Source organism: Streptosporangium sp. H13245 (assembly GCF_055690525.1).
Map to the genome: position 1 here is coordinate 1 of NZ_JBSZKT010000011.1, position 57,671 is coordinate 57,671.

A 57,671-nucleotide genomic window follows, 5' to 3' on the forward strand; every position below is an offset into this window, starting at 1 on the left:
GTAGACGACCGGGTTGATAGGCTGGAAGTGGAAGCGCAGTAATGTGTGGAGCTGACCAGTACTAATAGGCCGAGGACTTGACCACAAAGCAACTTTTGCTCGCGTCCACTACGCAATTCTGAGACAACAAACAGTTGGTTTGTGTGTTTCATAGGGTTACGGCGGTTATGGCGAAGGGGAAACACCCGGTTACATTCCGAACCCGGAAGTTAAGCTCTTCAGCGCCGATGGTACTGCACCGGGGACGGTGTGGGAGAGTAGGTCACCGCCGGACAATCTTTCACGAGGGGCCTCCACCACGCGGTGGGGGCCCTTCGTGCTTTCACCAGTACTACTCCCACACGTCCTGGGCTTTCCGGGCCCCCGGAGGACCGGCGGGGTTTTATGAGAACGAGGGCTTCCGCCGCGGGCGGGGGCCCTTTTTGCGTTGCGGGTCCTTAGACGCGGGTCTTAGGCACGGGTCTTGAGGGCTCTACCGGCACACCCATGGGAAGGGAAGACCACCGGGCCGACCAGGACCATGAAACCCCGGGCGGGATCCTAGACGTGGAGTTCGCCGGAGAGAACGGTTACCGCGTGTCCCGCGAGTTCGACCCGGTCGCCCCTTACGGCCGTCTGGACCACGCCTCCACGCTGTGACAGTTGGGCGCCCACCAATCTGTCGGAACCGAGCTTGGCCGACCAGTATGGTGCGAGCGCACAGTGGGCGGAGCCCGTCACCGGATCCTCGGGGATTCCCTCCCTGGGAGCGAAGAATCGGGACACGTAGTCGGCGCCGGGGCGTGAGGCCCGAGCCGTCACAATGATGCCCCGCGCGTCGACGGCCTCCAGGGCACGGAAGTCGGGGGCGGTGGCGAGCACGGCCTCCTCGGACTCGACCTCCACGAGATAATCCCAAACATTTTTTCCTGTCCAAACAGGTTTAACTCCGAGCGCATCGATCATCCCTTCCGGAGGGCTCATCGCTTGGAGTACTTTTGCCGGGAAATCCATGCGGATTAAGCCGTATTTATCCCTGGTCGCGGACAGGATTCCGCTCTTCGTCGAGAATTCGAGGGTTTCTGGGACCGTTCCTGTGGAATACAGCACATGCGCCGCGGCCAGGGTCGCATGCCCGCACAGGGCCACCTCGGTCACCGGCGTGAACCAACGGAGCGGGTACGGTCCGCCGTCCTCCGCTCCGAGCAGGAAGGCTGTCTCGGAGTGCCTCATCTCCGCCGCCACGGACTGCATCCAGGCGTCGGAGGCCGGATTGCCGAGTACGCAGACCCCGGCGGGGTTACCCTTGAAAAATTCATCGGTAAACGAATCGACCGTGTAGACGAGCATGACGCGATGCTAGCGGCGCCGAAGATATCGGTTGAAGTTGGGTCAGGAGATCAGGCAAAGTCGGGGATCAGGCAAACCAGTGCGGTAGCCGTACAAAGTGGAAATAAGCGCTGGGCGTGTCGCATGGCGAACTTCTCGTCGTCGGTTACCGTCCAAGGTGTAGGGACAGGCCGGGTACGGCGTGGTCCTGGCGAAAGGACGAGCCGATGGGGGCAGTGCGCAAGGTGGCGAGCTACCTTGGCCTGGGCGGGGCCGAGCATTATGACGAGTCCTACGACTACGAGGACGAGGTCGAGGGCGAAGAGGAAGACTGGCAGTCCGCCGCGGAGCGCGCGGCCAAGCGCTGGCGGGCGATGAACGAGCCGTCGCGGATCGTGATGTTGACGCCGATGAAGTACAACGACGCCCCGGTCATCGGGCAGCACTTCCGTGACGGTCAGACCGTCATCATGGATGTCAGCGGGATGAGCACCGCCGAGGCCACCCGTATGGTCGACTTCGTCGCGGGGTTGGCGTACGGCTGCGAGGGGCGCATCGAGCGGATCGCGGAGAAGGTCTTCCTGCTGGCTCCTGCCGAAGTGGAGATCACCAACGGCTGAAACCGGAGCGGCCTTGCCGGTACGGGTCCTGTGCGATCGTCAGCGATCGGGCCCGGTACGGGTGCGAGGCCGCTCTTGGCGAGCGTCCGCGTACCGGATGGCGAGGCCCTTGGCGGAAGCATGTTCACCTCCGGTGGTATGCCCGCCCCCGCCCCCGTAGCGAGGCCGCTTCACGGGAAGTGTCCGCAGGCCCGTGTGCGCCCCTATGGCGACGCCGCTTCACGGATGCGGGTCCGTGGTCTCTCCGCCGGTACGTCCTTACGGCGAGGTCGCTTCACGGGAGGCGCGTCGACGGCGATGTGCCCCGATGACAGGGCGGCTCGGTGAGCAGGGGATCCGCCGCGCCGTGCGGGTTCATGATACTTCTCGCGATGTGCGTCCGTGATGAGGCCGTAGGAGAGACCAAGATCAGCCTGCCCGGGGGCCCCGGCGGAGCAGGCGGGTGAGTTCGGTCAGGTCGGAGGTCGCTGTTTTGATCCGGCCCTCCGACTCGTGGGCGTACTCGTGCAGTGCCCACACCGCGCCCTGGGCGAGGTCCCTCAGCTCGGCGAGCTGCGTGACGACGTATTCGGCGTCGGCGCGCTCACGCTGCCGTCTGCGCCACAGCCTGTAGACGCCTCCCACGGCAGGCAGGGGCGCGAGCAGCGCGAGCGGGAGGACGGGAAGGACGAGCGCGACCACCAGGATCACCGGGGCCAGGGCGAGCAGCAGGTAAGCCGCCCAGGGACGGCCGCGGACCGGTGCTCCCTCGGTGGCGATCCGCTCCTCGGCGGCACCCAGCGACTCGGGATCCGGGCCCTCGGGCCTGAGCGTCACGCGGTGGCCGAGGATCGGTATGGCGACCGACTCGGGGGCCTCGGCGCGGGTGGCCTCGGCGAGGCTCTCGCCCGCCGCTCGTACGATGGGCGCGGCCACGTGCAGCGCGATCGCGGCCAGGTAGGGGTGGGAGCCGGGACGCAGGTCGCCGAGCAGGTGGCTGGTGAGCGGTCTCATCGGCCGTTCGGGGGTGCCGGAGCCCGTCAGCTGGCGGAGCACGGTCAGCGGCTCGTCCTCGCTCCACACGACGGTCGCCTCGCCAGAACGGTCCGTCTGCGCGGCGGTGATGAGCGCGAGACCGCCCAGGCCGCCGGTCGCCTCCTCCGTAAGGCCGCGTGCCTCACCGGTCGCTCCGGCGTCCGTCCGAGCCGCGGAACCGTTCGCGGATTCGGTCTTCTCGGCGGTGGTGCCGTCGCCTCCCCTGCTCTCGCGGGCCGAGGTGATCTCGGCGCAGCGGTCGAGCAGGTGGGCCAGCCGGGCGGCGGCGTGTACGGGGGCGGCCAGCTCGGGGAGCCCGGCGAGCTCCCCGAAACCGGCCAGGGCCGGTGAGACGGCCGTGGCGGGCTCGTCGGGGATCAGCGCGTGCAGCCACCGGTCGGGCTCGGACGCGGGGGAGGCGGCCACCGCGTCGAGCTTGCGGAGAACGAAGATCTTGCCCGCCGGGCCGTACGCCCCGCGTGCGGCGGCGAGCCAGAGCGCCCGCTGGCCGTGGGTCACCGGGCGGTCCAGGGACAGCTCCCCGAAGGCGGTGCCGAGCCATGAGGCGTGGATGCGGTCGCCCTGACCGGCCACGGCGAGGGCGAGGCAGAGGAAGAGCGCGGTCCGCTGCTCGTCACGCTGAGCGGCGCGGGCGAGGGGTTCGAGTGACTCCTCCCCGCGCATGAGCAGCACGAGCGCCTCGACGGCCGGAGCCAGCCAGTGATCGGGTACGTCCTCGAAGTCCGTCGGCGTCTCGATGGGGACGATACCGGCGGCCAGGTCGGTGAGGAGCGCGTCGGCCCGGCGGCGCAACTCCGCCCCGGCGGGTGAGTCCGCGACGTGCGCGTCCCCAGAACGCGGGTGCGAGTTCGCGACCTGCGACTCCTCGGGGTGCGAGCCTTCGGAGTGCGAGCCCGTGGTGTGCGAGTCTGCGGTCAGGTCGGTGTCCACGTTCGCGGTCGGCTCCGTGTCCACACTCGCTGCCAGATCCGCGTCCAACGTCGCGACCAGGTCGGTGCTCAAGCCCGTGGCCAGGTCGGTGCTCGGGTGCGTGGTGTCCGTGCTCAAGTTCGCGGTCAGGTCCGTGCTCAAGGCAGAGAGCTCCCCGAAGTTGTGACCGATGACCGCGCCAGCGTATTGCGCTTCGGACATCCCCGCAGGGAGGCGCGCCGAACATGACTTTGCCAGACGATCGCCTTCATTTTCCCAATAAAGACGATCATCTGGTGGACAGGTTACATGCGCTCGGGCACCGGGACGCCGAGAAGGCTCAGGCCGGTCTCCAGAACCTTCAGGGTCAGCGCGCACAGGGCGAGCCGCGAGGCGCGGGTGGCCGCGTCGACGTCGTCCTTCAGCACCGGGCAGTTCTCGAAGAACGTGGTGAAGGCGCTCGCGGTGTCGAAGAGGTAGGAGGCCAGCTTGTGCGGCGCCGAGTTCTCCGCCATCTCCTCGACGACCGAGCCGAACCCGAGGAGCTGCAGCGCCAGGGCGCGCTCGGCCGGGTGGCCGAGCACGATCGGGCCGCTCGCCTCGGCCGGGGCCACCCCGCCCTTGCGGAAGATGGAGCGGATGCGGGCCTGGGCGTACTGCAGGTAGGGGCCGGTGTTGCCGGTCAGGGCGAGCATGCGGTCGAAGTCGAAGACGTACTCGCTGTCGTGGCTGACCGACAGGTCGGCGTACTTGACCGCGCCCATGCCGACGGCGTGCGCGATCTCCGTGCGCTCGGCGTCGGGGTAGTCGCTGTCCCTGAGGACCTCGGCGGCCCGGGTCTCGGCCTCGTCGAGCAGCTCCACGAGCTTGATGGACTTCCCGCTCCGGGTTTTGAACATCTTGCCGTCGGAGCCCAGCACGCTGCCGATCTGGACGTGCTCGGCCCTGACGTGGTCGGGCAGCCAGCCCGCCATCCTGGCCGAGTCGAACACCAGCGACATGTGCAGCGACTGGGTCGCGCCGATCACGTAGAGGATGCGGTCGACCTTGAGGTCCTGGACCCGGTAGCGGATCGTGGCCATGTCGGTGGTGCCGTAGCCGTAGCCGCCGTCGCTCTTGCGGATCATCAGCGGCAGCGGCTGGCCCTCGCGGCCGGTGTAGCCGGGCGGGAAGACGCAGAGCGCGCCGTCGCTGAGGACGGCGATGCCGCGCTCCTGCAGCTCGTCGCAGACCTGGGCGAGCACGTGGTTGTACATGCTCTCGCCGGCGATGTCGTCGTTGGTCAGCGTCACGCCGAGCTGGACGTAGACCTTGTTGAAGTAGCGGACCGTGGCGTCCATGAAGATGCGCCACAGGCGCATCGTCTCGGGCTCCTCGGCCTGCAGGGTGACGACCCGGGCGCGGGCGCGGGCGTTGAACTCGGGGTCGGTGTCGAACTTCGCGCGGGCCGTCTGGTAGTAGACGTTGCCCTCTCCGGCCTCCAGCTGGGCGACGGCGACCTCCTCGCCGATGTCGAGCAGGTGCTCGATGAGCATGCCGAACGGCGTGCCCCAGTCGCCGAGGTGGTTCTGCCGGATGACCTTGTTGCCCAGGTGCTCGTGGACCCGGGCGAGCGCGTCACCCACGATCGTCGTGCGCAGGTGGCCGACGTGCATCTCCTTGGCCGCGTTGGGCGCCGAGTAGTCGATCACGACGGTCTGCGGCGGGCCGGACGGGCGCACGCCGGTGCGCGGGTCGGAGAGGATCTCGGAGGCCCGCGCCCTGATCCACTCGTCGGAGAGGGTCAGGTTGAGGAAGCCGGGGCCGCTCACCTCGACGGTGCCGGGGAACGGGTCGTCCTGGGCGTCCCCGGCCCGGCCGGTGAGGTGCTCGGCGATCTCCTGGGCGACCTCCCGCGGTGCCCGGCGCAGTCGCTTGCTCAGGCTCATCGCCACGTTCGCCTGGTAGTCGGCGAACTGCGAGGGACGGATCAGCGGGTCTGCGTCGGAGTATTCCGCACCGAAGGCGGCGGCCAGCGCCTGCTGGACGCGCTCGGTCAGTGCGAGCTGCGGGTCGGTCATGCTCCAAGGGTATCGGCTGGCCGGTCCCGAACCGATTGGATATCGCCCTGGATCGGCTCCGTACGGCGGGATCGCACGATCATGAAGACGCCCGTCAGCACGACCCCGGCGGCGACGCCGAGTCCGGCCGCGGTGAGACCGGCCGCGGGGCCGCCGAGGGTGAGCGCGAAGAACTCGCGGGTGAACGGGACGGCGAGGGCGAGCGCGAACAGCCCGGCCATGGAGGCCACGAGCGCGATCCGCCACCAGACGTACGGGCGGGCGACGAGGGCCAGCACCCACCAGGCGGCGACGAACAGCGTGATCACCGCCGAGGTGCGGCTCTCCCCCAGGGTGGCGGACCCGCTCTGGGCGATCCAGTACGACAGGTAGACGGCGGTGGCGCAGACGATCCCGGCGGGGACCGCCAGGCGGAGCACGCGGGGTACGAAGCCGCTCCTGGCGCGCTCGTTGCTCGGCGCGAGCGCGAGGAAGAAGGCGGGGACACCGATCGTCAGCGCGTTGATCAGCGTGGAGTGCCGGGGGGCGAACGGGAACGCGAGCCCGATGACCCCGGTGAGCAGGGAGAGCACGATCGCGTAGAAGGTCTTGGTGAGGAAGAGCCCGGCGACCCGCTCGATGTTGGCCAGCACCCGGCGGCCCTCGCCCACCACGGAGGGGAGGCTGGCGAAGCCGTCGTCCATCAGCACGATCTGGGCGACCGCCCGGGTGGCGCCGCTGCCGGAGCCCATCGCCACGCCGAGGTCGGCGTCCTTGAGCGCGAGCACGTCGTTCACGCCGTCGCCGGTCATCGCGACCGTGTGCCCGCGCGACTGGAGCGCGCCGACGAACAGCCGTTTCTGGTGCGGGCTGACCCGGCCGAAGACGGTGTTGGCCTCCATGATCTCGGCGAGCTTGTCCGGATCGTCCTCCGGCAGGGTGCGGGCGTCCACCGCCCGGTCCCCGCCGGGGATGCCCAGGGAGGTGGCGATGGCCGACACCGACTCGGGGTTGTCGCCGGAGATGACCTTGACGGTGACGTGCTGCCCGGCGAAGTAGGCGAGGGTCTCGGCCGCGTCGGGGCGGATCCGCTGCTTGAGCACGATGACGGCCGCGGCCTCGACGGTGCCGAGGTCGTCGGGGTCGCGCAGCGAGGCGACCTCGCACAGGGCGAGCACCCGCAGGCCGGTGGCGGCGAGCGCCCCGGCCTCGTCGTACGCCGGGGTGCCGGGGGGCAGGAGGACGTCGGGGGCGCCCAGGACCCAGCCGCCGTGGTCGCCGAACTCGGCGCCGCTCCACTTGCGGGCCGAGGAGAAGGGGACCTTCGCGGTGGCGGTCCAGCCGGGCGAGTCGGAGTAGCGGACCTGGACGGCGCGGGCGGTGGGGTTGGGGTCGGGGTCGAGGTTGGCCAGCGCGCCCAGGGCCTCGTGCACGGGCAGGTCGTCGCGGAGCGGGCGGACCTCGTCGAGTTCCATGCCGCCCGAGGTGAGGGTGCCGGTCTTGTCGAGGCAGAGCGTGTCGACCCGGGCCAGGATCTCGATCGCGGGCAGTTCCTGGACCAGGCAGCGGCGCCTGCCCAGCCGGATCACCCCGACGGCGAAGGCGATGCTGGTCATCAGGACCAGGCCCTCGGGGATCATGGTGACGATGCCGGCGACCGTGCCGGTGACGGCCTCGCCGACGCTCGTCTGCCTGCTGACCTGGCTCCAGGTGAGCAGGGCGCCGATCGGGATGACCAGCCAGGTCACGTACTTGATGAACCGGGTGACGCCGTCGCGCAGCTCCGAGTGGGACAGGCTGAACGCGCTGGCCTCCTCGGCGAGCCTGGCCGCGTAGGCGTCGCGGCCGACCCTGGTCGCGACGTAGGCGCCCCTCCCGGCGACCGCGAAGCTGCCGGACAGGACCTCGTCGCCGGGACGCTTGTGCACCGGGTCGGCCTCGCCGGTCAGCAGCGACTCGTCCACCTCCAGCCCGTCGGCGTCGACCACCTCGCCGTCGACCAGCGACTGGTCGCCGGGGGAGAGCAGGACGAGGTCGCCGAGTACGACCTGCCGGGGCGGGATCTCGGTGTCGGCGCCGTCCCTGCGGACCTTGACCGGGGACTCGTTGACGATGGCGAGCCGGTCGAGGGTGCGCTTGGCGCGGAGCTCCTGGACGATGCCGATGCCCGCGTTGGCCACGATCACCAGTCCGAAGAGCCCGTCCTGCCACTCCCCGAAGATCATGATGAGCACCCAGAGCGCGCCGATCACCCCGTTGAAGAGGGTGAGGACGTTGGCCCTGACGATCGCCGAGACCGACCTGCTCGACCGGCGCCTGACGTCGTTGACCTGTCCCGCGGCCACCCGCTCGGCGACCTCGGCCGAGGTCAGCCCTCGTTCCGCCACCTGCTCCACGCGGCCCCCCGCTTGATCGACTGAGACTCAGGGTCAGGGTACGCGGCGCCGGAGAACGCGGTGGGAGGTGTCACTGGATATACCGTAAATATCACCGCAGGTAGGTGGCGTATTGTCCGGAGACGGTGTGTCACCAGAGGCGGTGCGGGCGGGGGGCGGAGGCGAGGCGCTCGCCGATGCGGCCCACCACGCCCTCCCGGGCCAGCGTGGCCGCGAGCACGCAGGCGGCGCTCACCCCCTTGGCCTGTGAGGCGCCGTGCGCGATGACCACGGTGCCGTTCAGGCCGAGGAGGACGGCCCCGCCGTGGACCTCGGGGTCGAGCCGCCGGTGGAGCTCCCTGATGCGCCTCTTCTGCAGCAGGCCGCCCACCCTGGCCGCCCGGCTCTCGCTGATCGTCTCGCGGAGCTCGGAGAAGGCGTAGCGGACGCTGCCCTCCATGGTCTTGAGCGCCACGTTGCCGGTGAAGCCGTCGGTGACGATGACGTCCACGGTACGGGTCAGCAGGTCGTGGCCCTCGATGTTGCCCGCGAAGTCGAGGCCCGGGGCGGCCGACAGCAGTTCGTGGGCTCGCTTGACGAGCTTGTTGCCCTTCTCCGGTTCGCTGCCGATGGTCAGCAGGCCGACCCTGGGGCTCTCGACGCCCAGGGCGGTTTCCGCGTAGGCGGCGCCGAGGTGGGCGAACTGCACCAGCATCTCCGGCTTGACCTCGGCGTTCGCCCCGGCGTCCAGCAGGACGGTCGGGGTGGGCCTGGTCGGCAGGGCGACGGCGATGGCGGGCCTGAGCACCCCGGGCTGGCCGCGCAGCCGGAGCTTCCCGGTGGCCACGATCCCGGCGGTGGACCCGGCGGAGACCACGGCGCAGGCGTCGCCTCGCCGTACGAGGTGGCAGGCGACGGCGATGCTGGAACGCGGGCGGCGCAGGCTGGCGAGGGCGCCCTCGTCCATGGCCAGAGCCTCCTCGGCCCGTACGATCGGGATCTCGGTGGTCGCGTCGTACCGGGAGAGGGCCTCGGACAGGGGGCGGGGGGCGCCGACGAGCACGACGGAGATCCCGTGCTCTCGTACCGCCTGCACGGCTCCCGCCACGATCTCGTCGGGGGCGTTGTCGCCGCCCATCGCGTCCAGGGCGATCGGCAGGACGCCGGGAGCGTCGGTCTCAGGCAAGCGGTCACCTCGTGCGGGATGGTTTGTCCGCATCGTAGGCGGGCTTTGGACCTGATCGGTCCGTCGGGCCGATCAGGGAGTGCCGGGGAGATTCCAGTCGCTTCTCTCCCGCGAGACGATGACTTTGCCGAAGGTGACCCGGCCGACGACCCTGATGACCGGGCCGTCCCCTTCGCCCGTGCCGCCGGAGATGCTGCGCTTGGCGAACAGCGCGCCGACCTCGTCGATGACGTGGGCGTCGCGAGGGACCCTCACGATCAGCTTGCCACAGTAGGAGTTGACCTCAAGGGTGATCTCCCGGCCCGGGAGCACCGCGTCGGACAGGTCGACGATCAGCGCGCCGAAGGTGGCGCTCAGCGCGGTGTGCCGCCCGGCGATCCAGCGCCCGCCGCGCACGACCTTGCTGAAGACGGCGGCGACCTCCTGCCGTCCGGCGGTGGCTCCGCGGGCGGGCGCGGTGACGTCGGGCAGGTCGCGGGTGAGGGGGACGAGGTCGGCCGTCGTGACGGCGGTGTAGGCGGCCTCCAGCCGATCGGCGTGCTCGACGCTGGTCAGGCGGCCGGTGGCGAACGCCTCGCTCAGCACCGCGGCCACCTGGTCGCGATCGGCGTCTGAGGCGCGCAGAACGGGTTCATAGGGCGTCATGACTGCGAGTGTACGACTATTCAAGATATATCGCGACATCTCCCAGGGGAAGAAATCGCCGAGATATGGAACCGACCATAGGTCGGTTTACGTCCGGTATGTAACACGTTCGAGACGTACGAAGGGTCAGTGAGGTTTACCGCAGCAAGGACAAAAATTCTCGGCAAAGGAATGGTGATCTTGAACGAAGGCTCCAAGCGCGGGTTCCGTGCCTACACCGCGAAGCACCTTGACGACCTGTTGCGCAGGGGTGGCCTGGGCGACACCGAGCGGCTCCGGATCAGAGCGGTGGCGACGGTGTTGCCCTTCCGGACCAACGCCTACGTAGTGGATCAGCTCATCGACTGGTCCGCGGTCCCCGAGGACCCCGTCTACCGGCTGGTCTTCCCCCAGGAGGACATGCTGCCCGAGGCGGACGTCACCGGGCTGGCGGGTCTCCTGGAGGCAGGTGCGGGGAACGCGGAGCTCCAGGCGGCCGCGAACAAGGTCAGGATGAGGCTCAACCCGCACCCCGCCGGGCAGCTCGACCTCAACGTCCCGCGCGTCGGCAGGGAGCCGGTGCCCGGCATGCAGCACAAATACCCTGAGACGGTGCTCTTCTTCCCCCGGCAGGGGCAGACGTGTCACGCCTACTGCACCTACTGCTTCCGGTGGGCCCAGTTCATCGGGGAGCCGGACCTGAAGTTCGCCTCCGACGACGTGGACGCCCTCGTCCGCTATCTCAAGGACCACCCCGAGGTGACCAGCGTGCTGTTCACCGGCGGCGACCCCATGATCATGGGCGAACCCGTGCTCCGCCGCTATCTGGAGCCGCTGCTCGACATCGAACAGCTCGAATCCATCCGCATCGGCACCAAGTCCCTGGCCTACTGGCCGCAGCGGTTCGTCTCCGACCCCGACAGCGACGACACGCTCCGCCTGTTCGCCTCCGTGGTGGACGCGGGCAAGAACCTGGCCTTCATGGCGCACTTCTCGCACCCCCGGGAGCTGGAGCTCCCGATCGTCGAGGCCGCCGTCGCGGGGATCACGGCCACCGGCGCGGTCGTCAGGACGCAGGCGCCGCTGATCCGGTCGATCAACGACGACCCCGGGACCTGGTCGTCCATGTGGCGCAGGCAGCTCACCATGGGCATGATCCCGTACTACATGTTCGTCGAGCGTGACACCGGCCCGCAGGACTACTTCGCGGTGCCGCTCGCCAGGGCCTACGAGATCTTCAGGGACGCCTACGCGAGCGTCTCCGGGCTGTGCCGCACCGTACGGGGGCCGTCGATGTCCGCCACGCCCGGCAAGGTCTGCCTGGACGGCGTCGCGGAGATCGCGGGGCAGAAGGTCTTCGTGCTCCACCTCATCCAGGCGCGCGATCCGGAACTGGTCGGACGCCCCTTCTTCGCGAGGTACGACCCGGACGCCGTGTGGCTCACCGACCTGCGCCCGGCCTTCGCCGACCGCTTCCCCTTCGAGCCCGCTCCCGCCGCCCCCCGGCGGCTGTCGGCCTGACCCCGCCCCTCTGCGGCCGGGGGGAGACGGGCCGGTGCGCACCGGCCCGTCTCCCGCCGCCTCAGCGTCCCGGGCCCCGCACGGAGGTGCGACGGGCGATCTCGGCCTGGAGTCTGGCCATCTGCCAGTGCAGCTCGATGAGCTGCTCGGTCAGCTGGAGACGCGGAATCTCTGATGGGTCCTCGACGGACAGGTGGTCGATCGCGGTGGACAGCTCTCGCATCGCGCGCCCCCACTCCATGACGGCTTCCTTGGATCGAAACAACGTTCGAATCATACCGGAACACCGAACACGCTGTCAGTCCATTGCCTCCCGTGTCCCACCCGGGGACGTGACGTATCGCGTTAGTTCTGGTATTCGGGCGTCACGTACCCGCGGGCCACGGTGTGGGCGGTGATGTTGAAGCCCACCACGGCGGGCGGGGTGTCGGCGTCGAGGCCGAGCTTCTCCACGTCGAGGGCGTGGACCGCGAAGATGTAGCGGTGCGGGTCCCCGGGCGGCGGTGCGGCGCCGCCGTAGGCGTTGTGGCTGTAGTCGTTGCGCCCGTGCACCCCCACGCCGCCGTCACCCGCGCCCGCGCCCGCGGGAAGCTCGGTCACGTCGGCCGGGATGTCGAACAGCAGCCAGTGCCAGAACCCGCTGCCGGTGGGGGCGTCGGGGTCGAAGCACGTCACGGCGTAGCTGAGGGTGCCCTCGGGGGCGCCGGACCAGCGCAGGTGGGGAGAGACGTTCTGGCCGGTGGAGCCCCAGTCGTTGAACACGTGGGTCTCCGCCATGCGCTCGCCGTCGCGGACGTCGTCGCTCTCGACGGTCAGCGCGGGAACCTGGGGCAGGAAGTCATACGGAATCGGTGGCCGCGTGGACACGATTCACCTCCGATGGAAGCGTCTTGTCGGTCGCTCCTCATCCTGCCCTGCCGCCGGACCCCGTAGTGATCGGAGGCCGTGGCGTTCGGACGCCGTTGTCCGAGGCCGTGGTGATCAGACCTTGTTGTAGGCGGCGAGGACCGTCTTCGGGTCGCCGTCCATCTTGATCTTGCCCTTGTGCAGCCAGATGACCCGGTTGCAGGTCTCCTCGATCACGTCGAGGTTGTGGGCGACCAGGAAGACGGTGCCGGCCTCGTCGCGCATCTTCTTGATGCGGTCCTGGCTCTTGCGCCGGAACTCGCGGTCGCCGGTGGCCAGGGCCTCGTCGATGAGCAGCACGTCGTGGGACCTGGCCGAGGCGATGGCGAAGCGGAGCCTGGCGCCCATGCCCGAGGAGTAGGTGGACATGGGGAACTGCACGAACTCCCCGATGCCGGAGAAGTCGACGATGTCGTCGTACTTCTCCTTGACCTGCTTGGGGTTCATGCCCATCGCGTAGCAGCCGAGCACGATGTTGCGCTCGCCGGTGAGCTCGCGCATCAGCGCGGCGTTGACGCCGAGCAGGGAGGGCTGGCCGTCGGTGTAGACGGCGCCGGAGTGCGGGGGCAGGAGCCCGGCGATGGCGCGCAGCAGCGTGGACTTGCCGGAGCCGTTGCGGCCGACGATGCCGATGGCGTCGCCGTGGCGGGCCACGAAGGACACGCCGCGCACGGCGTGGACCTCCTTCATCTGCGGCCGTCCCTGGCGCTTGACGAGGCGCATGAGGGCGTTGACGGCGTTGCCCTTCTCCACCTCGCTGGCCGCGCCGTACACCCGGTAGATGATGTGCAGGTCGTCCACGATGACCGTGGGGGTGCCCTCACGGTTATCGGCGGGGGCGGGTTCCGGGTTGGGGTGCACCCGGACATCCGTGCTCGGCACGGCGGGCTCCTCGGCCTTCACTCGGGACAGCTCCTCGGTCAACTCAGCCACGGCCGTACTTCTCCTCGGCTCGCCAGAAGTACCAGAAGCCGCCGAGCAGAGCGAACACCGCCCAGAATACGCAGACCGCCCACACGTACGGCCGGGGGTCGTGGGTATGCATGAGCAGGTCCCGCATGAGCTCGATGTACGCGGCGGCGGGGTTGAAGTACATGACGTCGGCGACCCACTGGGGGAGACCGGCGCCGCCCGGGCCCACGACCTTGTCCTCGATGGAGAAGAAGACGCCGGAGGCGTAGAGCCAGGTGCGCATGATGAAGGGGAGCAGCTGGTTCAGGTCGCGGGAGGTGGAGCCGACCCGGGCGAGCACCAGGCTCGCGCCGATGTTGAACATGGTCTGCAGCAACAGGGCGACCGGGACCAGCAGCCACATGAGGGTGAGATCCTCGCCGGTGATCAGCACCAGCCCGAACAGCACGCCCATGGAGATGAGCAGCTGCTGGAACTCCTGGATCGTGTAGGCGAGCGGGAGCGCCGCCCGGGGGAAGTGCAGGGCACGGATCAGCGACAGGTTGCCGGAGATCGCCTTGGCGCCGCTGCTCACCGAGCGCTGGGTGTAGGTGAAGACGAACATCCCGGTGATGAGGAAGGCCGGGTAGTTCTTGATGTCCCCCTTCGCGCCGAGGATCAGGCCGAACATCACGTAGTAGATGCCCGCGTTCAGCAGTGGCGTGAGGACCTGCCAGAACTGGCCCAGGGCCGAGTTGCTGTACTTCGAGACGTTGCGCGACGTGGCGTACGTCATGACGAAGTGCCGTCGTTCCCACAGTTGGCGCAGGTAGACGAAAAGACTCGGGCGTGCGATGGCACGCCGAAGTCCGTGGCGCGCGGCGAGCTTGGCCAGCGGCTCTTGCCCCTGCACGGGGATGCCGTTACTCGGGCCGCCCGCCTGGGCGTCCGCGATCGCGGATTCCGGCTGGCTCATGGCAAGGACTCTATTGGATGCGAGTGGATGAAGTGCCTGCGGCGGGGGTCCGCCGCACACATTGGACGGGATCTCCGGGCAACAGGTTCCAGGGCAATTGCGCGGTTCTCCAGCGGGAGACCGGGCCCTTCGCGGTCAGGTCAGCGCAGGCCCAGGTCAGGGTCATCGGAGGGTAAGGGATGCGAGCAGTGTCGGCGCGGGGGTATTTTGGCGTGACCGTTCTTGTCCTACGTGTGCCCTGATGTCGTTTTCATGCACATTCGGGATCTTGGTCTTGTCGAGTTGGCAGGTATGTGACGCCGAATCAGTTCATGCGTGACCGAACTGCAACATCACAGATATAAGTCGGTGTGGAGCGGTAGGGAATAGTCGCGATCGATCGGTGTGGCGTCAGCACCCGGACCGGAACAGCGGGAAGCAGGGACCACAAGATCCTCCTTCGCGGTGCTCGGGCCACGGAACCCAGTGTCGACGCAAGCCTGCATAGGGAGGATTTACCGCAATGCGTGTTTCTAAGGGTGCCCGGCTCACCGCCGGCACTGCCCTGCTCGCCCTCGCGCTGACCGCGTGCGGCAGCTCGACGCCCTCCGACGGCGGGACGGCGGCGGCCGACCAGCCCGTGCGGATGGAGCTCGGCGAGCCGCAGAAGCTCTTCTACCCCGGTGACACCACCGAGTCCGAGGGCGCCGAGGTCCTGGCCGCCATCTTCGCCCCGCTGGTCGGCTACGACGAGAACAAGCAGGTCGTGGACGAGGTCGCCGAGTCGATCGAGTCGACCGACAACACGGTGTGGACGATCAAGCTCAAGCCCGGATACACGTGGCACAACGGTGAGAAGCTGATCGCGCAGAACTACGTCGACGCGTGGAACTACGCCGCCAACCAGGACAACGTCCAGGGTGCCAACGGCTTCTTCGCCCGGATCGACGGCTGGGCCGACCTGAACCCGGGTGAGGGCCAGACCGTCTCCACCAAGGAGATGAAGGGCCTCAAGGTCGTCGACGAGAGCACCTTCAGCGTCACCCTCGCCAAGCCGTTCTCGCAGTTCAAGACGATGCTGGGCTACACCGCGTTCTACCCGCTGCCCAAGGCGGCCTTCGGCCCCGACGGCAAGATCACCGAGGAGTACGCCAAGAAGCCGATCGGCCAGGGCTACTTCCAGATCGACAAGCCCTTCAACAAGGGCACCGACCAGACGATCGACCTCACCCGGTACGACAAGTTCGCCGGGACGAAGCCGAAGTTCACCAAGCTCCAGTTCAAGCTCTACACGAGCCCGGAGACCGCGTTCAACGACCTGGCTGCGGGCAACCTCGACGTCCACGACTCGCTGCCCCCGTCGGCGATCGCGCGGGCCAAGTCCGAGCTGGGCGAGCGCTACATGGACGAGGCGGACGCCGGCGTCGGCTACATCGGCTTCCCGATGCAGTACAACAAGACGTACGCGAACGTGAAGGTCCGCGAGGCCATCTCCATGGCCATCGACCGCGCGACCATCGCCGACAAGGTCTTCTCCGGCACGCGTGCCCCGGCGGACGACTTCATCAACCCCCTCCTCGACGGCTACCGCGCCGGCGCCTGCGCGGCCTGCAGCTACGACCCCGCCAAGGCCAAGACGCAGTACACCGAGAACAACGGCCCCAAGACGCTGGAGCTGGGCTACAACACCGACGGCCCGCACAAGGAGTGGATCGAGGCCGTCGCGAACAGCCTCCGCGCCAACCTGGGCATCGAGGTGACGGTCAAGCCCTTCGAGAAGTTCGCCTCGATTCTCGACGAGCTCGACAAGAAGACCTACGGCGGCATGTTCCGCATGGGCTGGGCGATCGACTACCCGTCGGCGGAGAACTACCTGACCCCGATCTTCTCCACCGTCGCGATCAAGACCGGCTCCAACTACGCCGGCTGGTCGAACAAGGAGTTCGACGAGCTCCTGTCCAAGGGTGACACCGCCCCGACGCAGGAGGAGGGCCTGAAGTTCTACCAGCAGGCCGACGACATCCTGATCAAGGAACTGCCGTACATTCCGGTGTACTTCTACCGGACCAACGCCGCGTTCTCCCAGCACGTCAAGGGCGTCAAGATCAATCTTCTCAACCAGATCGAGTGGACCGAGGTCGAGAAGGCCAGCTGACGACCGGTTGAGGGCCGGGCGGGAGCCCGGCCCCACTGGCCGCCCGGAACGATCTCGCGGCACCGCGCGACCCGCCGGTCCGCGAGATCACCCCCGGGCACCTACGGGAGATACGAATGGGCCGTTACATCCTCAGGCGCCTGATCCAGTCGATACCGGTGCTGCTGGGCGCCACCCTGCTCATCTACGCCATCGTCTTCGCGCTGCCCGGCGACCCCATCGCGGCGCTGGCGGGCGAGAAGCGCATAGACCCCAACATCGTCGCCATCCTGCGCGAGCAGTACCACCTGAACGACCCGTTCCTGGTGCAGTACTGGTACTACATCGTCGGCCTGTTCAGCGGCGACTTCGGTACGACCTTCGCCGGCGTCGGGGTCGACGAGATCATGGCGGGCAAGTTCCAGGTGACCATCAACCTGGCGGTGACCGCCCTGGTGATGGAGGCCGTCATCGGCGTGGGACTCGGCCTGTACGCGGCGCTGCGCCACGGCAGGGCCAGCGACTCGATGATCCTCGCCTCCACCCTGGTGCTGATCTCCATCCCCACCCTGGTCACCGGCTTCGTGCTCCAGCTGCTGCTGGGAGTGAAGCTCAAGCAGGCCGGGATCGACCTCTTCCCCGTCGCGGGCGTGACGGAGGGCTGGCGCAGCTACCTGCTGCCCGGCTTCGTGCTCGCGGGGACGTCGATCGCCTACCTCACCCGGCTCGCCAGGAACAGCCTGGTGGAGATCCTGCGCGCCGACTACATCCGCACCGCGGTGGCCAAGGGCCTGCCCCGGAACCGGATCGTCGGGCGGCACGCGCTGCGCAACGCGCTGATCCCGCTGGTCACCTACCTGGGCGCCGACCTCGGTACGTTGATGGGCGGCGCGGTGATCACCGAGACGATCTTCAACCTGCCGGGGATCGGCCAGCAGCTGTTCAGCTCCGTGTACCTGCGCGAGCAGCCCGTGGTCGTCGGAATCGTGACCGTGCTGGTGCTGATCTACATCCTTGCCAACCTGGTCGTCGACCTGCTCTACGCCGTGCTCGACCCGAGGATCCGCTATGAGTGACACTCTCGTCCCGGCCGGAGGGCAGACCGGGAACCCCAAGCACGGCAGGCCCAGAAGGGGCGCGAGGGGCGCCAGGGCGCCCAAGGCCGCGAGCCTGTGGGGCGACGCCTGGTACGACCTGCGCCGCCGCCCGCTCTTCATCGGGGCGTCCGTGCTCATCGCCGTCCTGGTCGTCATGGCGGTGATCCCCTCGCTGTTCACCTCGGTGAACCCGTTCGACGCCAAGAGCTGCAACCTGAGCGACGCCCGGCTGAGCATGGGCGAGGCCCACTGGTTCGGCACCGACAACCTCGGCTGCGACATCTACGCCCGCACCATCTACGGCGCCCGCAACTCGATCGTGGTCGGCCTGGCCACCACCGTCGTCACCGCGCTGGTGGGCGGCCTGCTCGGTCTCTTCGCCGGGTTCAGGGGCGGAGTGGTGGACACCCTGTTCTCCCGGGTCGCGGAGGTCTTCTTCGCGATCCCGTCGATCCTCGGCGCCCTGCTCATCCTGGCGGTCTTCCGCACGGGCAACGTGTGGACCGTCATGCTCGCACTGGCCGTGCTGACCTGGCCGATGACGTACCGGATCATGAGGGCGGCGGTGATCACCGCCAAGAGCCAGGACTACGTGCTCGCGGCGCGGGCGCTCGGCGCCTCCGCGTCGAGGATCATGTTCCGGCACATCCTGCCGAACGCGGTCGCCTCGGTGATCGTGGTCGCCACGATCAACCTCGGCTACTTCATCGCCGCCGAGGCCGGTCTGTCCTTCCTCGGGGTGGGCCTGCGCTCGCCCGACATCTCCTGGGGACTCATGATCTCCGACGCCAGGGAGCGTTTCCTGGAGGCTCCGTGGGCGCTGCTGTTCCCGGCGCTGTTCCTGAGCCTGACGGTGCTGGCCTTCATCATGCTGGGCGACGCCGTCCGCGACGCCCTCGACCCGAAGCTGCGGTAGGGGGACCCGTGAAGAAGACCTCACCATCGGTGGTGCCGTCCAGGGAGACGCCGGGCAACGAGCCGCTGCTCGCCGTCGACGACCTGCACGTGGAGTTCGTGACCAGGCAGGGCGTGGTCAAGGCGGTCAACGGGGTCAGCTACTCGCTGAGCCCCGGCGAGACGCTCGCCGTGCTCGGCGAGTCGGGCTCGGGCAAGTCGGTGACCGCGCAGGCCATCATGGGCATCCTCGACTCCCCGCCGGCCCGCGTTCCCCGGGGGGAGATCCGCTTCCGGGGGACGAACCTGCTCGACCTGTCCGAGGAGGCCCGCACCCAGGTGCGCGGCCGGCGGATCGCGATGATCTTCCAGGACGCGCTCTCCGCGCTGAACCCGGTGTTCACCGTCGGCGCCCAGATCGGGGAGATGTTCCGGGTGCACCGGGGCGCCTCCAAGCGCGACGCCGAGAAGAAGGCGATCGAGCTGATGGACCGGGTCCGCATCCCGGCCGCCAGGCAGCGGGTGCACGACTACCCCCACCAGTTCTCCGGCGGGATGCGCCAGCGCATCATGATCGCGATGTCGATCGCGCTCGACCCCGAGGTGCTGATCGCCGACGAGCCGACCACCGCCCTCGACGTGACGGTGCAGGCCCAGATCATGGAGCTGCTCAGCGAGCTGCGGCGCGAGAGCGACATGGGCCTGATCCTGATCACCCACGACCTCGGCGTGGTGGCCGACGTCGCCGACAAGATCGCGGTGATGTACGGCGGGCGGATCGTGGAGAACGCCCTCGTGCACGACATCTACCGCAGGCCCGCCCACCCGTACGCCAAGGGCCTGCTCGACTCGATCCCCCGGGTCGACCAGAAGGGGCAGGAGCTGTACGCCATCAAGGGCATGCCGCCGAACCTGCTCGACATGCCCTCGGGCTGCTCCTTCCACCCCCGGTGTCCGTACCGTCAGGACAACTGCGTCGTCGACGCGCCCCCGCTGTACGAGATCGGCCCGACGCGCGGCAGCGCGTGTCACTACTGGAGGGAGGTCCTCGATGGCAGCCACGGGTGAGCCGATCCTTGAGGTCCGCGACCTGGTCAAGCACTTCCCGCTGACCCAGGGCGTCGTCCTGCGCAGGCAGATCGGCGCGATCAAGGCCGTCGACGGGGTCTCCTTCGACCTGCGCCGCGGCGAGACGCTCGGCATCGTGGGCGAGTCCGGGTGCGGCAAGTCCACGCTGGCCAAGCTCCTGATGGCGCTGGAGCGGCCGACCTCGGGCTCGGTGAGGATCAACGGCCGGGAGATCGCCGACGCCAAGCGGGGCGACCTCAAGCGGGCCCGCCGCAACATCCAGATGGTCATGCAGGACCCGTACACCTCGCTGAACCCCCGGATGACCGTGGGCGACATCATCGGCGAGCCGTTCGAGATCCACAAGGAGGTCGCCCCCAAGGGCGACCGGCGCCGCAAGGTCCAGGAGCTTCTCGAAGTGGTGGGTCTCAACCCCGACCACATCAACCGCTACCCGCACCAGTTCTCCGGCGGCCAGCGCCAGCGCATCGGGATCGCCCGCGGGCTGGCGCTCCAGCCGGAGATCATCGTCTGTGACGAGCCGGTCTCCGCGCTGGACGTGTCGATCCAGGCGCAGGTCGTCAACCTGCTGGAGCGGCTGCAGGACGAGTTCGGCCTGGCGTACGTCTTCATCGCCCACGACCTGTCGGTGGTCCGGCACATCTCCGACCGCGTCGGCGTGATGTACCTGGGCAAGATGGTGGAGATCGGCAAGGACGTCGAGATCTACGACCGGCCCGCGCACCCTTACACCCAGGCGCTGCTGTCGGCCGTGCCGGTGCCCGACCCCGAGGGGCGCGAGCGACGCGAGCGGATCATCCTCCAGGGTGACCCGCCCTCTCCCGCCAACCCGCCGTCGGGCTGCCGGTTCCGTACGCGGTGCTGGAAGGCCCAGCCGATCTGTTCCGCCGAGGAGCCGCTGCTGCAGATCCGGCCCGGCACCGCGCACGCGAGCGCCTGCCACTTCGCCGAGACCCACGACGTGATCCACGTGTGAGGGGGCGGACAGGCGGGAGACAGCGAAGGGCGCGACCCCCACATGGAGTTGTGGAGGCCGCGCCCTGTCCGCTTTTACCGCTTCATCGCGGGACGTCTGTCCTGCTAGAGGATGTCGACGCCGATGCCGCCGATGCCGACGAGGCCGCCGACGCCGACGCCGTGGCCGACTCCGCTGCCGTTGCTGATGATGTTGCCGCCGCCGCCGATGCCGCCGAGGCCGCCGCGGCCGAAGAGGCCGCCACCGAGGCCGCCGCCGATGATGCCGCCGCCGAAGCCGCCCCCGTAAACGCCACCGCCGTAGACACCGCCGCCGTAGAGGCCGCCCCCGTAGACGCCGCCGCCGTAGCAGCCGCCGCCGTAGACGCCGCCGAAGCCGCCCCCGTAGAGGCCGGCCCCGTAGACGCCGCCGCCGTAGAGGCCGCCGCCGCAGCCGACGCCGCTGGTCACGGCCGTGGGGATGACGGTGGTGCCGTACGTGACGGTGCTCGTCGGGATGAAGGCCGGGGCGGCGCTGACGACGCCGACGCCGCCGCCGCAGCAGTCGGCGGCCTTCTTGGCGGCCTTCGCCTTGGCGGCGGCCTTGACGACCGAGGTGGCGGTGACCTTGGTCGCGGAGCTGGTGGAGGACGTGGACGCGGAAGCGGCCACGGCCGGCGCGAGGACGGCGACACCGACGCACGCGGAAGTGATGAGAAGACGACGAATCATTTGTGGTTCCCCCTGGAAGGAAATCGTCGCGGCAGTGTCTGGGCCTCTGGAACGGACCGTCTGCGCGCGGCTACTCAAAGTAACGGGAGTGAGACTATCCAGCGACATGCTTTCTGGAGGGTCAAGAATGGTCAGCTTGTGGCAATGATCGCGGAGGCGTGGCCGGACAAATATTGGCCGATCGCCGGTCCGATCCGCGTGCCCGTTCTGCCACGCCGCTGCGAATTCCCTAAACTGCCAGGTCAGCTCGTATATCCGGTGGAGGGCCCGGCTCCTCGCGGGTGGCGGGGCGCAACCGCCGTGGTGGAGGCCCGTCCGGGACGACAGGGAGAACGACGGGCCGCCATTGTCCAGGGGAATGTGGACACGTCATCGAAATTCCGTAATGAGCGTTTCCAGCTAAAACGACCCTTCGGTTGTAACGACAATTCAGCAAACGGGTCAATTCATAGGGTGATTTCTTCTCGGGTCGCTTTTGTTGCGCATGTCAGGGTGAGGGAGAGAGCCGTACGTGGGCCCCGGGCGGCAGGCCCAGCCGCTGGGAGGCGTCGCCGGAGTTGACCGCCAGCGCGACCAGCCCGGCCGAGTCGGTGAAGGCCACGATCTCCCCGGGCGGCACCGCGGCGAAGGTCTCCTTGAACGGCACCGAGATCCGCCGCCTGCCCAGCCAGACCACCAGCGTGTCTCCCGGCTCGACGCCCAGCGTCACCATGTCGCCCGAGCCGATCGACAGCTGGGCGTTGCCGTGCCGGTCGATCGACAGCACCTCCCCCTCGACGTAGCCCTCCTGCAGCACGGAGGTGGGCGCGGGCAGCGTCACCAGCCGCTCCAGCGGGATCGCCGGTCCCAGCTCGGACGGGTGGCGCCCGATGGCGAGGTGCGCCGCCACGGGGGCGAAGAGGTCGCGCCCGTGGAAGGTCGGCGAGACCGGTTTCAGGAAGAGGTCGGCGTTGGACAGCTCGTAGGCGGCACGCGCGCCCCCGCTGGCGTGGATCGCCCACGACAGCAGCCCGTTGTCCGGGCCCAGGAACACGTGGTCGCCGGCCTCGACCGCCACGGCCCTGCGCGAGCCGCCGCCGCCGGGATCCACCACGGCGACGTGCACGCCGGGGGGAAGGTAGGCGATCGTCTGGGCCAGGATCGCCGCCCCGCGCCGTACGTCCCCCGAGGGGACCAGATGGCACACGTCAATGATCCGCGACTCCGGAGAGATTCCGACGATCACGCCGTGACATGCGGCGATGTAGCCGTCTTCCAGTCCGTAATCGGTGAGAAGGCTGATGACAGAGGTCACATCTGGTGACTGTACGTCTCCACATCCGTCATGAACAGCGCGAAATTCCGGACTATCCTGACTTCGGGCCGCGCGTGCGCGATGTGATCGCCGCGCGCTCCGACGGAGGAGGAAGCAATGGACACCGCGCCGAGTTCCGGTGACGGCGCCGCTCCGGAGCCCGCGCCGAGAGCTCTCACCGACAGGGAGCGCGAGCTGCTCGCCTTCGAGCGCCAGTGGTGGCGCTACGCGGGCGCGAAGGAACAGGCGGTTCGCGAGGCCTTCGACATCTCCGCGACGCGCTACTACCAGTTGCTCAGCGAGCTCATCGACCTGCCCGCGGCGCTCGCCCACGATCCGATGCTGGTCAAGCGCCTGCGCCGGCTCCGCGAGACCCGCCGCCGCGACCGCGCCGCCCGGAAGATGGGCTTGCGCCCCTGATCTCCGGGTACGACCGACCGGGCGGGCGCTCGCGAGAGCGGGGCCTGGGCTCGGCGGGCTGGAACGGACGTGACGGTGAACACACTCGACAGGCCGGGGTCCGGCGGGTTGGAGTGAGCGTGACGGTGAACACACTCGACAGGCTGAGGCGGGTATGACGACGAACACGTCCGAGGTGCTGAAGGCGATCGCCGCCGATCCGGCGGGGGCGGTGATCGGGCTCGACTTCGACGGCACGCTGTCGCCGATCGTCCCCGACCCCGCGGCGGCCAGGATCCATCCCGGCGGGGCCGAGGTGCTGACCAGGCTCGGCCACCTGATCGGCGCCGTGGTGATCGTGACCGGCCGCCCGGCCGCCACGGCCGTCGAGTACGGCTCCCTGGCCGGAGTGCCGGGGCTGGTCGTGCTCGGGCACTACGGCCTCGAACGCTGGGAGGCGGGCGCGCTCGCCGCGCCGCCCGTCCACCCGGGCCTCGACCTCGCCAGAACCGGGCTCGTCCCGCTGGCCGCGGGGATCGAGGGGGTCAGGATCGAGGACAAGGAGCGGTCCGTGGCCGTGCACACCCGGCAGGCGGCCGACCCGTGGGCGACGCTCGACGCGCTGCGCGAGCCGGTCGCCGCGCTCGCGGCCGGAGCGGGGCTGACGGTGGAGCCGGGCAAGTTCGTGCTGGAGCTGCGCCCGCCGGGGATGGACAAGGGCGTGGCGTTGAGCGCCTTCCTGCGCGAGCGGGCCGCCAGGTCGGTGCTGTTCGCGGGGGACGACCTGGGCGACCTCCCGGCGTTCGCGGCCGTACGGGCCTCGGGACTGCCGGGGGTGACGGTGTTCAGCGGATCGCCCGAGATCGAGGTGGAGGCCGACATCGTGGTGAACGGGCCCCCGGGGGTCCTGGAGCTCCTCACCTCGATCGCCGACGCCGTCGAGAGCGAGGCGCGGGGCTGATCGGGTGACCACGCGCTCCGGCCGAGAGGGCTCTCGCCGAGAGCGTCATCCGGGCAGGTCCCGCCGCCACCCCCTCGGAGCGGCTCCCGGCTCGTCGCCAGGACGCGCAGCTCCGGCGGGTCATCCGGGCAGGTCCGGCCACCCCTGGGAACGCCCGTTCAGGTCTCTCGGGAACACCCGTTCAGGTCAGGTCTTTCGGGAACACCCGCTCAGGCGGGTTCGCCCGCCCCCGCCCGGGGGCGGGCGCCCATGGTGACCAGCAGTCCTCCGACGGCGAGCCCGATCAGGGCGGGGACCATGAGGAACGCCCGCTGGGTGCCGAACCCGTCGGCGAGCGCGCCCAGCAGGAACGGCCCGATCCCCACCGCGAGCCCGGCGAAGATCGAGGCCATGGCCGACGCGCGGTCCCGCCGCCCGCCGGAGGCGGCCAGCACCCGCGACAGTGCCATCGGGAAGTGCAGCGACACCCCCAGCCCCGACACGGCCAGGCCCGCGTAGGAGAAGACCGGGTTCACGCTCAGCCAGAAGATCGCCCACCCGGCGGCCGTGACCAGCAGGGCGCCGAGGAACAGCACGGTCGGGGGCACCCGCAGGGCCAGCCACGCCCCGGCCAGCCGCCCGGCCGCCATCCCGGCGGTGAACGCCGCGACCGCGGTCGCGGCCACCGCCGCGGGCAGCCCGGTCTGGTCGGAGAAGAGCTTGGCCGCCCACAGGTTGAAGCAGAACTCCATCGCCACGCAGCAGAACAGCACGGCCGAGGCCAGGTAGAACCGCCAGCCGAAGCGGGCCTCGCCCCCCGTGCCCGCACCGCCGGTGGTGTCCCCGGGCTCGGGAATCCGTACGCGTCCCATGGTGAGCGCGAGCAGCACGGTCAGCACGGGGGGCACCAGCAGCGCGGCCCGCCAGCCGAGGGTGCTCTGCGCGGCGGCGCTGACCACGAACGGGACCCCGATGCCGACGATCACGCAGACGGCGTTGGCCTCGCTGATCGCCGCCGGGCCCGCGCTGCCGTGCCGGTCGTCGAGCGCAGCCATGGCCGAGTACAGGGTGATCGAGGCCATCCCGCTGGCGACGCCGTACCCGAGGAGGGTGACCGGGAGCGCGGTGCCGGCCGCGACCAGGAGGACGCCCGCGTTCATCCCGGCCATGCCGGTCCAGATGACGGCACGGCGGCCGATCCTCCCGGTCAGCCAGGGCAGGACGAGGCCGGTGATGATCCCGCCGACGGCCATCGCGGTCCCGTGCAGCCCGGCGACCGCCTGGGACACGCCCTGGTCGAGGCGGAGCAGCGGGAGCGCGGCGCTGAGGCCGTACAGGTAGGTGGCGAAGACGCCGAGCTGAAGATAGATCAGCCAGGTCGCGCGGTCGCGGATCAGCCGGACGGGCGCGATCGCGGTCAACTCGGTTCTCCCCGTACGCCAGAAAAAGTGAAATAGCCGCAAAAACTATCTCATACAGGTCTAAAGCTATTTAGTGAGTCAAGCCATCACCCGAGGGCGTCGAGCTGCTCGGCGAACCACCGGTGCGGAGGGAGGGCGGTCGCCGCGGCGGCCAGCAGGACGCCCCTCCTGGCGCGCTCGTCCGAGGGCATCGTCAGGCCCTCGTGCAGCGCGGCGGCCGTGGCCGAGACGTCGTAGGGGTTGACCGTGAGCGCGTGCTCGCCCAGCTCGGCGGCGGCCCCCGCCTCCCGCGACAGCACCAGCGCGCTGTGCGGAGACAGGATCGGCCCCTCCTTGGCCACCAGGTTCATGCCGTCGCGGATCGGGTTGACGAGCAGCACGTCGGCCAGCCGGTAGGCGGCCAGCGAGCGCGGGTAGTCGTCGTCGACGTTGAGGATCAGCGGGTCCCAGTCCTCGGTGGCGTACTCGTCCTCGATCTCCTCGGCGCAGCGCTGCACCGCCGCGGTGTACTCGCGGTACTCGGGCAGGTCGTGCCGGGACGGGTAGGCGAAGGCGAGGTGGGTGACCCGGCCGTGCCACTCCGGGTGGGCCGCGAGGAACTGCTTGTAGGCGACCAGGCCCCGCACGATGTTCTTCGACAGCTCCGTCCTGTCGATCCGCACGATCAGCCTGCGGTCGCCCACCTGGGCACGGAGCGCGGCCATGTGCGACTCCACGTCGGGCTCGGACGCCCGGGTCCAGAGCGCCTTGCCGTCCACGCCCAGGCTGTGGGTGCCGATCCGGGTGGTCCTGCCCTGGTGGGTGACCGTACGCTCCGCGCGGTCGACCCGCGCGCCGAGCACCGTCTCGCAGCAGTCCATGAACGCCCCGCCCCAGCGGTCGGTGAGGAAGCCCGCGTGGTCGGCGCCCAGGATGCCTTCGAGGAGCTCGGTCGCCACGTCGTCGGGGAGCAGGCTGAAGTATTCGGGCGGGGCCCACGGCGTGTGCGAGAAGTGCGCCACCCGCAGGTCGGGCCGCTCCCCCCTGAGCATGGCCGGGACCAGGCTCAGGTGGTAGTCCTGCACCATCACCCGCGCCCCGTGCGAGCCCTCCTCGGCCAGCGCCATCGCGAAGGCCTCGTTGTAGGCCTGGTACGACTCCCACTCCCTGCGGAACCTGGCGTCGAAGAACGGCCTGTTGGGGGTGTCGTAGAGGAGGTGGTGGACGAACCAGAGGGTGGAGTTGGCGACCGCGTTGTAGGCGCGGTGGAAGGTCGCCGGGGGGATGTGGAGCATCCGCACCGCCCCGGTGTCGTAGCCCGCCTGGTCGATCCTGCCGCCGGGCGCCAGCCGTACGGCGCCGCGGTCGCCGTCGGACAGCGCCGCGCAGACCCACAGGACGTTGAGGTCCTTCGCGACCTCCGACAGGCCGGAGACCAGGCCGCCACCTCCCCTGCGCATGGACAGCGAGCCGTCCTCGGAGAGGGTGAAGGAGACGGGGCCGCGGTTGGAGGCCACCAGGATCGCGCTCATGAGATCCCTTCACTGGCTAGGGACACGCCTGTCCTGAAGGTTAACCGGCACCTCACCGGGCTGTCCTCGCTCTTCAGGTCAACGAAAGAATGGCGTTCATCGAATTGTGTCAGCTCTTGTCAGCAGGTGAAGTGATGAGCCCCGCTGTATCCCTCTTTTTGTGGCGGGGAGGGAGGGACACCGTCCGAGGTCCCGACCATAGGATGTCCAACGACCGTGACCGCTGATGGGGGCCTGTGATGGCGCTGGACGAGACGACCGAGGACCTGGCCCGATCGGCCGCCCAGGGAGACCACCGCGCGCTCGGTGAGCTGCTGAAGCGGATCGAGCCCGCCGTGCTCAGGCACTGCGGCCGGATCCTCCCCTTCCGGCAGGACGCCGAGGAGGCATGCCAGGACACCCTGCTCGCGGTGGCGCGCAACATCGGCCGCTTCGAGGGGCGTGCCCGGTTCAGCACCTGGCTGCACATCGTGACCGCCAACTGCGCCAGGACCACCTACCGCTCGCTGAAGCGCCGCGCCGCCGAGCAGAGCTCGGACGAGCTGCCGCTGCAGAAGCCGGACGTCGCCCGGGTGAGCGTGATCGCCGGGTCCCGGCTCGACCTGCTCGACGCGATGGAGGCGCTGGAGGCCGAGAAGCCCGAGCTGGCCCAGGCGCTGGTGCTGCGCGACATCTGCCAGCTCGACTACAACGAGGTGGCCGAGCAGCTCAAGATCCCGCTGGGCACCGCCAAGTCACGCATCCACCAGGCGCGCAAGTACGTCCAGGGAGCCCTGGGCGACGCCTACGGCTTCTGATCCTTTCCGAGGATCCTTTCCGAGACGGGACCCGTGCGCGGCCCGGGAAAGCGGGGCCGATCGGCCGGTGGGCACCCTCCGCGTGGCGTACGGTCCCGGTGGCCTCACCTGATTTAAGGTGGCGTTGCCCGCATCGCGTGACCAAGCGATGACATGTGGTGATCCCCCTCGCGCTTCGCAGGCAGAGGTCGAGGAGAGCCCGCATGTTCCGCAGACACGTCGTCGTCACGGGATGCGCCCTGATCTTCACCGCACTCGCCCTGGCCGCCGTACCGGCGGGTGCCGGACGCGAGGTGGACGCACAAGCCCCGCCCGCCGTCGCGGGCGCGTCGGTGGCGCGGCAGCCGCCGCCCGGCATGTTGGAGGCGATCGAGCGGGGCCTGGGGCTGACCCCTGTCCAGGCCCAGGCGCGGCTGCTCAACGAGATCCGCCTGAGCCCGATCGCGGCACGGCTGGGCAGGAGGCTCGGCCATCGTTTTGGCGGAGCCTGGCTCCGGGGAAACAGCGCGCACACCCTGGTGGTGGCCACCACCGCTCCCGCCGACATCCCCGCGATCCTCGAAGCGGGAGCCCTGGCCGAGGTCGTCCCCAGGTCGCTGGAGCGGCTCGCCGCGATCAAACAGAAGATCGACGACGCCCTGCCCCCGAAGCCGCTCGTGTCGAGCGCGCGCTTCGTCGACGTGAAGAGCAACAAGGTGGTCGTCCTCTCCCCGAAACCCGAGAACGCCCAGAACTTCGTCGAGAGCGCGGGCGTGGACACGGGCGCGGTGGTCGTGCTGCCCTCCACCGAGGTTCCGCTGCCCCTGCACGACCTGGTGGGCGGCAACGCCTACTACATCGGCGTCGTCAGCCGCTGCTCGATCGGTTTCCCCGTGATCAGGGGCACTCACAACGGCTTCGTCAGCGCCGGGCACTGCGGCAGGCCGGGCGACGCCACGACCGGCTACAACCGGGTCGTCCAGGGTGTCTTCCAGGGCTCCTCCTTCCCGGGCGACGACTACTCCTGGATCGAGACCAACGCCCACTGGGCGGCGACCCCGGCGGTGGACAACGGCGCGGGCGGCACCGTTCCCGTCGCGGGCGCCCGCATCGCCATCGAGGGGGCCTCGATCTGCCGGTCCGGATCCACCACCGACTGGCACTGCGGCCTCGTCCAGCAGCGCGACGCCAGCGTCACCTATCCCCAGGGCACCGTCTTCGGCCTGACCCGGACCAACGTCTGCGCCGAACCCGGCGACTCCGGCGGCGCCTTCATCTCCGTCGACCAGGCCCAGGGGGTCACCTCCGGCGGCTCGGGCAACTGCGGCCAGGGCGGCACCACCTACTTCCAGCCGGTCGGCGAGATCCTCACCGCCTACGGCCTGGACCTGAGGACCACCGCGGGCAACCCGCCGCCACCGGTCACGGGCACCTGCACCGGCTTCCCGTACACCCGGAGCGGCACCCTGGCCACCGGCCGGTCCGTCTACCGGCCGGGCGGCCGGTACTACGCGTCGACCGTCACGGGTCTTCACACCGCCTGCCTGGACGCCGGTGACGGCACCGACTTCGACCTGTACCTGCAGAAGTGGAGCGGCGGGAGCTGGCTGATCGTCGCCACCTCCGACGGCGCGGGTCCCGACGAGAGGATCTCCTACACCGGTACGGCCGGTTACTACCGCTACCGGGTGCTCGCAGCGACCGGTTCCGGCCCCTACACCCTGGGGTACAGGACACCGTGACCCGTCCTCGCGACCTGGGCCCCGAACCCGCCGGTTCCGCTGGATAACACGTCAAGTCTCGCCCAGTGAGACAAGAGGTCAGGAGGACGGCGGGGCGAGGTAGAGTGCTTAGGACCTGCGCGTCAGGTTTCCAACTGAATATTTGCTCATCCAGAGGGGTGGAGGGACCGGCCCTGCGAAGCCCCGGCAACCATCCCGGTTCAAGACTCGTGATCTGAACGAGGTCGGCCGGGACAGGTGCCAATTCCGGTCTGTGACCAGGGTGGTCCGCAGACGAAGATGAGGGAAAGGCCTCGCTTCATGGCGCTCGCAACCACTGAGAACACCTCCTCCTCCGCTCGTGCCGACGACCGGCGCTTCGGCCCCGCCGTGGCCCTGTCCTGCCGGGAGTGCGGTGCCCGCTACGACCTCGGTCCCGACTTCGCCTGTACGGAGTGTTTCGGGCCCCTTGAGATCGCGTACGACTTCGGGCGTGTGACCCGGGAGCGGATCGCCGAGGGGCCGACCAACATCTGGCGCTACCGCTCGCTGCTGCCCGTCCCCGCGGACGTGGCCTCCAAGCCCAACATGGCGCCCGGCTGGACCAAGCTCGTCAACGCCGGAAACCTCGCCCGCGAGCTGGGCATCCGCTCCCTGCACGTGAAGGACGACTCCGGCAACCCCACGCACTCCTTCAAGGACCGCGTGGTGGCTATCGCCGTCGAGGCGGCCAGAAACTTCGGTTTCCACACCCTCTCCTGCTCCTCCACCGGCAACCTGGCCGGTGCCGTGACCGCCGCCGCCGCGCGGGCCGGGCTGGACGCCTGCGTCTTCATCCCCTCCGACCTCGAACAGGCAAAGATCGTCATGGCCTCCGTGTACGGCGGCAGGCTCATCGGCATCGAGGGCACGTACGACGACGTGAACCGCTTCTGCTCCGAGCTCATCGGCGACGAGCTGGGCGACCAGTGGGGCTTCGTCAACGTCAACCTCCGGCCCTACTACGCGGAGGGGTCCAAGACGCTGGCCTACGAGATCGCCGAGCAGCTCGGCTGGCGCGTCCCCGACCAGATCGTCATCCCGGTCGCGTCGGGCTCGCAGCTCACGAAGGTCGACAAGGGCTTCAAGGAGCTGATCGCGCTCGGCCTCGTCGAGGACAAGCCCTACAAGATCTTCGCGGCCCAGGCCGAGGGGTGCTCCCCGGTCTCCGCCGCCTACAAGGCGGGCCACGACGTGATCCGCCCGGTCAAGCCGGACACGATCGCCAAGTCGCTGGCGATCGGCAACCCGGCCGACGGCCCGTACGTCCTGGACATCGCCCGCCGCACCGGCGGCGCGGTCGAGGACGTCACCGACGCCGAGATCGTCGACGCGATCCGGCTGCTGGCCAGGACCGAGGGCATCTTCGCCGAGACCGCGGGAGGCGTCGTCGTCGGGGTGCTGCGCAAGCTGGTCGCCTCGGGCACGCTCGACCCCGACGCCGAGACCGTGGTCCTCAACACCGGCGACGGTCTCAAGACCCTCGACGCGGTAGCCGCGGAGGCACGCCCGACCGCGGTGATTCGGCCTTCTCTTGACGCATTCCGTGCGGCTATCGCCTAGAAATCGTGAAAGGTACTGAATTATGAGCGTTTCTGTGCGGATTCCGACGATTCTCCGGACTTACACCGATGGTGCCGCCGAGGTGAACGGAGAGGGGGAGACCCTGCGCGATGTTCTTCAGAAGCTCGACGCGGACTTCCCGGGGATCGGTGCCCGGATTCTTGATGAAGCGGGAAAGATCCGACGTTTTGTCAACGTCTATGTGGGGGATGAGGACGTCCGTTTTGTTGACAACCTCGACACGGCCACGCCCCCCGGCGTTCAGGTCTCCATCATCCCGGCGGTGGCCGGAGGCTGATTCTCCCGCCCTCGCGCGGCCCTGACCGCGCCGCCCCGCCCCCTGTGGGCTCGCGACTTCACGGCACCCACCCGGCTCCGGCCGGGTGGGTGCCGTGTTTTATGACACAAGCTCATATTTGTGGCGCGGATGAATAACGTGACCCTTAACTAACTAATAGTGATGGTGAAACTCTGCTCTCGTACAGAAAGCTCTAGTAAAGAGGTAGTTTGGTGCTTGACTCTGTTGCCCTACCGCTTCCCACAGGTATGGTCGGAACGATCGACGGAGCGAAGTCCGCCCCGGAGATTGAGGACTTCGCGAGAGGAATGGGCGTCGTCCTATAAGACCAGTAAGAGGAGTCGCAAGTGGCGCAGGGCACCGTCAAATGGTTCAACGCGGACAAGGGCTACGGCTTCATCGCGGTAGACGGTGGTAAGGATGTGTTCGTCCATTACTCCGCGATCATGATGGATGGCTACCGTGCCCTCGAGCAGGGCCAGCGGGTCGAGTTCGAGATCACCCAGGGTCAGAAGGGCCCCCAGGCGGAGTCCGTCCGGGCGGTCTGACGTAGCCGTTACGTGAATTCGCAGGGAAGAGCCGGTGGATCCCGAGGTATCGCAGTCCGCTGGATCCTGACCGCCTAGGCCCGGCTCGCCCCCCAACCGGCGAGCCGGGCCTTCGCGTTGCACGGGGCGCGCCGAGGTCGCCCAGGGCGTACGGGCGCGCGGGGGAAGAGAGTGCCGGGCGCGGCACGGGACCCGTCGTGACGACACGAACCCCCGAGGTGGCGCGGGCCGCGCGCCGACGATGACATGCCGCGTACGCCGACGTGACGCGGGATCTACGGTGGCATGACGCGGAGCTGAAGCCCCCTCCGCCCGCGGCCCAGGTCAACGGATCGTGGCTTGCACTCGTTGGGGTAGAGTGCTAAACAGATTGTTGGCACTCGCGCATAGAGAGTGCCAATCCTGGATCGAGGCGATGGGGCCCGCCGAACGGAGTCGTGGGCCCACATGCCGTCGCGGGCGTCGGCTCGGTCCGGTGTAAGCCACCCTGTCTCTGGGAGGTCTAGCCGTATGGCAGCCAAGATGATCGCGTTTAACGAGGACGCCAGGCGCGGTCTCGAGCGTGGCATGAACCAGCTCGCGGACGCCGTCAAGGTGACCCTCGGCCCCAAGGGCCGCAACGTCGTTCTGGAGAAGAAGTGGGGCGCCCCCACCATCACCAACGACGGTGTCTCCATCGCCAAGGAGATCGAGCTCGAAGACCCGTGGGAGAAGATCGGGGCCGAGCTCGTCAAGGAAGTCGCCAAGAAGACCGACGACGTCGCTGGTGACGGCACCACCACCGCCACCGTGCTCGCTCAGGCTCTCGTACGCGAGGGTCTCCGCAACGTCGCCGCCGGCGCCAACCCGATGTCCCTGAAGAAGGGCATCGAGGCCGCCGTCGAGCGCGTGTCGGAGGAGCTGTCCAAGCTCGCCAAGGACGTGGAGACGAAGGCGCAGATCGCCTCCACGGCGTCCATCTCCGCGGGTGACCCGCAGATCGGCGAGATGATCGCCGAGGCGATGGACAAGGTCGGCAAGGAAGGCGTCATCACCGTCGAGGAGAGCAACACCTTCGGTCTTGAGCTTGAGCTCACCGAGGGCATGCGCTTCGACAAGGGCCTCATCTCGATGTACTTCGTCACCGACCCGGAGCGTATGGAGGCCGTCCTCGACGACCCGTACATCCTGGTCGTCAACTCCAAGGTGTCCGCCAACAAGGACCTGCTCCCGGTTCTCGACAAGGTCGTGCAGGCCGGCAAGCCGCTGCTGATCATCGCCGAGGACGTCGAGGGCGAGGCCCTGGCCACCCTGGTCGTCAACAAGATCCGTGGCCTGTTCCGGTCGGTCGCGGTGAAGGCGCCGGGCTTCGGTGACCGCCGCAAGGCCATGCTGGGTGACATCGGCATCCTGACCGGTGCCCAGGTCATCAGCGAGGACCTCGGCCTGAAGCTGGAGTCCACCACCCTGGACCAGCTCGGCCGGGCCCGCCAGGTCATCGTCACCAAGGACGAGACCACCATCGTCGACGGTGCCGGTGACGCCGACCAGATCGCCGGCCGGGTCAACCAGATCCGCGCCGAGATCGACAACACCGACTCCGACTACGACCGCGAGAAGCTCCAGGAGCGTCTGGCCAAGCTGGCCGGCGGCGTGGCCGTCATCAAGGCCGGCGCGGCGACCGAGGTCGAGCTCAAGGAGCGCAAGCACCGCATCGAGGACGCCGTTCGCAACGCGAAGGCGGCCGTCGAGGAGGGCATCGTCCCCGGCGGTGGCGTGGCGCTGCTGCAGGCCGGCGCCAAGGCGTTCGACAAGCTGGAGCTCTTCGGCGACGAGGCCACCGGTGCCGCGATCGTCCGCAAGGCTCTGGAGGAGCCGCTGAAGCAGATCGCCGTCAACGCCGGCCTTGAGGGCGGCGTCGTGGTGGAGAAGGTGCGCAACCTTCCCGCGGGCGAGGGCCTCAACGCGGCCACCGGCGAGTACGTCAACCTGTTCGAGACGGGCATCATCGACCCGGCCAAGGTGACGCGCTCGGCGCTGCAGAACGCCGCCTCCATCGCGGCGCTGTTCCTCACCACCGAGGCTGTCATCGCCGAGAAGCCCGAGAAGGCCGGAGCCGCCCCCGCCATGCCCGGCGGCGGCGACATGGACTTCTAAGTCCACGCGCTTTCGAAAAAGAGGCGACCCCGAAGTGCCGGGGCCGCCTCTTTTTGTGTCCTGGTCTCCGCGCGCCCGGCCGTACGCGGCCCCGAGGTCAGCCGAGCTGCGCGGGGAGCGGCCTGGAGTGCAGGACGGTGAGGGAGGTGACCGCGCGGGTCAGGACCACGTAGAGGCGGGCCAGGCCCCGGGGTTCCGCGTCGACGATGTCGGCGGGCTCGGAGACGATCACGTGGTCGTACTCCAGTCCCTTGGCCAGGGAGGCCGGGATGACCAGGAGGCGGTGGTCGTCGACCGTGTCGGGGCTCAGCACCCGGTGCTCCAGGTGGGCGAGGGCCTTGGACGCCGCGCTCACCGAGGCGTCGGGGACGATGACGCCGATCGACCCCTCGCGGGCGAGCGCCTCCTCGGCGGCGCGGGCCAGTGCCTCGGCCAGGTCGGGTGCCGGGCGCACCGACAGCGAGCCCGCGCCGGGTCGCAGCGACCGGGGGGCGGCCAGGTCCGGGGCGACGGAGGGCAGCAGCCTGGCCGCGTAGTCGAGGACCTCGCGGGGCACCCGGAATCCGAGGGTCAGCTCGGTGACCGCGCCGTCCTCGAAGCCGAGATGGGTCAGGACCTCCGTCCAGGAGCGGGCGGACCAGGGCGTGGTGCCCTGCGCGAGGTCGCCCAGCACGGTGGCCGAGCCGGTGCGGCAGCGCCGCCCCAGGGCCCGCAGCTGCATGGCCGACAGGTCCTGGGCCTCGTCCACGACCAGGTGGCCCAGCGGGACGGTCCGTTCGATCATGTCGGCCAGCTCGTCCATCAGCGCGCCGTCGGCCGCCGACCACCTGGCCGAGCGGAAGGACTTGGCGGGCTTCGCCCACAGCAGCAGCGACTGCTCCTCGGCCGTGAGGTCGTCCTTGGCGGCGGCGGCGAGGAAGGCGGGGTCGCTGAACAGCCGGTGGAGCACCTGCTGCGGGGTCAGCTTGGGCCAGACCGCGTCCACGAGCTGCTTGACCGGTTTGGACCTGGCCACCGCGTCCTGCACCCGGTCGTCGGGTGACTCGCCGCGCTGTTCCATCCGGACGAGCACCAGGTGGGCGAGGCGCTGGGCGAGCGTGGCGCGCCCCGGGCCGTAGCGGGTGGTGCCGCGCAGCGCGGCGACGATCTCGCGGACCTCGTGGTCGGCCACCCGGTAGCGGTTGATCCCCTTGGTGAACAGCACGCCCTCGGTGGGCTTGACGACGTGCATCCACAGGGCGCGCCCGAGCACGGGGACGATCCGCGCGTCGCCCTTGATCGTGCCGATGGCGGGATCCTCCGGGGCGGAGTGGTCGCCGAGGATCCCGGCGGCCGTGGTCTGGTCGACCTTGACCTCGCCCAGGGCGGGGAGCACGGAGGAGATGTAGGAGAGGAACGCCCGGTTCGGGCCGACGATCATCACGCCCGAGCGGGCGAGCCGCTCGCGGTGGGTGAAGAGCAGGTACGCCGCCCGGTGCAGGCCGACGGCGGTCTTCCCGGTGCCGGGGGCGCCCTGGACGCACACCGTCTGTCCCAGGTCCGAGCGGACGATCTCGTCCTGGTCGGGCTGGATCGTCGCGACGATGTCGCGCATCGGCCCCGAGCGCGGGCGCTCGATCTCCTCGGTGAGGATCCTGCTCTGGGCGAGGGCGGCACCGCCCTGGTCGAGGCGCTCGTCCTCGTAGGCGGTCAGGTCGCCGCCCCGGTAGCCGAACCTGCGGCGCAGGGCGACGCGCATCGGGTCGGACGGGCTGGCCTGGTAGAAGGCCCGCGAGACCGGGGCCCGCCAGTCGATGACCAGGGGGCGGCTGCTGTCGTCGTGGACGTGCCTGCGCCCGACGTAGACCGTACCGGGAAGGTCGTCTCCCGCCTGGCGGTCGAGGCGGCCGAAGAACAGGGGGGTGCCGGAGTGGTCGGCGAGCGCCTCGACGCGCTGGTCCAGCAGCGCCTGGAGGATCTGCTGGGAGACCCAGTCTCCGGCGGCGTCGGAGGAGAGGGAGCGGGCGTGTTCGCGCATCGCGCGCAGCGCCGCCCTGGAGACGGCCAGATGCTCGCGCTCGGCGGCGAGGATCCGGGCGGTGTCGTCGGTTATGTCGGGGGCCAATTGATGTGCGGGCACGCTGAAGCGCCTCCCATTCGATAAACGGAGGTGGTGGTCATCGGGCAGCGAATCGACCAGCTTAGCGGTGGTCCTCCCGCGTCTCAAAAGGATTAACGGCGGACTGGGACGCGGCGGTCGCGGGTATCCCAATGATCGTGCGGATCTCTCCTGTCATACCGGCCGTCGCGAATCTTCTCCTGGCCGCGCTCTGGGGGCTTTCCGTGTTCGCGGGCTGGGGGTTCGAGGCCTTCTGCTCCGATCCCGGCTGCGCGGACAGGCTGGACGGGGTGGTCGGAGTGTCGTCCCTGTTCGCGGCCGTCGCGGCCTGCTGCACGGCGGGCGCTCTGCTGGCGCCGGTGACGCGCGGCGACAAAAATCGTTTTACCGTTCTGATGACCGCCGCGGTGGTCGCCTGGGTGATCGCGGAGGGCATTCTCTTCGCCGGAGGCCTGATCGTTCGGTAACCACGCTGACACCCTCTGTAATTCTCCATGGAAATGGCGAAAAAGCGTGGCGAACATGGTGACTCCCACAGATCATGGGGGTATGTCGCCAGTGGCCTCTAGGCCTAGCGAGGGGGTGGTTTGTTTGTCGAAAGCCCGCGGGATTTCGTGGACCTGACACAAATTGACGACGTGTTCGCCATGTGGGGTCATTCTCCGGCGAGCACGTCGTCCGCGTCGATGATCTGATACGCGTACCCCTGCTCGGCCAGGAACCGCTGCCGGTGCGCCGCGAAATCCTGGTCCACGGTGTCACGGCTGACCACCGAGTAGAACCGTGCCCCGCCCCCGTCCGCCTTCGGCCGCAGCACCCGGCCCAGCCGCTGCGCCTCCTCCTGCCGGGACCCGAAGGTGCCCGACACCTGGATGGCCACCGCCGCCTCCGGCAGGTCGATGGAGAAGTTGGCGACCTTGGAAACGACCAGGACCTGGATCTCCTTGTCGCGGAACGCCTGGAAGAGCCGCTCCCGCTCCTTGATCTTCGTCTCTCCCTTGATCACCGGCGCGTTCAGGTGCTCGCCGAGCTCGTCGAGCTGGTCGATGTACTGCCCGATGACCAGCACCTGCTCGTCCAGGTGCCGCCTGACCAGCGCCTCGGTCACCCGCGTCTTGGACGGCGTGGTCGCGCAGAACCGGTAGCGCTCCTCGGACTCGGCCATCGCGTAGGCCAGCCGCTCCTCGTCGGTCAGCGTCACCCGCACCTCGACGCAGTCGGCCGGGGCGATCCAGCCCTGGTTCTCCATCTCCTTCCACGGCGCGTCGTACCGCTTGGGGCCGATCAGGGAGAACACGTCGCCCTCCCTGCCGTCCTCGCGCACGAGCGTCGCGGTCAGGCCCACCCGCCGCCTGGCCTGCAGGTCGGCGGTCATCCGGAAGATCGGCGCGGGCAGCAGGTGCACCTCGTCGTAGACGACCAGGCCCCAGTCGCGGGCGTCGAACAGCTCCAGGTGCCGGTAGACGCCCTGCCTGCGGGTCGTCATCACCTGGTACGTGGCGATGGTGACGGGCCGGATCTCCTTCTTCGTACCGGTGTACTCGCCGATCTCGTCCTCGGTCAGCGAGGTCCGCTTGAGCAGCTCCTGCTTCCACTGGTGCGCGGAGACCGTGTTGGTCACCAGGATCAGCGTCGTCGCCTTGGCCTGCGCCATCGCCGCCGCGCCCACGATCGTCTTGCCCGCCCCGCAGGGGAGCACGACCACGCCGGAGCCGCCGTGCCAGAACGCCTCGGCGGCCTCCCGCTGGTAGGCGCGCAGCTCCCAGCCGTCCTCGGTGAGCGCGATCGGGTGGTGCTCGCCGTCGACGTATCCGGCCAGGTCCTCGGCGGGCCAGCCCAGCTTGAGCAGGTGCTGCTTGATGTTGCCGCGCTCGCTCGGGTGCACCGCCACGCCGTCGTCGCCCAGGCGCTCGCCCAGCAGCGGCTGGATCTTCTTGGCGCGCAGGACCTCCTCCAGCACGGCCCTGTCGGTGCTGGTCAGGATGAGCCCGTGGACGGGGTTCTTCTCCAGGCGGAGCCTGCCGTAGCGCGACATCGTCTCGGCGACGTCGACCAGCAGCGCGTGCGGCACGGGATAGCGGCTGTGGGCGATCAGCGCGTCGATCACCTGCTCGGCGTCGTGCCCGGCGGCCCGCGCGTTCCACAGCGCCAGGGGGGTGATCCGGTAGGTGTGCACGTGCTCGGGGGCGCGTTCCAGCTCCGCGAACGGGGCGATCGCCTTGCGGCACTCCCCGGCCCGTTCGTGATCGACCTCAAGGAGCAGGGTTTTGTCCGATTGGACGATCAATGGTCCGTCAGTCACAGACTTCTCCCTTGGTTACCGCAGGTTACGGCGGATCAGCTCATGGTCGCACTCGCGGACGCCCGCCGGATCGTCCCGCGTCCCGCGCTCCCTGTATGCAACAGACGGAAGCGCCCCCGCAGTCCCGCCCGCCCCGCCCGATCCCGCGCGCCCGCCCGCCGGATGCCCGTCCGTCGCGCGTACGGCCCGGCAGGCGGTCTCCGGCACGGTCAGCTCGTGCCGAAGGCGCCGTTGATGCCGGCGACGATGAAGAAGGCCACGCCCAGGACGAGCAGCGCGATGTTGACGCCGACGCTGATCCAGGTCCACTTGAGCAGGTTTCTCGCGCCGCGCGGGTCGGTGTCGACCCTGCCCATCGCGAGGCCCGACAGGATGGTGCCGACCACGCCGCCGAGGCTCACGAAGCAGCTCAGCGCGAGCACGATGCTGACGACCAGGGCGATGATCGCGTGCGTCCTGACACCTTCGACGTTGTGAGACGGCGGGGCCCCGTAGCCATGCCCCTGCGCGTAGCCCTGCCCGTAGGGCTGCTCGCCGTATCCACGCGTGTAGCCCTGGTCGGTGTGGCCGGAGGTCTGGCCGTAGCCCGGGACCTGGCCGTAATCGGGCTGGCCGTAATCGGGGTGGACGTACTCGGGCTGGTGGCTCTGCTGGGTCTGCTCGTAGCCGTACGGTTGCCGGTCGTGACCCGGGGTCTGGCCCGGTCCCGTGGTGTAGGGGCTCTTCCAGTCGTCCGGATTGGTGCTGGGGCCTTCGGAGTGACCGCTGCTCACTGGGGATCTCTCGCTTCTGTGGAGCTTCTGTGGAGCTCAGAACGTCAACTGATATCACGATATGGGTCGTGAGCCGCGCGCCATAGGCGAATGGACTCGGTCGCATCCCGGCAGCTCTCGGTCACATCCCGGCGGCTGGAGCCCTGGGGAGGACCCTCGCGCCCCGGCGGGCGAGGCGGCGGACGACGCGCCGTCGCCGGACCCCGGACCGCCGGCCGGGCTCGCGGCGGGCCCGTCCCGCAACCGAGACTACCTCCTGCCCTCCCCCGGCACGCCGGGTCGTACGAGCCTTCCCGCCCCCCTGTGGGACCGTCAGGGGGCATCTCTGACGATGTCCGCTATGCCGGTGATGCGGTGCAGGGCGAAGCGGTGCACCGCCGCCCGCGTCTCGTCGTAGGCGGTGAGGTAACCGCCCTCCATCCGGGCGGGTTCGAGGATCCGGCTGGTGGCGTTGCCCTGGGAGTCGAGATAGCCGATCCAGACCTGCGACCCCTGCCGGATGGCCTCGCGCAGGGCGGTGATCGTGGCGGTGGCCGGGGAGCGCGGCACCTGGCCGCCGGGGGCGGGCACCGGGGCGCGGCGGGCCTGGTGCGCGGCGTCACCCGCGCGCACCGCGCGCACCGCGGCCGCGACCACGTCGGCCTCGTGGCCGACGAACGTGACCGGGGAACGACCCGCCGACGTGGCCTCGGTCCTGCGGACGTCGAGCTGGGTGATGATCACGTCACCGTCGAGCGACTCCGCCGCCGGTGCGTAGCCCATCGCGCGCAGCGAGTCGACCAGCGCGGGACGGGAGGACTTGGAGGCGATCACCGTGGGGGCGAGCCGCCGCAGCCGTAGCGGGATCGCCCGCTTGTCGGCCATCACCTCGTCGAGCAGTGAGGAGTCGTCGCACCGCACGTACGCGCTCGCCGTGCCGACGCGCATCCGGCCGTGGCGCCTGGCCACGTCGGTGACCAGGTAGCTGAGCGGCTGCGGCACGGGCGTGGTCGAGTGGCGCTCCAGCATGGCCAGCAGCTCGTCGGCGCCCTGCCCGGCGTCCAGGGCCCGCCGGATCGAGCGCTCGTCGAAGCGGTAGACCGTCGCGCCGCCGGTCGACTCCACCTCGGCCGCCACCGCCAGCCACCGCCTCAGGTCGCCGGTGAGCGGCCCGGGGGCGACCGCGGTCAGGTCGGCCTGGAGGAGCACGTGGTCGAGCGGCTCGGGCAGCAGCGGGAGCAGCAGGTGGGCGGCGGACGCCGCACGGCCGCCACCGGGACCGGCCGGGACGCCGGAGAGGTCGGGGAGCAGGGCGCGGCCGTGGCCCGCGAGCACCCCGAGCCCGGTGACGCCGATCTGCTCGGCCTCGCGCAACGTGAACTCCACCAGCTGGTCGCGGTGGCCCCCGCGACGGCGGGGCTGCTCCCAGGCCAGGCGCTCGCGTACCGCGTCGAGGGTGGGCGCCACCCCCGGCGTCGAGGCGAGCATGCCCAGGGTCGTGGCGCGGACCTCGGCGGCGGCCGGGCGGCGCAGGTCGGGGTGGAGGGCGTTGAGCAGCCGGTCGCGCTCGTCGCGCTCGCCGATGATCCCCGGCATCCGGTCCATGGTGAGCCAGGCCGTGGCCAGCATCACCCAGCGGTCCTCGGTGGCCTTCACCCGCCAGCCGTCGTAGACGGGGGTGGGCATCCAGTCGCCGTCGACCGTGCCGCTCGCCGCGACCAGCCCCGTCGCGTACGACACCTCGATGATCAGCCCCGCCACCCACTCGGGCAGGTCGAGCAGGCCCGCGGTCCGCTTGAGGTCGCGCACGGCCAGGCCGCCGCTGCGCAGCACGCCGGGCGGGTCGGCGCTCCAGCGCTCGCACAGCTCCTCCACCGCGCGGGTGAACGTGAACGCCTGCCCGGCCGCGGTGCGTTCGGCGAGCCCCCGGTCGCGCTCGGTGCCCTCGGTCGCGGGCGGGAGGGGGGACAGGTCCCGGTGCACGCGTCCGCCGCGCAGGAACAGGGCGACCTCGCGGGGCAGCACCACGGTCTCCTCGCCGGTGGCGGCGAGCAGGGCCCTGGACAGGAGCTGCTCGATCGGCGACTGGGCCGTGGCGGCCCGCACCTCGCGGCGGGCGTTGGGCACCCGGCCGCTGGCCGGGCCCCAGACCAGCTCGTTGAGCGCGGACCGCGCCTGCGGCGAGACCTCCCCGATCAGCCGTCCGACGATTTCCCCGTCGCCGAGCAGCGCGGCGAGCGTCTCCTTGGTGGCGCCCTCCGCCTCGCCGCCCTCGCCCGCGACGTCCTGGACCAGCTCGGCCAGCCGTTCGGCGGGGTGGTGCCTGAACGCCTCCACGGAGGGCGGGCCGAGCCCCGCGGGAGCGTCGAGCACCTCCCGCACGCCGGGCGCCGGAGCCAGGGCGCGGTCGGGCCCGTAGATCAGGGCCATGGTGCGCAGCCGCTCGACCGTCTCCTTGAGGGCGCCGGAGAACTCCGGATCGGCCGGTCCGGGAAGGGCTCGGGCCATCTGGGCACGCAGCGACCTGTAGGCGACCGGGCCGGGAAGCACGGCCAGCGTCTCCACGACCGCGAGCGTGAACCGGTCGAGCCGGTCGAGCGCCCTGCCCACCGCCGACGGGCTGCTCGCCCGCCCGGCGAGCCCCTCCAGGTGCGCGGGCACGGGGGTGATGAGCTCGGGTCGTACGGAGACGAGAGCCCGCAACCGGTCGTCGCTCCGGCCGCGCAGCCACTCGGTGAACTCCGTGCTCATTCCGCCAATGGTAGGAGGCTTGACCGACATCGCGCGGCCTGGGGGAATTCCGTGATCGTGCGAAGAGGTCTCGTCGATCATGTGAGGGGCGGTGAATGGGGGAAGAAGCTCACGAGCGAGGCGATGTCGAGAGAGGATGGCCAGTGTGATCGAGCGTGCGGACCAGCTCGTCCTGGAGTACGTCAGCAAGGCGGCCGACGCGGCCCACGGCGTGCTGCGGCCGAGGCAGCGGATCGACTTCGTGGCGGTGCTGCGCAGGCGGATCGACGCCGAGCGCGCGGGGACGGACGACCCGGCCGCCGTGGAGAGGGTCCTGGCCCGGTTTGGCGACCCCGCGGCGCTGGTCCATCGTGAGCTGCGCCGCCTGGGCAAGGAGGCGCCTTCTCCGTCCCCTTCGCCATCTCCCTCATCTCCGGGGCGCTCCGAGTCGCGGGCCTCCGAGGGGTTCTCCTCGGCGTTGCGAGGCCTGCGAGGCCTGCGAGGTCTGTGGGGCTCCCGGGGTGAGCGCTCCGGTACGGTCCCCAGGCCCCGGGGGGAGAGTCCCGTGGGGAATCCCGGTGGTGCGGGGAATTCCGGTGGTGCCGGGGATTTCGGGGGCGTCGGGAATCCCGGTGGTGCCGGGGATTTCGGGGGCGTCGGGAACTCCGGTGATGCCGGGAGTTCCGGTGGCGCCGACCGTCCGGCCCGCGCCACGGACGCCGCCTCTCCCGTGGCCGCGGTGCCTCTCGCCGCCCCCACGCCCGAGGGGCCCGTTCCCGAAGATCCCGCTCCCACCTCGGAGGGTGCCGTTCCCCGGGACTCCGCCCCCACCTCGAAGGAGCCCGTCCCCGGGGATCCCGCTCCTCCGCCCTCCCGTCGGCCCGTGCGGGGGCATCCGTACGCCTCGACGGGGGCTCACCCCGAGGCCGGTGAACCCCAGCCGGACCGCTCTGAGCCGGATCACCCTGAGCCGGAGCGTCCCGGACCTGACGTTTCCGAGCCTCCGGCCTCGCGCGGGTCCGGGTGGGCGGGGCGGGTGTTCCCGGCCCGCCCTCGGTCGTCGGCCGCGCCCGGAGAGGACGAGCCCGACGGTTCAACCGGTAGCCGTCCGGTGGGCGGGGAAGACGCCGCGGACGAGTGGGAGGACGCGGTGGAGAGCGACCCGCCGACCGAGGAGATCCCACCCGTGCAGGACCCTCCGCCGCCGGTGGCACAGCAGGAGTCGCAGGACAGGCCACAGAAACCGCGAGAACCACAGGAACCGCCGGAGTCGCGGGAGTCGCGGGAGTCGCGGGAGTCATGGGGGGAGCAGGAGGAGAGGCCGGAGGGCGATCGCCCGGAGGCGCCTCTTGGGAAGCCCGAGGACACGGGAGCCAAGGAAGACGCGGAGGACAAGGGAGACGCGGGGGGCCGTGCAGGGCTTCCGCCCGGGGTGGCCAGGGGCATGCGGGAGGCCGAGGAGCGGCTGGCCAGGAAGCGGGCGCGCAACCGGCCCGACTGGCTGCGCCGACGACGCCCGGCCCGGTCGAGGGAGGACGTCGTCCCCGGCACCCGTGACGCTCGGACGATCCTGCTGGGTCACCGGCGCGAGTCGGTCGGCATGGCCCTGCTTGCCCTCGCCGGTCTGCTGATCCCCTTCCCGCTCGCCCCGATCGCGATCTTCAGGATCCCGGTGCTGGTCTGGGCCGTCGCGGTGCTCGTCGTGATCGCCTGCGAGAACTGGCACACCTCGGACAAGGCGCTGGGGCTGGCCGCTCCGATCGTGAGCTACACCCTCGGCGGCGGCCTGGTCGCCCTCGTACGGGCCAGGAACGACCTCGGCTCGGTGGTGGACGAGTTCTTCACCATCAGCGGGCTCATGTTCCTGCTGGGTTCGGCGTGGGCCGTCTTCTGGCTGGCCTACCGCCTGCTCAATCCCCCGATCCCGGTCGGGAGGGGAGTCCGCCGCCCCGGGTGACGCCGTGGGGGCCTTCCGCTGGTTCGCCCGCCCCGGATGACGCCGGTGCCTGAAAGAGCGGGTCCTCGTCCCCCGGACGGGTGGCTCTCCGTGCGACCCCGGACGGTCGGCGCCGGAACGCCCCGGACGAGGGCCGGGTCGTACCGTCCGGCCCGGTCTCGCGCGGGTGCCTCCCAAGCGTTTCTCCAACGGTTCCCCGGCGGAGCCCCAACGGTTCCCCGGTGGCTCGTCGGCCGCCGGGGCGGCGCTCAGCCGATGGCCTGGACCGCAGGCCGGGGCAGCAGGCCGAGGGCGAGGCACACCCAGGAGGCCACGAAGCGGTCGCGCTCCACGCGGCCGGGGGGCTCGCCCACGGTCTCCTCGAACAACTGGTACTGGACCACCGCCCCGCCGAGCACCGCGCCGATGGCGGGCCAGTCGGCGGTGGCCCCGGCGTACTCGGGCTGGGCGCGGAACCACGTGGTGATCGCGTCGAACATGGGCTGCAGCAGACCTTCGCGTACGGTCGCGACAAGCTCGGGGAACTGGCTCAGGTCACGGAAGAAGACGCGGGTCAGCTCCCTCTCCTCGCGGACCTTGGCCAGCCCCGACCTGCACAGGTGGTCCAGCCGCTCCTCGACACCGGTCGAGGTGTCGACGGCGCCGAACTCGGTCAGGGTCTCGGCGATCTGCGCCCGCGTCCTGGTGGCGTGCTCGTTCATCGCCGCGGCCAGCACCTCGTACTTGGACTTGAAGTGCCGGTAGAGGCCACCGGCGCCCGGTGACAGCCCGGAGGCGGCCTCGATCTCGGCCACCGAGGTCGCCGCGTAGCCCCGTTCGGCGAACAGGCGCAGGGCCTCGTCGATGATCCGCTCGCGTGTCGATCTGGTCATTCTCTGCCGATACCTCCTCCGTGACCTTATCCAGTGCCATCCGGGCCGGATCGCACCGCATCGCACCCGCGCCCCTCCCCGGTCGGAGACAGGGCGGAGACAGGCCGGAGACCCACCGGGAGACCGACCGGAGACCCACCGGGGACCGGCCGTGTGGAGAGGCGGGGGACGTACCGGCCATCTTCCGGATAAGCAAATATTTTCGGGAAGGCTTCCACGGTGGGAGATCTCACGGACAATGCTGATGATTAGCCATGTTTAGGGGGATTTGGCATTCTTTGAGGGCTTCTCGGAGAATCCTCTTCGTGGAGCCGACAAGGAGCGGTGAGTGACCTGATGAACTCCGTGGGATTCGACCTCGATCTGACGCTCGCCGACACGCGCGCGGGCATCGCCGCCGTTTACGACGAGGTGGCGTCGCGTACCGGTGTCCCCATCGACACCGCCGCCGTGATGGCCAGGCTGGGGCCGCCGCTGGAGTGGGAACTGGCCAACTGGATGCCCGCCGAGGACGTCCCCGCGGCCGCCGACGTCTACCGGGAGCTGTACCCGTCGATCGCCATCCCGGTCACCACCCTCATGCCCGGCGCGCGCGAGGCCGTCGAGGCCGTACGGCGGGCGGGGGGCAGGGTCGTCGTGGTGACGGGGAAGAACGCCCGCGACGCGGCGAGCACGGTCGAGTTCCTCGGCCTGGAGGTGGACGAGGTCGCCGGGTCGGTTTTCGGGGCGGCCAAGGGCCCGGCCCTCGCGGCTTTCGGCGCCGCCGCCTATGTTGGAGATCATGTCGCGGACATCGACGCGGCGCGAGCGGGGGGAGTCGTCAGCGTGGCGGTGGCGACAGGTGTCTATCCGGCGGGAGAACTGCGTGATCACGGAGCCGATGTGATCCTGGGCGATCTGACCGAGTTCGTCGAATGGTTCGACGGCTGGCGAACCCCCGCCGCTCTCGTGTAATTCGGGCCTGAATACACGGTCGCTCTCAGCGCCCGCTGGGCATAACCTACATCCATTCCTTTTCACGACAGTCTGAACGAGGTCACCCCTGTGCCGAGTGGCAAGGTCAAGTGGTACGACGCCGACAAGGGATTCGGCTTCCTCACCCGCGACGACGGCGGTGAGGTCTTCGTGCATTCTTCCGCGCTACCCTCCGGCGTGGATTCCCTCAAGCCGGGCCAGAAGGTCGAATTCGGCGTGGCCGAGGGGCGCCGAGGCCAGCAGGCGCTCTCGGTCCGAGTGATCGACCAGCCCCCCACGCTCGCCAAGACCGCCAAGCCCAAGGGCAAGCGCAAGAAGCCCGACGAGATGGTCGTCATCGTGGAAGACCTGATCAAGCTCCTGGACACGGTCTCCACGTCGTACCAGAAGGGCAAGCAGCCCGAGGCCACGCACGCGAAGAAGATCGCCGCCGTGCTCCGGGCCGTCGCCGACGACCTGGACGACTGACCCCCGCCGACCGACCCGACCCTCCCGTGCCCGCTCCACGGTTCGGCCGCGGTCTCGAACGCGGCTCAGCCGTGCGGGTTGGTGAGCGGTCTGGTCCGCTTCTCCGTCGGGGGATCCCCGTGGTGCACGACCGCGGTGGTCGTCCCGGCGGGCCGCGGACCGACCCGCTCCTCCGGAGTCCCGTCCCGCGAGGGCCGCTCCCCGTTCGTCGCGGGGTGCGGCCCGGACGGGGAGGAGCGCGGGCCCCTGGCGGCCTCCACCCTGGCGTCCACCTCACGGACCCGCCCCCGGCGGCGTACGAGCAGCCAGCCGAGCGAGCCCGCCAGCACCACGGCCATCACGGCGAGCCCCGCCGCCCCGCCCGCGAACAGCGAGAGCCAGAGCCCGACCAGGCCGCCCAGCACCCAGGCGATCTGCAGGAAGGCCTCCACCACCCCGAACGTGGACGAGCGCACCTCCTCGCCGATCTCGCGCTGCACGATCGCGTCCAGCGCGAGCTTGCCCAGCCCCTGGGCGAACGCGGCCACCAGCGCGACCGCCACCGCGCTCCACAGCTGGAAGACGACGGCCGCCAGGATCGTGATCGCGGTCGTCAGGGCGAGCGTGCCCAGCACGATGACCTGCGGGGAGTGGTTGCGCACCCACGAGGCCACGGCCGTGCCCGCCAGCCCCCCGACCCCGGCGGCCACCGCCAGCACGCCGATCGCGACCAGCGGCGGCAGGCCGGGCAGGTTCTTGTCCTGGACGAGGAAGAGCAGATAGAAGAGCAGGAATCCGGAGTAGAGGCGGATGGCCACGTTGGCGTACATCGCCTCGGCCACCACCGGGCCCACGTTCAGCATCGTGCGCCAGCGGGGCGGACGCTCCTCGCCCTCGTCGTCCAGCTCCTCCAGGTCCGGGGAGTCGATGTGGCGCGGGAGCCGTACGGCCAGCACGCCCTGGAGCAGGAAGATCACCGTCGCCCCGCGCAGCACCCACTCGGCGCCCAGCCAGGCGCTGGCGCCCGCGCCGATCGGCACCGCGACGCCCGCCGCGACCAGCGCGAACAGGGCGACCCTGGCGTTGGCCGTGACCAGCGCGATGTCGGCGGGCAGCACGCTCGGCATGATCGCCGCGCGGGAGACGTTGTAGGCCTTCGACAGCACCAGCACGGCCAGCGCCGCCGGGAAGATCGTGAACACGTCGCCGGGGACGATCGCCGCCGCCATCGCGAAGCAGAGCAGTCCGCGGCCGAAGAGGGTCCCGGCCATCACGAAACGCCGCCCGGAGCGGAACCGGTCGAGGACCGGGCCGACGAACGGCGCGACCACCACGAACGGGATCATCGTGATCAGCAGGTAGAGCGCGACCTGGCCGCGCGCCTCGTTCACCGGGAGCTTGAAGAGCGTCCCGGCCAGGGACGCGGTGACCAGGGCGTCGCCCACGCTGTGCGCGGCGGTCAGCTCGATCAGCTGGCCCAGCCCGGTGCGGCCCGCGCCCTGCGCGTGGGTCAGCCGCCGCGCGGCCCTGCCCGCCCGCTGGGTGCCGCTGACCGCCCCCCGGCCCGCGCGCGCCGCCCCCTGTCCGGCCCGTTTCGTCGCCCGGCCCGTGCCACGGCCCGCGCGCCCGGCGGCTCGTCCCACGGCGGCGGCGGACCTGCCGACCCGCCGGGAGGCATCGCCCACCGTCTTTCGCGCCCGTTCCCACCCAGCTGCCACGTATCCAGTCATACCCGAAGGGCGGGTGAGTTGTCCGGTGCGCCAGGTCACTCCCCGGGCGATCGGATGTCCACGGTGATGTCCACGGTGCCGTTCGCTCCGGTCATGGGCGAGAATGAACTGTGAGCGCAGTGAGCGAGCGAGCCAGTAAGGACAGCAGCCGTCGTGCTGCGAGGCTGACGGGAGACGACTCGTGAGCCGGACTCGATCCCGTGCCGTGGTCCTTGACCAGGCGTGCGTCGCGGCCGTCGACCTGGCCAGGGCCGCGGTCGAGGAGAACGTCAAGCCGGGAGAGGTGGGCGAGCACCTCGGGGTCGAGGGCGAGGGCGACCGCGTCGTCACCCATTACTTCGCCTGTCTCGACCGCGCCTACCGGGGCTGGCGCTGGGCCGTCACGGTCGCCCGGGCCTCCAGGGCGCGCAACGTGACGGTCAGTGAGGTCGTGCTCCTGCCCGGCGCGGGGGCCCTGATGCCGCCGCAGTGGGTGCCGTGGAGCGAGCGGCTTCTCCCCGGCGACCTCGGCGTGGGCGACCTGCTGCCCACCTCCGACGACGACGACAGGCTCGCGCCCGGTTTCACCGAGACCGACGACGACTCCGACCATCAGATGATCTTCGAGTACGGCCTCGGCCGGGCCCGGGTGCTCTCCCCGATCGGCCGCGACCGCGCCGTGCGGCGCTGGCACTCCGGCGAGTCGGGGCCGCACACCCCGCTCGCGCACGCCGCGCCCGCCCAGTGCTCCACCTGCGGCTTCTACTGGCCGCTCGCGGGCGCGCTGCGCACCGGCTTCGGGGTCTGCGCGAACGAGTACGCCCCCGACGACGGGCGGGTCGTCGCCGCCGACCACGGCTGTGGCGCGCACTCCGAGGCCGCCGTGCTGCCGCACCAGGTCGAGCCGACCTCGCCGATCCTCGACGACCTCTCCTACGACACCGCCGAGAACGCCTCTGAACCGGACCTGGCCGGATCGGTGGACGACACCGCCTCCGAGCCGCTCGGTCACTCCTGACCCGGCGCCGCCGGGCCGCCACCGACCCGGGGCACCGGGTCCATCCCGCCCCGACACCGTCCCGGCGGCACACCCGGCCCACGCGGGCCGGGTGCCCTCGCCCTGGCGTCCCCGCCACGCGAGACGGCCCGCGGGGCCTCGACCTTGGGAAGCATCGCCTTGACTGACATCTTCGGCACCGAACGACTGCGCTCCGCCGTCCTGGCCGCCTGGACGGCCTCGCCCGCCCGTTTCCGCGAGGACGCCAACGCGGAGGAGGACTTCGCGCTCGGCGGCTACCGCGACCGGCTGATCGTCGAGCTCGCCCAGAACGCCGCCGACGCCGCGCTCCGCGCCGGGGTGCCCGGTCGGCTCCGCCTCTCGCTGCGCGAGGGCGTGCTGTCGGCCGCCAACACCGGTGCCCCGGTCGACAGGGCCGGGATCGAGGGGCTGTCCACGCTGCGTGTCTCCGCCAAGCGCGACGACGCCCACGCGGCCGGCCGGTTCGGCGTCGGGTTCGCGGCCGTGGTGTCGGTCTGCGACGAGCCGGTGATCGGCTCGCTCGGCTCCGGGGTCGTCCGCTGGTCCCGCGACCAGACCGCCGCCCTGGTAGCCGCCGAGCCCGAGCTGGCCAAGGAACTCGCCGAGCGCGGCGGGCACGTCCCGCTGCTGCGCCTGCCCTTCCCCGCGGGCCCGGTGGAGATCCCCGCCGGGTTCGACACGCTCGTACGGCTGCCGCTCCGTGACGCCATGGCCGAGGAGGCCGTACGGGCGATGCTGAGGGAGACCAGCCCCGCCCTGCTGCTCGGCCTGCCCGCCCTGGAGTCGATCGAGGTCGACGTGGACGGCGAGACGAGGACCGTCACCTCCGAGGGCTGGAAGGTCGTCTCGGACTCCGGGCGGTTCACTCCCGAGCAGGTGGCCGAGCTCTTCGCCGACCGCCCGACCGAGGAGCGCTCCCGGCCGCACTGGCTGGTCCGCTGGGCCGTACCGGTCACCGCTCCCGCGTCCGGTTCCGCTCCCGCGTCCGGCTCCGCTCCCGCGTCCGGCTCCGCTCTCGCGTCCGGCTCCGTGGGCGGTGCCTCGGGCGGTTCGCGGGAGGCGGCGCCGGTCGGGGAGCCCCGGCCGCTGCCCGCGCTGGTACCACCCGTGGTGCACGCGCCCACGCCGAGCGACGAGCCGCTGGACCTGCCCGCGCTGCTGATCGCCTCGTTCCCGATGGCCACCGACCGGCGGCACGTCGCGCCGGGCCCGCTGGCCGACTTCCTGGTCGAGCGTGCCGCCGACACCTATCTGGAGCTGCTCGCCGGGCTGCCCCGCACCCCCCGGCTCCTCGACCTCGTCCCCGGCATGATGGGCAAGGGCGAGCTGGACGCCCGCATCCGCCGGGCGATCCTGCGCAGGCTCCCCGACGCCCCGCTGCTCCCCGCGCTCTCCCCGCCCGCCGACCCGGCCTCGCCGGGCGGCTCCGGCACCTCGCTCCTGCTCCCCGACCCCGCGGAAACCGGGGCCGGAACCAGGGCCGGAGCGGCTCCCGCCGTGGCCGACGGCGAGGAGCTGGTCGTCTCCGGGCGGCAGGCCTCCGTGGTCGCGGCCCCGGCCGAGCTGCTGGAGCGGGTCGCCCCCATGATCCCCGGGCTGCTGCCCGCGGGGTGGCCGTCCCGGCACCCGGCGATCACCGCGCTCGGCGTGAGCCGGGTGCAGCTCTCCGACATCGTGGACATGCTCTCCGGCGACGCCGTCAAGGACAGGGACCCGGCCTGGTGGCGGTCCCTGTACGAGGTGCTGCCCGCCGACGACCCCGAGGCCCTCGGCGCGCTGCCGGTGCCGCTGGCCGACGGCCGCCTGGTCAGGGGACCGCGCGGCACGCTGCTGCTCACCGACGGCTCCGCGCTGGACCCGGCCGTCCTCGCCCCGCTCGGGCTGCGCGTGGTGCACCCGGACGCGGCCCACCCCCTCCTCCTCAGGCTCGGCGCGGGCGAGGCCACTCCCCGTACGGTCCTGGAGGACCCGCTGACCCGTTCCGCCGTCTCGGAGTCGCTGGACAGCCCCGACTCAGAACCGGTGGCCCAGGCGGTGCTCGCGCTGGTCGACGCCGCCGGGCTGACCGCGGGCGACGCCCCCTGGCTGTCCGAGCTGGCGCTGCGCGGCGCCGACGGCGAGCTGTACCCGGCGGGCGAGCTGCTCCTCGCCGACGGGTCGCTGGCCGGGCTGCTCGACAGCGAGACGCACTTCGGCACGGCCGCGCCCGAGCTGGTGGAGCGGTACGGCCCCCGGGTGCTCGCCGCGGCGGGCGTGCTCGACGGCTTCGCCGTGGTCAACGACTCCGACGTCATGATCGATCCGGACGAGTGCGACCACGACCTGGACCGCGAGGACGAGTGGCTGGAAACCGTCCTCGACCTGCTGCCCGAGGTGGGCGTACCACCGGTCGCCCGGGAGTTCTCCGCCGTACGCGACCTGGAGTACGTCGCCGACTGGCCCGCCGCGCTCGCCCTGCTGTCGCGCCCGCCGCTCCGCTCGGTCCTGCACCCGCTGCGGATCCTGGTGGCGGGGGAGGTCGTGGAGGTGCCGTCCTACACCGCCTGGTGGCTCTCCACGCACCCGGTGCTCGCCGGTCGGCGCCCCACGGAGCTGCGGCTCCCCGCGGGCGACCCGCTGCTGTTCGGCCTGTACGGCGACGCTCCGGCCGTCGTCGACGAGGCCGCGCTGGCGATGATCGGGGTCCGGAGCACGCTGGCCGACCTGCTCGCCACCCACGGCGGCCCCGACGAGCTGCTCGACCTGCTGGGCGACCCCTCCGTGGAGGTCGACCGCGCCCAGCTCCGCTCCCTGTGGGTGGCCCTCGCCGGTGTCGACCCCGCCCGTGTCGGGCCCCCGCGCGCCGTACGCGCCATCCTCGGTGACGCGATCGTCGCCGTCGACGCCGGGGACGGCCGTACGTTGTCCACCGGCGCCGATTCCGGGGACGAGGCTTTCGCGGGTGAGCCGGTCGTGGTCGAGGCGCCGGACCTGCTGCCGCTCGTCGCGGGCCGGCCGTTGATCCTGGCCCCGTTCGACCTGGCCGAGGCGCTGTCGGAGCTGCTCGACCTGCCGCTGGCCGGTGAGGAGGCCACGGGCGAGGTGACGTCCTCCGGCGAGACGCGCGACGTCCCGCCCGCCGTACGGTCGCTGCTGCCGACCGCGCCCCGGAGCTACGTGGAGCACGAGAGGCTGCTGGTGGACGGTGTCCCCGCCGCCTGGCGGTTCTTCGAGGGTACGGTGCACGCCTCGGGGGTGGAGGGGCTGGCGCGCGGGCTCGCCTGGGCGTCCGGCCAGTGGGGCGACCGGCTCGCGGTGGCGGCGTTGCTGCGCGACCCGGCCGCGGTGCCGCTGCTGCTCGCCGAGGCCGACCTGGACAGCTGGACCGCCTCGACCCAGCCATGACACCTGCCGGGCGATGACATTCGCCGGGTGACGGCTTAGCCGATGACGCCCGTTCAGTGATGGCCTGGAAGATCGCCCGGCGTGCGTTCCCCCGCGCGCCGGGTGAGACGTCGATGGGGCCGCGTCCGCGTCCCACCCCGCCGGTCTCCGCCGGATCTCGTTCGTCCCGGTTCCGGACGCGCCGCTGGAACCGTTGACGAGCATGCTCAGTGAGGATCGGCCGGGCGGGGGAAGTTACAGGATCGCGGTGGTCGGCTCGACCGGCTCCCCGGACGGGGGCGGCGGGCGGCGGTTGCGGCGGCGTACGTACCAGAGGCCGAAAAGGCCACCGCAGATGCCCGACACGCAGGTCCAGATCCACCAGCGGTAGTCGGGATCCGGCCGCGCGACCAGGAGGACGACCAGGGCGATGGCCCACAGACCCGTACCCACAAGGATCGTGAGCGTGTCGTTGGTCTTCAACGGCTGCAGATCCGGACGTCGTGGCTGGTTCACGCGCTCCAGACTAGGCGACGGCATCTCACTGTTCGCAAAACGGATTACGTGAAAGCGCGAATCCGTCTCGAAAGCATCACCATCGGCAGCCGGGCCTTCCGGGGAGGAGGGCTCGCTGTCACTCTGCGTGAGTGAACGATGTTAAAACTCCCAAAATAAGCGGAATTGACCGTTTCTTCTTCATCTCCGACCGGGGCTCGTCCGTGGGCCGGGAGGTGCGCGGCGGGTTCGCCACGTTCTTCACGATGGCCTACATCGTCGTGCTCAACCCCTTGATCATCGCCACCGTCAAGGACGCCGAGGGCCAGTTCATCGGCGACGGGAGCACGCCCAACATCCCGCTCGTCGCGGCCGGAACCGCCCTCGTGGCCGGGCTGCTCAGCATCCTGATGGGGGTCATCGGCAAGGTCCCCTTCGCGATGGCCGCGGGCCTCGGCCTGAACGCCTTCGTCACCTACGGCATCGCCTCGCAGATGTCCTGGGAGTCGGCGATGGGCCTGGTGTTCCTGGAGGGTGTGATCATCGCGCTCCTGGTGCTGACCGGGTTCCGTACCGCGGTGTTCAACGCCATCCCACCCCAGCTGAAGACGGCGATCAGTGTCGGCATCGGCCTGTTCATCGCCCTGATCGGCTTCGTGGACGCCGGATTCGTCCGCCGGGTGGCGGCCGGGCCGCCGCTGGAACTCGGCATCGCGGGCTCGCTGACCAGCTGGCCGATCCTCGTCTTCGTGGTCGGCCTGCTGCTGATCGTGCTGCTGGTGGCGCGCCAGACCAAGGGCGCCATCCTGATCGGCATCATCGCCACCACCGTCCTCGCGATCATCGTCGAGGCCGTCGCGAAGGTCGGGGCCTCGGTGACGCCGGGCCAGCCGCCGAACCCCGCGGGCTGGCAGCTCGTCGTTCCCCAGCTGCCCGAGCAGATCTTCGGCTTCAACAACCCGCTGGTGCTGTTCAGGGAGTTCGACCCGCTCGGCGCCTTCGGCTCCGTCTCGGTCATCCTGGCCCTGCTGCTCATCTTCACCCTGCTGATCACCGACTTCTTCGACACCATGGGCACGATCGTGGGCGTCGGCGGGCAGGCCGGGCTGATCAGGGAGGACGGCACCCTGCCCAAGACCCGCGAGATCCTCCTCGTCGACTCGATCGGCGCGGCGGCCGGAGGCGCGGCCTCCGTCTCCTCCAACACGACCTACATCGAGTCGGCCGCGGGTGTCGGCGAGGGCGCCCGCACCGGCCTCGCCAGCGTCGTCACCGGCGTGCTGTTCCTGCTGGCCATCTTCGTCTCGCCACTCGTCGCCGTCGTCCCCTACGAGGCCGCGGCTCCCGCCCTGGTCGTGGTCGGCTTCCTGATGATGACCGCCATCCGCGAGATCGACTTCACCGACTACGAGATCTCCATCCCGGCGTTCCTCACGATCGTCCTGATGCCGTTCACGTACTCAATAGCTACCGGAATAGGTAGTGGGTTCGTGACGTTCGTGCTGATCAAGCTGGTGAAGGGCAAGGCTCGTGAGGTCCACCCGCTGATGTGGACGGTCGCGGGGCTGTTCGTGATCTACTTCGCCCTAGGGCCGATCAAGGCCCTGCTCGGCCTCTGAGCAACGAGCCCGAGGCCGTCATGGTGATGGTGGAACCGATCGCCATGACGGCCTCTGACGGGTGGATCTGGATCGCGTCCACAAAGTCATGCGCTTACCGGTGACCTCAGTTCGTGCAGGTTGGATCGGTGATGCGGGAAAGATCCACGATCGTGTATCGCCCGCCGCCACCCTTCCAGAACACGATCGGCCCATCCGCTACCAGCGCGCCCAAACTGATCTCGTTCCAACCCTCCGGGTCTTTGGTCCGATCGGGGAACCCAAGCAGCGCGGCACTCCGGCTGCACCGGTCGTACAGCTGGGCCGAGGTCCCGAGATGGCTGCCTCCCCATACGTCGTTGCCGGGGGCGGTGGGGGGCCGAAGGAGAACGAACCTGTCTCGAATCGGAGGCACGAGGGGCAGGGAATCTCCGGGGACGATCGTGCGTCCGGAGCCGTCCACCCGCTGGATGGCGACCTTTTCCACCTCATGGGGTCGGGGCGTGACCTGTCCCACGCACCACACGGGCCCGCAGTCCAGAAACTCGACGTCGTCTCCGGGCTGCACTTTCTTCTCCTGGCGAGTGACCAGATTGACGACGGTCCGTTGTCGTCTGTCATAGGCCCATGGCCAGGAAGTGACGTTGAGATCCCGATCGGGAAAGATCTGCCCGACTTCATCTCCGGTGAGGGAAGTGCTCCAGATGCCTTCGGGGTCCCGCCAGATCACGAGATCGTCGGTGATCTCGAAGTCGCTGACAAGACCCCGTCCGGTGGACGGCAGCCGGATCATCATTTTCATCGGACCGCCTGATCGAGGAATGGTCCAAAGTTCCTCGCGGGGTTTTTCCTGGTACTGCGAGTCCGGTTTGTGGCGGTTGATCAGCAAGGTTATGTGCGTGGCGTTGATGGTCATGGACGAGAGGTGGATGTCGAAACACCCGTCGCAGGACGCCCACTTTGGTGTCGTGGCCAGGACGCGCTGGCGTCCCGTGCGGATGTCGAGGCTCAGGAACGCCGTACGAGACTCCCCGGCCATCACAAGGATCTCATCGGTGCTCAACATCGCGACAGGCCGTACGGTGCGGCCGTCCTTGAGCTTGTGGGGCAGTGTGAGGAGCGCTTCCGGCCACACATCGCTGATGGGGGCGAGCGCCGACACCGTAGGAAGCGGTTCGGGCGGTTGGTGTGACGTGCAGGCGGTTCCCGCACCGACAAGCAGTGTCAGCGCGAGGATGAACCGTCTCATGCCACGCTGAGGCTTCACCTGATGTCAGACGGATCAAGGTCAATGATGGTTCCGAGCTTGCCGTCGGACACGTCGATAGCCACCGGTATCGGTGCGGGGTTCGTGACGTATGTGTTGATCAACGCGGTCAAGGGCTCGGTCGAGTAGTCGAGGTGGCCCGAACTCGTCAACATCTCAAGAGGGCGGGTCACGCGGGCGAGGTGGGGTGTCGGAACGTGTACTCGTGCCGGTCGAAGTCGAGGGTCCAGGTGTATTTTTCGAGGAAGGAGTGGGACAGCAGGCCGTCGACGCGTACGCCGCCGAATGATGCCCAGGGCACGCGCCGGGTCGGGGTCGTGGCCACGAACTGGTCGTCCTGACGAAGCGGTCCCAGGTGGATCGGTTCGTCGACGGGGAAGTGCGGGCGGGCCGCGCGAGCCCGGCTCACGCCCCAGGAGCGGTATCGCCGCGCGGTCGTGTATAGGCATGCCTGGCGGGGCGGTGAGCCGTCCTCCTGGATGACATAGACCAGCCCGGAGTCGATGAAGAAATTGAGGTCCTGCCGGGTGCCGAAGCCGCCGCGGGCGAACATGTAGTGGTCCGCCCACAGGTAGAAGGGGATCCGGGCGAGCTCCGGGCGGTCGTCGAGAAGCGCGAGATGGTCGGCCGCCTGCCGTGGGTCTCGGCGTCGCGACAGGAGCAGTCGCCCGCGGGGATGGTCGATGGTGGCGAGAAACCGCTGCAGCACGTTGGTGCCGATGATGACGAGGTCCTGGTCGCCGCGCAGCGTCGGCATGGCCTCCACCGGCACATTGGTCAGTACGGCGTCGCCGAGCGTCAGCTCCCTGGCCGTCCCGGTGTAGAGGTCGGTCCGGGTCGTACCGTGGTGATTCTTTCCGCCGGGGGTCAGCCGGATGCCCAGCGCGTCGGCGCGCCGGGTTCCCATGACGAGGAACGTGCCGCCGGTGTCGATGTGGGCGCGTACGGGGTGGCCGTCGAGCGTGGCGTCCACGGCGGGCAGGTAGGGCGCCAGCGCGTGATCGGCGAAGGGAAGGACGGTCACGTGGTCGAGCTCGACGCTCAGCGGGTGATCCATCCGCGCCACGAGGTCGGGAGGCATCGGTCGTTTCCCCCCGCGCCGCTGTACGTGCGCGTGGGCCTCGGCCGGCCGGTCCAGATGCAGCAGGGCGTACGCGGCGGGTTCGTCCAGTTCCGTGCAGGCCGGACACAGGTGGCGAACGGCCTCGTAGTGGGTCAGCGCCTGCTCGTAGTCTCCGCGCACGTAGCTGGTCAGGAACCGGAGGTGCGCGTGCTGTCGTTCGTCGGCGTGCGCGGCCAGACGTTCGGCCTCGTCGATGTCCCCGCGCTCCCAGGCCCGCCACGCGGCGCGGTCGGACGCTCCTCGTGCGTGCCACCGGCGGGGGATCCAGCTCATTCCCCGGCCTCCCCGGTCGCTTGATCGCCTCTGGCGCCGAGGTCCAGGGCGGCCGCGATGATGGTGAGCAGCGGGACCAGCGCGTGGGCGGCGAGCTCGTACTCCCCTCGCCGGGGCTGGATGAGCAGGCCGGCCGCCTGTAACCCGCGTAGGTGGTGGTAGAGATGCCCGGTGGAGGTCGTCTCGCCGAGGACCTCCTGGAGCTGTGCGCGGGTGCGCGTCGTGCCGAGCACCGCGGTGAGCAGCGCGAGGCGCGCCGGGCTTCCAAGGCACTCCAGCACGGCGGCGGTACCCGATCGCTCCGCGCTGACGAGATCGCGAACGGGGTGCTGTTTGGCCCACAGGTACTCGCGGCCATCGCGGCCGACGGCTCCCGCGTACGCGATCGCGCCGGTCGCCTCCAGCGGTCCGGGAGCCTGTTCGCCGGCGCCGCCGATGTGCTCGCGTAGCCGGTCGAGCAATCGCAGGGGCGCGTCGCCGGTCGATCTTCCGGCCGCCCGCTCCTTCCGCTGGGCGACCGGCGCCGCCTCCAGCCGTTCCACCCGCCCCTCCAGAGCGGCGAGCCGCTGCTCCATCGTGTCCATTCGCACGCACCCTCAGGTTCTATCGAGAGATAATTCCGTAATTACGGAATAGCGTACATATGGTTTCTGTGGGGGGCAACGATCCGTACGCGCTCGACCGGTCATCCGATCTGGCGATCACCGCGTGCGGGGAAGGCCCTTCGCGGAGGGGTTCTCGCGTCCTCCGGCCGGG

General features: G+C 70.2%; 46 protein-coding genes, 2 rRNA genes and 1 riboswitch. Of the genes, 24 read left to right on the top strand and 24 right to left on the bottom strand.

What is annotated here, in order from left to right; all coding sequences use genetic code 11:
• Together ACW9TB_RS18850 and rrf are read left to right on the top strand one after the other, a co-directional pair.
• A 23S ribosomal RNA gene (locus ACW9TB_RS18850) occupies positions 1-85 on the top strand; the annotation flags it as partial.
• Between the two features lie 72 nt (positions 86-157).
• Positions 158-274 (top strand): 5S ribosomal RNA (gene rrf, locus ACW9TB_RS18855).
• 266 nt (positions 275-540) lie between these two features.
• On the opposite strand, the gene ACW9TB_RS18860 is transcribed toward rrf, so the two are convergent.
• Positions 541-1,329 carry a PhzF family phenazine biosynthesis protein gene (locus ACW9TB_RS18860; RefSeq protein ID WP_472749311.1) on the bottom strand — a complete coding sequence of 263 codons (789 nt, stop codon included), beginning with the start codon at positions 1,327-1,329 and terminating at the stop codon, positions 541-543.
• A gap of 206 nt (positions 1,330-1,535) precedes the next feature.
• On the opposite strand from ACW9TB_RS18860, the gene ACW9TB_RS18865 reads away from it, so the two are divergent.
• On the top strand, positions 1,536-1,928 hold the full coding sequence (locus tag ACW9TB_RS18865) for a cell division protein SepF (RefSeq protein WP_472749312.1): 393 nt from the start codon (positions 1,536-1,538) through the stop codon (positions 1,926-1,928).
• 408 nt (positions 1,929-2,336) lie between these two features.
• On the opposite strand, the gene ACW9TB_RS18870 is transcribed toward ACW9TB_RS18865, so the two are convergent.
• The 5 genes from ACW9TB_RS18870 to ACW9TB_RS18890 form a co-directional block, all read right to left on the bottom strand.
• Positions 2,337-4,034, bottom strand: a complete 1,698-nt coding sequence (locus ACW9TB_RS18870) for a hypothetical protein (protein ID WP_472749313.1) — start codon at positions 4,032-4,034, stop codon at positions 2,337-2,339.
• Positions 4,035-4,177: 143 nt separating this feature from the next.
• Positions 4,178-5,932 carry an arginine--tRNA ligase gene (argS, locus tag ACW9TB_RS18875; RefSeq protein ID WP_472749314.1) on the bottom strand — a complete coding sequence of 585 codons (1,755 nt, stop codon included), beginning with the start codon at positions 5,930-5,932 and terminating at the stop codon, positions 4,178-4,180.
• Positions 5,929-8,307: an HAD-IC family P-type ATPase gene (locus ACW9TB_RS18880; protein WP_472749315.1), complete on the bottom strand. Its 2,379-nt coding sequence runs from the start codon at positions 8,305-8,307 to the stop codon at positions 5,929-5,931. The genes argS and ACW9TB_RS18880 overlap by 4 nt, the downstream gene beginning before the upstream one ends.
• 130 nt (positions 8,308-8,437) lie before the next feature.
• Entirely contained in the window at positions 8,438-9,472 is a 1,035-nt protein-coding gene (gene plsX, locus ACW9TB_RS18885) for a phosphate acyltransferase PlsX (protein WP_472749316.1), read from the bottom strand.
• 72 nt (positions 9,473-9,544) lie between these two features.
• Positions 9,545-10,117 (bottom strand): DUF1707 SHOCT-like domain-containing protein, encoded by a 573-nt coding sequence (locus ACW9TB_RS18890; RefSeq protein ID WP_472749317.1) that lies wholly within the window; start codon positions 10,115-10,117, stop codon positions 9,545-9,547.
• A gap of 171 nt (positions 10,118-10,288) precedes the next feature.
• On the opposite strand from ACW9TB_RS18890, the gene ACW9TB_RS18895 reads away from it, so the two are divergent.
• A complete protein-coding gene (locus ACW9TB_RS18895) occupies positions 10,289-11,617 on the top strand; it encodes a KamA family radical SAM protein (protein WP_472749318.1) in 1,329 nt (442 codons plus the stop codon).
• Between the two features lie 61 nt (positions 11,618-11,678).
• On the opposite strand, the gene ACW9TB_RS18900 is transcribed toward ACW9TB_RS18895, so the two are convergent.
• From ACW9TB_RS18900 to ACW9TB_RS18915, 4 genes are all read right to left on the bottom strand, one after another.
• Positions 11,679-11,882: a hypothetical protein gene (locus ACW9TB_RS18900; RefSeq protein ID WP_472749319.1), complete on the bottom strand. Its 204-nt coding sequence runs from the start codon at positions 11,880-11,882 to the stop codon at positions 11,679-11,681.
• 80 nt (positions 11,883-11,962) lie between these two features.
• Complete coding sequence (locus ACW9TB_RS18905) at positions 11,963-12,484, bottom strand: YbhB/YbcL family Raf kinase inhibitor-like protein (protein ID WP_386268682.1); 522 nt, start codon at positions 12,482-12,484, stop codon at positions 11,963-11,965.
• Positions 12,485-12,598: 114 nt separating this feature from the next.
• Positions 12,599-13,456 (bottom strand): ABC transporter ATP-binding protein, encoded by an 858-nt coding sequence (locus ACW9TB_RS18910; RefSeq protein WP_472749320.1) that lies wholly within the window; start codon positions 13,454-13,456, stop codon positions 12,599-12,601.
• A complete protein-coding gene (locus ACW9TB_RS18915) occupies positions 13,449-14,390 on the bottom strand; it encodes an ABC transporter permease (RefSeq protein ID WP_472749321.1) in 942 nt (313 codons plus the stop codon). Before ACW9TB_RS18915 ends, ACW9TB_RS18910 begins: the two co-directional genes overlap by 8 nt.
• Positions 14,391-14,892: 502 nt before the next feature.
• Here ACW9TB_RS18915 and ACW9TB_RS18920 point away from each other — a divergent pair.
• The 5 genes from ACW9TB_RS18920 (at position 14,893) to ACW9TB_RS18940 (ending at position 20,559) form a co-directional block, all read left to right on the top strand.
• Entirely contained in the window at positions 14,893-16,524 is a 1,632-nt protein-coding gene (locus tag ACW9TB_RS18920; RefSeq protein ID WP_472749322.1) for a peptide ABC transporter substrate-binding protein, read from the top strand.
• A 116-nt stretch (positions 16,525-16,640) separates the two neighbouring features.
• Positions 16,641-17,579, top strand: a complete 939-nt coding sequence (locus tag ACW9TB_RS18925; RefSeq protein WP_472749323.1) for an ABC transporter permease — start codon at positions 16,641-16,643, stop codon at positions 17,577-17,579.
• Complete coding sequence (locus ACW9TB_RS18930) at positions 17,572-18,516, top strand: ABC transporter permease (protein ID WP_472749324.1); 945 nt, start codon at positions 17,572-17,574, stop codon at positions 18,514-18,516. Before ACW9TB_RS18925 ends, ACW9TB_RS18930 begins: the two co-directional genes overlap by 8 nt.
• Before the next feature lie 8 nt (positions 18,517-18,524).
• On the top strand, positions 18,525-19,562 hold the full coding sequence (locus tag ACW9TB_RS18935; RefSeq protein WP_472749325.1) for an ABC transporter ATP-binding protein: 1,038 nt from the start codon (positions 18,525-18,527) through the stop codon (positions 19,560-19,562).
• Complete coding sequence (locus tag ACW9TB_RS18940; RefSeq protein ID WP_472749326.1) at positions 19,546-20,559, top strand: ABC transporter ATP-binding protein; 1,014 nt, start codon at positions 19,546-19,548, stop codon at positions 20,557-20,559. The genes ACW9TB_RS18935 and ACW9TB_RS18940 overlap by 17 nt, the downstream gene beginning before the upstream one ends.
• A gap of 104 nt (positions 20,560-20,663) precedes the next feature.
• Here ACW9TB_RS18940 and ACW9TB_RS18945 read toward each other — a convergent pair whose 3' ends face one another.
• Together ACW9TB_RS18945 and ACW9TB_RS18950 are read right to left on the bottom strand one after the other, a co-directional pair.
• Positions 20,664-21,269 carry a hypothetical protein gene (locus ACW9TB_RS18945; protein WP_472749327.1) on the bottom strand — a complete coding sequence of 202 codons (606 nt, stop codon included), beginning with the start codon at positions 21,267-21,269 and terminating at the stop codon, positions 20,664-20,666.
• Between the two features lie 487 nt (positions 21,270-21,756).
• Positions 21,757-22,563, bottom strand: a complete 807-nt coding sequence (locus tag ACW9TB_RS18950; RefSeq protein ID WP_472749328.1) for an SAM hydrolase/SAM-dependent halogenase family protein — start codon at positions 22,561-22,563, stop codon at positions 21,757-21,759.
• 117 nt (positions 22,564-22,680) lie between these two features.
• Between ACW9TB_RS18950 and ACW9TB_RS18955 the strand changes: the two genes are divergently transcribed.
• Both ACW9TB_RS18955 and otsB read left to right on the top strand, forming a co-directional pair.
• Entirely contained in the window at positions 22,681-22,983 is a 303-nt protein-coding gene (locus ACW9TB_RS18955) for a DUF3263 domain-containing protein (protein WP_440074015.1), read from the top strand.
• Between the two features lie 154 nt (positions 22,984-23,137).
• Complete coding sequence (otsB, locus tag ACW9TB_RS18960; protein WP_472749329.1) at positions 23,138-23,923, top strand: trehalose-phosphatase; 786 nt, start codon at positions 23,138-23,140, stop codon at positions 23,921-23,923.
• A gap of 209 nt (positions 23,924-24,132) precedes the next feature.
• On the opposite strand, the gene ACW9TB_RS18965 is transcribed toward otsB, so the two are convergent.
• Positions 24,133-25,323: an MFS transporter gene (locus tag ACW9TB_RS18965; RefSeq protein WP_472749330.1), complete on the bottom strand. Its 1,191-nt coding sequence runs from the start codon at positions 25,321-25,323 to the stop codon at positions 24,133-24,135.
• Between the two features lie 86 nt (positions 25,324-25,409).
• Entirely contained in the window at positions 25,410-26,834 is a 1,425-nt protein-coding gene (locus tag ACW9TB_RS18970) for an alpha,alpha-trehalose-phosphate synthase (UDP-forming) (protein ID WP_472749331.1), read from the bottom strand.
• A 239-nt stretch (positions 26,835-27,073) separates the two neighbouring features.
• On the opposite strand from ACW9TB_RS18970, the gene ACW9TB_RS18975 reads away from it, so the two are divergent.
• The 6 genes from ACW9TB_RS18975 to groL all read left to right on the top strand — a co-directional run bounded on the left by ACW9TB_RS18975 (position 27,074) and on the right by groL (position 33,915).
• Positions 27,074-27,631 (top strand): RNA polymerase sigma factor, encoded by a 558-nt coding sequence (locus ACW9TB_RS18975; RefSeq protein WP_472749332.1) that lies wholly within the window; start codon positions 27,074-27,076, stop codon positions 27,629-27,631.
• A 203-nt stretch (positions 27,632-27,834) separates the two neighbouring features.
• Positions 27,835-29,352, top strand: coding sequence for a S1 family peptidase (locus ACW9TB_RS18980; RefSeq protein WP_472749333.1), 1,518 nt, complete (start codon positions 27,835-27,837; stop codon positions 29,350-29,352).
• Between the two features lie 143 nt (positions 29,353-29,495).
• Positions 29,496-29,638: riboswitch (SAM riboswitch) on the top strand.
• Between the two features lie 14 nt (positions 29,639-29,652).
• On the top strand, positions 29,653-30,933 hold the full coding sequence (thrC, locus tag ACW9TB_RS18985; RefSeq protein WP_472749334.1) for a threonine synthase: 1,281 nt from the start codon (positions 29,653-29,655) through the stop codon (positions 30,931-30,933).
• Positions 30,934-30,955: 22 nt separating this feature from the next.
• Positions 30,956-31,231 carry a MoaD/ThiS family protein gene (locus tag ACW9TB_RS18990; protein WP_472749335.1) on the top strand — a complete coding sequence of 92 codons (276 nt, stop codon included), beginning with the start codon at positions 30,956-30,958 and terminating at the stop codon, positions 31,229-31,231.
• A 347-nt stretch (positions 31,232-31,578) separates the two neighbouring features.
• Positions 31,579-31,779, top strand: coding sequence for a cold-shock protein (locus ACW9TB_RS18995; protein ID WP_012895270.1), 201 nt, complete (start codon positions 31,579-31,581; stop codon positions 31,777-31,779).
• A gap of 510 nt (positions 31,780-32,289) precedes the next feature.
• The gene (gene groL / locus ACW9TB_RS19000; RefSeq protein ID WP_472749336.1) at positions 32,290-33,915 is read left to right on the top strand and encodes a chaperonin GroEL; all 1,626 of its coding nucleotides are present in this window, start codon (positions 32,290-32,292) and stop codon (positions 33,913-33,915) included.
• 97 nt (positions 33,916-34,012) lie between these two features.
• Here groL and ACW9TB_RS19005 read toward each other — a convergent pair whose 3' ends face one another.
• On the bottom strand, positions 34,013-36,034 hold the full coding sequence (locus tag ACW9TB_RS19005) for a HelD family protein (protein WP_472749337.1): 2,022 nt from the start codon (positions 36,032-36,034) through the stop codon (positions 34,013-34,015).
• A 131-nt stretch (positions 36,035-36,165) separates the two neighbouring features.
• Here ACW9TB_RS19005 and ACW9TB_RS19010 point away from each other — a divergent pair, with 131 nt between their 5' ends.
• Complete coding sequence (locus ACW9TB_RS19010; RefSeq protein ID WP_472749338.1) at positions 36,166-36,480, top strand: hypothetical protein; 315 nt, start codon at positions 36,166-36,168, stop codon at positions 36,478-36,480.
• 188 nt (positions 36,481-36,668) lie between these two features.
• On the opposite strand, the gene ACW9TB_RS19015 is transcribed toward ACW9TB_RS19010, so the two are convergent.
• From ACW9TB_RS19015 to ACW9TB_RS19025, 3 genes are all read right to left on the bottom strand, one after another.
• Entirely contained in the window at positions 36,669-38,315 is a 1,647-nt protein-coding gene (locus ACW9TB_RS19015) for a DNA repair helicase XPB (protein ID WP_472749339.1), read from the bottom strand.
• 209 nt (positions 38,316-38,524) lie between these two features.
• Positions 38,525-39,088 (bottom strand): hypothetical protein, encoded by a 564-nt coding sequence (locus ACW9TB_RS19020; protein ID WP_472749340.1) that lies wholly within the window; start codon positions 39,086-39,088, stop codon positions 38,525-38,527.
• 312 nt (positions 39,089-39,400) lie between these two features.
• On the bottom strand, positions 39,401-41,818 hold the full coding sequence (locus ACW9TB_RS19025; RefSeq protein ID WP_472749341.1) for a helicase-associated domain-containing protein: 2,418 nt from the start codon (positions 41,816-41,818) through the stop codon (positions 39,401-39,403).
• Positions 41,819-41,963: 145 nt separating this feature from the next.
• Here ACW9TB_RS19025 and ACW9TB_RS19030 point away from each other — a divergent pair, with 145 nt between their 5' ends.
• Positions 41,964-43,754: a hypothetical protein gene (locus tag ACW9TB_RS19030; protein ID WP_472749342.1), complete on the top strand. Its 1,791-nt coding sequence runs from the start codon at positions 41,964-41,966 to the stop codon at positions 43,752-43,754.
• A 248-nt stretch (positions 43,755-44,002) separates the two neighbouring features.
• Here ACW9TB_RS19030 and ACW9TB_RS19035 read toward each other — a convergent pair whose 3' ends face one another.
• The gene (locus ACW9TB_RS19035; RefSeq protein WP_472749343.1) at positions 44,003-44,626 is read right to left on the bottom strand and encodes a TetR/AcrR family transcriptional regulator; all 624 of its coding nucleotides are present in this window, start codon (positions 44,624-44,626) and stop codon (positions 44,003-44,005) included.
• A 324-nt stretch (positions 44,627-44,950) separates the two neighbouring features.
• Here ACW9TB_RS19035 and ACW9TB_RS19040 point away from each other — a divergent pair, with 324 nt between their 5' ends.
• Together ACW9TB_RS19040 and ACW9TB_RS19045 are read left to right on the top strand one after the other, a co-directional pair.
• Entirely contained in the window at positions 44,951-45,580 is a 630-nt protein-coding gene (locus ACW9TB_RS19040) for an HAD family hydrolase (RefSeq protein ID WP_472749344.1), read from the top strand.
• Between the two features lie 90 nt (positions 45,581-45,670).
• The gene (locus tag ACW9TB_RS19045; protein WP_435289726.1) at positions 45,671-46,069 is read left to right on the top strand and encodes a cold-shock protein; all 399 of its coding nucleotides are present in this window, start codon (positions 45,671-45,673) and stop codon (positions 46,067-46,069) included.
• Positions 46,070-46,134: 65 nt separating this feature from the next.
• Here ACW9TB_RS19045 and ACW9TB_RS19050 read toward each other — a convergent pair whose 3' ends face one another.
• Positions 46,135-47,766: an MFS transporter gene (locus ACW9TB_RS19050; protein ID WP_472749345.1), complete on the bottom strand. Its 1,632-nt coding sequence runs from the start codon at positions 47,764-47,766 to the stop codon at positions 46,135-46,137.
• Between the two features lie 193 nt (positions 47,767-47,959).
• Between ACW9TB_RS19050 and ACW9TB_RS19055 the strand changes: the two genes are divergently transcribed.
• Positions 47,960-48,775 carry a DUF3027 domain-containing protein gene (locus ACW9TB_RS19055; RefSeq protein ID WP_472749346.1) on the top strand — a complete coding sequence of 272 codons (816 nt, stop codon included), beginning with the start codon at positions 47,960-47,962 and terminating at the stop codon, positions 48,773-48,775.
• 159 nt (positions 48,776-48,934) lie between these two features.
• On the top strand, positions 48,935-52,180 hold the full coding sequence (locus ACW9TB_RS19060; RefSeq protein ID WP_472749347.1) for a sacsin N-terminal ATP-binding-like domain-containing protein: 3,246 nt from the start codon (positions 48,935-48,937) through the stop codon (positions 52,178-52,180).
• Positions 52,181-52,414: 234 nt separating this feature from the next.
• On the opposite strand, the gene ACW9TB_RS19065 is transcribed toward ACW9TB_RS19060, so the two are convergent.
• Positions 52,415-52,675 (bottom strand): DUF2530 domain-containing protein, encoded by a 261-nt coding sequence (locus ACW9TB_RS19065; RefSeq protein WP_472749348.1) that lies wholly within the window; start codon positions 52,673-52,675, stop codon positions 52,415-52,417.
• A gap of 131 nt (positions 52,676-52,806) precedes the next feature.
• Between ACW9TB_RS19065 and ACW9TB_RS19070 the strand changes: the two genes are divergently transcribed.
• Positions 52,807-54,273 (top strand): NCS2 family permease, encoded by a 1,467-nt coding sequence (locus ACW9TB_RS19070; RefSeq protein WP_472749349.1) that lies wholly within the window; start codon positions 52,807-52,809, stop codon positions 54,271-54,273.
• Positions 54,274-54,379: 106 nt separating this feature from the next.
• Here the strand turns inward: ACW9TB_RS19070 and ACW9TB_RS19075 are convergent, their stop codons facing one another.
• From ACW9TB_RS19075 to ACW9TB_RS19085, 3 genes are all read right to left on the bottom strand, one after another.
• Positions 54,380-55,501, bottom strand: a complete 1,122-nt coding sequence (locus tag ACW9TB_RS19075; RefSeq protein ID WP_472749350.1) for a hypothetical protein — start codon at positions 55,499-55,501, stop codon at positions 54,380-54,382.
• A gap of 187 nt (positions 55,502-55,688) precedes the next feature.
• Positions 55,689-56,915: an aspartyl protease family protein gene (locus ACW9TB_RS19080; protein ID WP_472749351.1), complete on the bottom strand. Its 1,227-nt coding sequence runs from the start codon at positions 56,913-56,915 to the stop codon at positions 55,689-55,691.
• The gene (locus ACW9TB_RS19085; protein WP_472749352.1) at positions 56,912-57,499 is read right to left on the bottom strand and encodes a hypothetical protein; all 588 of its coding nucleotides are present in this window, start codon (positions 57,497-57,499) and stop codon (positions 56,912-56,914) included. Before ACW9TB_RS19085 ends, ACW9TB_RS19080 begins: the two co-directional genes overlap by 4 nt.
• Positions 57,500-57,671 lie beyond the last annotated feature (172 nt).

Coding starts and splice junctions, on each gene's coding strand:
- ACW9TB_RS18890 (WP_472749317.1), bottom strand. CDS start 10,117: ATGACGCCCTATGAACCCGTTCTGCGCGCCTCAGACGCCGATCGCGAC.
- ACW9TB_RS19080 (WP_472749351.1), bottom strand. CDS start 56,915: ATGAGCTGGATCCCCCGCCGGTGGCACGCACGAGGAGCGTCCGACCGC.
- ACW9TB_RS18980 (WP_472749333.1), top strand. CDS start 27,835: ATGTTCCGCAGACACGTCGTCGTCACGGGATGCGCCCTGATCTTCACC.
- ACW9TB_RS18895 (WP_472749318.1), top strand. CDS start 10,289: ATGGTGATCTTGAACGAAGGCTCCAAGCGCGGGTTCCGTGCCTACACC.
- thrC (WP_472749334.1), top strand. CDS start 29,653: ATGGCGCTCGCAACCACTGAGAACACCTCCTCCTCCGCTCGTGCCGAC.
- ACW9TB_RS19085 (WP_472749352.1), bottom strand. CDS start 57,499: ATGGACACGATGGAGCAGCGGCTCGCCGCTCTGGAGGGGCGGGTGGAA.
- ACW9TB_RS19010 (WP_472749338.1), top strand. CDS start 36,166: ATGATCGTGCGGATCTCTCCTGTCATACCGGCCGTCGCGAATCTTCTC.
- ACW9TB_RS18915 (WP_472749321.1), bottom strand. CDS start 14,390: ATGAGCCAGCCGGAATCCGCGATCGCGGACGCCCAGGCGGGCGGCCCG.
- ACW9TB_RS18865 (WP_472749312.1), top strand. CDS start 1,536: ATGGGGGCAGTGCGCAAGGTGGCGAGCTACCTTGGCCTGGGCGGGGCC.
- ACW9TB_RS18975 (WP_472749332.1), top strand. CDS start 27,074: ATGGCGCTGGACGAGACGACCGAGGACCTGGCCCGATCGGCCGCCCAG.
- ACW9TB_RS18925 (WP_472749323.1), top strand. CDS start 16,641: ATGGGCCGTTACATCCTCAGGCGCCTGATCCAGTCGATACCGGTGCTG.
- ACW9TB_RS19025 (WP_472749341.1), bottom strand. CDS start 41,818: ATGAGCACGGAGTTCACCGAGTGGCTGCGCGGCCGGAGCGACGACCGG.
- ACW9TB_RS18860 (WP_472749311.1), bottom strand. CDS start 1,329: ATGCTCGTCTACACGGTCGATTCGTTTACCGATGAATTTTTCAAGGGT.
- ACW9TB_RS18945 (WP_472749327.1), bottom strand. CDS start 21,269: ATGATTCGTCGTCTTCTCATCACTTCCGCGTGCGTCGGTGTCGCCGTC.
- groL (WP_472749336.1), top strand. CDS start 32,290: ATGGCAGCCAAGATGATCGCGTTTAACGAGGACGCCAGGCGCGGTCTC.
- ACW9TB_RS19075 (WP_472749350.1), bottom strand. CDS start 55,501: ATGAGACGGTTCATCCTCGCGCTGACACTGCTTGTCGGTGCGGGAACC.
- ACW9TB_RS18940 (WP_472749326.1), top strand. CDS start 19,546: ATGGCAGCCACGGGTGAGCCGATCCTTGAGGTCCGCGACCTGGTCAAG.
- otsB (WP_472749329.1), top strand. CDS start 23,138: ATGACGACGAACACGTCCGAGGTGCTGAAGGCGATCGCCGCCGATCCG.
- ACW9TB_RS18970 (WP_472749331.1), bottom strand. CDS start 26,834: ATGAGCGCGATCCTGGTGGCCTCCAACCGCGGCCCCGTCTCCTTCACC.
- ACW9TB_RS18990 (WP_472749335.1), top strand. CDS start 30,956: ATGAGCGTTTCTGTGCGGATTCCGACGATTCTCCGGACTTACACCGAT.
- argS (WP_472749314.1), bottom strand. CDS start 5,932: ATGACCGACCCGCAGCTCGCACTGACCGAGCGCGTCCAGCAGGCGCTG.
- ACW9TB_RS19035 (WP_472749343.1), bottom strand. CDS start 44,626: ATGACCAGATCGACACGCGAGCGGATCATCGACGAGGCCCTGCGCCTG.
- ACW9TB_RS18955 (WP_440074015.1), top strand. CDS start 22,681: ATGGACACCGCGCCGAGTTCCGGTGACGGCGCCGCTCCGGAGCCCGCG.
- ACW9TB_RS18920 (WP_472749322.1), top strand. CDS start 14,893: ATGCGTGTTTCTAAGGGTGCCCGGCTCACCGCCGGCACTGCCCTGCTC.
- ACW9TB_RS18930 (WP_472749324.1), top strand. CDS start 17,572: ATGAGTGACACTCTCGTCCCGGCCGGAGGGCAGACCGGGAACCCCAAG.